Below are 56,725 nucleotides of genomic sequence, written 5' to 3' on the forward strand. Positions count from 1 at the left end.
CCTGCACAAAAAAACCGCGATCTCGCTGCTGCCATCAAAGGTGTTTTGCCTGTAACCGCCTGTTCCTGCTGCAGCCGCGGTGCGACAATATTTCTCGCCCGTTGACGTGACTTGTTCGCGCCTAGGCTGCGTCAAGACTTTAGTTCGGGGCAATCCTGGCCCCCGAACCGAGCGATGCCAGCGTACCGTGCTGCGCATTTCTGGACTTCCACTGTCCGATCACTTGAGGTTACAAGCAAGATGGCCAAGGCCGCCGATGTCGTTGTGCAATGCCTGGAAAACGAAGGTGTCGAGTATGTGTTCGGCATTCCCGGTGAGGAAAACCTCGACCTGCTGGAATCCCTGCGCAAGTCGAAGATCAAGCTGGTCCTGACCCGTCACGAGCAATCGGCGGGTTTCATGGCTGCCACCTATGGCCGTCTGACCGGCAAGACCGGCGTCAGCCTGTCGACCTTGGGCCCTGGCGCGACCAACCTGGTGACCGCCAGTGCCTATGCCTATCTCGGCGGCATGCCGATGATGATGATCACCGGCCAGAAACCGATCAAGAAGTCCAAGCAAGGCCGTTTCCAGATCATTGACGTGTGCGGCATGATGGACCCCATCACCAAGTACACCCACCAGTTCGCTTCGGCCGACAACATTCCGGCCCGCATGCGTGAAGCGTTCCGCCTGGCCGAAGAAGAAAAGCCGGGCGCCGTGCACCTGGAACTGCCGGAAGACATCGCCGCCGAGCAGACCGACGCCCTGCCGATCCCGCGCAGCCTGCACCGTCGCCCGCTGGCCGAGCACGTGGCCATCGAAGCCGCTGTAGAAAAACTGCAAAAGGCCCGCAGCCCGATCCTGGTAATCGGCGCCGGTGCCAACCGCAAGATGACCGCCAAGGTGCTCAAGCAGCTGATCGACAAGACCGGCATCCCGTTCGTCACCACCCAGATGGGTAAAGGGGTGGTCGACGAGCGTCATCCGCGCTTCCTGGGCAACGCTGCACTGTCGTCGGGCGACTTCGTACACCGCGCCATCGAAGCCGCCGACCTGATCATCAACATCGGTCACGACGTGATCGAGAAGCCGCCGTTCTTCATGGTCCGTGGCGGTACCGAAGTCATCCACATCAGCTTCCGCTCCGCCGAAGTCGATGCCGTGTACTTCCCACAGGTCGAAGTGATCGGCGACATCGCCAACGCCGTGTGGCAGATCAGCGAACAACTCGGTGATACCGCGCATTGGGACTTCAGCCGCTTGATGGCGATTCGTGAAGCCAACGAAGCGCAAATCGCCGAAGGCGGCGACGACGACCGCTTCCCGGTCTACCCGCAGCGCATGGTCGCCGACATCCGTCGCGTACTGCCCTCCGAGGGCATCGTTGCCTTGGACAACGGCATCTACAAGATCTGGTTCGCCCGTAACTACAAGGCGCACAAGCCCAACACCGTGCTGCTGGACAACGCCCTGGCGACCATGGGCGCCGGCTTGCCATCGGCCATGGCGGCGCACCTGGTGTACCCGGATCGCCCGGTGATCTCGGTGTGCGGCGACGGCGGCTTCATGATGAACAGCCAGGAGCTGGAAACGGCAGTGCGCCTTGGCATGCACATCACCGTGGTGATCCTGCGTGACGATGGCTACGGCATGATCCGCTGGAAGCAGGCCAACATGGGCTTCACCGATTTCGGCCTGGACTATGGCAACCCGGACTTCGTCAAATATGCCGAAGCCTACGGTGCCAATGGCCACCGCGTAGAAAGCGCCGAAGCGTTCCTGCCGCTGCTCGAGCACTGCATCAGGACCCCCGGCGTGCACGTGATCGACTGCCCGGTCGACTACAGCGAGAACGACCGCATTCTCAACAGCGAGCTGCGTGAGCGCGCGCTGGCCGTTTAACGCCTGACGTCCTCATCGCCGGCCCGTCAGCTCCCAGACATTGCCTGGGAGCTGGCGGGCCGGCAATTGTTTTTGCCCAAGCAAAGTATTGCCTCAGGCCTGGCATCGCTGTGCTAGGGTGCAGGCAAATCGTCATCCAGGATGCCCGCTCATGCTCCCCGCCCTCAGCGACAAAGAACTCGATCGCCTAGAAGATCTGCTGATCACCTATGGCAACGACTACTCGGTACTCAACCTCGCAGAGTTGCACGGTTTTCTCACGGCCCTGGCGAGCTCCCCGGTCAACGTCATTCCGGAAAAATGGTTGCCCGTGGTCGCCGGCGGCAAGGTGCCCAAATTCAAGCGGCCAGCCCACGCCGAGGCTTACACGGCACTGCTGCTGCGCTTCGCCAACGAAGTCACCGAAGACCTGGCCTACGACCTCGATCACTTCGAGCCCATCTTCGAGCAGAGCACCAATGACGAGGCTCCGACCATCATCATGGAAGAATGGTGCTTCGGCTACATGCGCGGCACTCAGCTGGCAGGCTGGCAGGCGTTGCCGGCAGAGCAGGATGCGCTGCTCAAGGACATTTCCCTGCATGGGCTGGAGGACAACTTCGAGTTGCTCGATGCATTGAGCTTCGACGAACACCAGGCTTACGCACCACGCATCGTCAAGGCAGCCCGTGCCTTGTACCGTTTTCACAAACAACCGTCGGCTTGACCTTCAACCCGCAGCATTATTTCGCCTGGCGAAATTATGGTTTCCCCGCTGCGCTGATTCTGCTGCCAGGCATATCGGCGCACGATGGGCTCCACCCGACACCGCAAGGTGTCACCACCGGAGCCTCAGCCATGATCAAACTCTACACCTTCCCCAAGTCCGGCCATGCCCACCGCATCGAACTGATGCTGTCGCTGCTGCAGCTGCCCACCGAACCGATAGTGGTCGACCTGGCCAAGGGTGAACACAAGCAAGCGCAGTTTCTTGCCATCAACCCGTTCGGCCAAGTGCCGGTCATCGATGATGACGGCACCGTGATCGCCGACTCCAATGCCATTCTGGTCTACCTTGCAGGCACTTACGACAAGACCGGCCAGTGGTTGCCGCATGCGCCAATCGCCGCAGCCAGGGTTCAACGTTGGCTCTCGGTTGCCGCCGGGCCGCTGGCCTTTGGCCCCGCCGCAGCGCGCCTGATCACGGTGTTCGGCGCCTCGTTCAACAGTGATGAAGTGATCGGCCGCGCGCACAGCCTGCTCAAGGTGATGGATGCAGCGCTGGCCACCTCCGTCTTTCTGGCCGGCGACCAGCCAACCATCGCCGATGTCGCCAATTACTCGTACACCGCTCACGCACCGGAGGGCAATGTGTCGCTGCAACCTTACCCGAACGTGCGCGCCTGGTTATCGCGGATCGAGGCATTGCCCGGCTTCGTCGCCATGCCACGCACTGTCGTAGGCCTGCAAACCAGTCTCTGAGTTGCCCCACACGAGGACTGCCGCCATGACCGAACCCCTTGAGCAACGTCCCTCACCCTGGCATGCCGGTGAACGCCGCCTGCAAGCACAGGTGGGTGTTTTGGAGCGCATGCAAGCCTTCGGGCAGAAGGTCATCCGCGACCATATGCCCGAGCAGCACCGGACTTTCTACGCGCAACTGCCGTTCATCGTCGCCGGCGCCGTTGATGCCAGCGGCTCACCCTGGGCGACGCTGCTTGAGGGCGCCGAAGGCTTTGTCAGCTCGCCCGATCCTCGGCACCTGCTGATCGATGCGCGAGCGCGCGACGATGACCCCGCCGGCGCCGGCCTGACGAGCGGGCAGGCCATCGGCCTGCTGGGCATCGAACTGCATACGCGGCGCCGCAATCGCCTCAATGGCCTGATCGGTCAGGCAGCGGATGGTCGGCTCGAGGTCGTGGTCGAGCAGTCATTCGGCAATTGCCCGCAGTACATCCAGCTGCGCGAGTACACCCGCGTCCAGGCGCAGCCGCAGCCGCGAATCGATGCATCGACCTTGGATGCATACACCACCGCGATGATCAACAATGCCGACACCTTGTTCGTTGCCAGCTATGTCGATCAGCCAGGCGGTCAGCGCGCGGTGGATGTCTCGCACCGCGGCGGCCGGCCGGGCTTCGTCAGGGTCGAGGGCAACCGCCTGAGCATTCCCGACTACGCCGGCAACCTGCACTTCAACACCCTGGGCAATCTGCTGGAGAACCCAGTGGCGGGGCTGCTGTTCGTTGACTTCGCCACCGGCGATGTCCTGCAAGTCAGCGGGCGCACCGAGGTGATTCTGCAAAGCCCGCTGATCAACGCCTTCGAAGGCGCCGAGCGTCTGTGGACGCTGGACATCGAGCAGGTGGTGCTCCGTCGCGCCGCCCTCGGCCTGCGCTGGGCCTTTCAGGAATATGCACCAACCAGCCTGCACACCGGAACCTGGTCTGAAGCCGAGCTACGGCTGCAACAACGCGACCAACGAGGTCAGTGGCGAGACTGGCGAGTCGAGCGGGTCGAGCAGGAAAGCCGCGATATCCGCTCCTACTACCTGGCTGCCGACGGCCCGGTGACGTTCTTGCCGGGTCAACACATCCCGGTGCGCATCCCTCAGGCGGGCAGCGCACCGCTGATCCGCACCTATAGCTTGTCATCGGCCCCCTCTGACGGGTATCTGCGCATCAGCGTCAAAGCCCAGGGGCCGGCGTCGCGCTACCTGCATGCGCAGATCAAGGTCGGCGACAGCCTGCAAGTACGGGCACCGGTGGGCACTTTCACCCTCGACAGCAGCAGCGAACGGCCCATCGTGCTGATCGGCGCTGGGGTGGGCATTACGCCGTTGATGGCTATGCTGCATGAACTGCTGGCCAGTGGGCAAGGCCGGCGCATCCATCTGTTCCATGGCGCCCGTAGCCTCGCTGACCTGCCGTTTCAACAGGAATTGGCGAGCCTTCTGCGCAACGCCCAAGGCCAGCTTACCGTGCACCGATCCCTGAGCCAGCCGCAGGCCGACGATGTGCCAGGCCACGACTACCAACACGCAGGGCGTCTCGGCATCGAGCACGTCAAGGCGGCGCTTAGGCTGGATGACTACGATTTCTACCTGTGCGGGCCGGCAAGCTTCACCCAGGACTTGTACGAAGGTTTGCGCGCGGTGCATGTGCCCGATGCCCGTATTCATGCCGAAGCGTTCGGACCGTCGACCTTGCGCCGCCATGGCGATGACCCGCAACCCACGCTGCAACAGCCGCCAGCGGCCAGTGAAGCCGTAGCGGTAATGTTCGCCGACTCGGCCAAGGAGGCGCGCTGGACCCCCGGTGACGGCAGCCTGCTGGAGCTGGCCGAGGCGCGGGGGCTGTCGCCGCCATTCAGCTGCCGGGGCGGCTCTTGCGGCACCTGCACGACCAAGGTGTTGCAAGGGCAGGTGCATTACCCCAACCCGCCTGCGCAAATGCCCGAGCCGGGCAGCGCATTGATCTGCTGCGCGGTGCCGGCAGAAGCCCTGGTGCTGCAGCTCTGAGGTCGGTCAGCAAAAGCCGGCCAGATAGCCGATAATCCCTGCACCTTGTCGACGGCCTGGAATGCGCATGGATCAGATCCACCTGATGAAGGTTTTCGTGGCGGTTGGCGAGCTGGAGAGCTTTGCCGCCGCAGCGCGCAGCCTGGACCTCTCGCCAGCAGCCGTGACCCGCGCCGTCAGCGCCCTGGAAGCGCAACTGGGAGTCAGGCTGCTGCTGCGCACCACGCGCCACGTCCGCCTGACCGACGCCGGCAGCCGCTACCTCGAAGACACTCGGCACATCCTTGCCCGCATCCATGAGGCCAACGAAGCGGCCGCCGGAATCAACGCCACGCTCAAGGGTGAGTTGGCCGTCACCGCGCCGATCCTGTTCGGCAAGAAGTTCGTCATGCCGTGCATGGTGCGTTACCTGAAGCAGTATCCCGAGGTCGATGTGTCGGCGTACTTCCTCGACCGCGTGGTGAACATGGTCGAGGAGGGCATGGACGTGGCAGTGCGCATCGGTCCGCTGCCGGACTCGGGCCTCAAGGCGCTGCGCGTCGGCCGGGTACGGCGCATGTTGTGCGCAGCGCCCGAGTACCTGGCGCGCAGGGGCGAGCCGCAGCACCCGGGCGAGCTGCCGGCCCACGACGTCATCGCCACCAGCAACCTGTCACCGCGTGCCGGCTGGCGCTTCGGCCTGGCCGATGACGCCACTACCGTGCGCATGCAGCCGCGGCTGACCGTGACCAGTAACGACGGCGCGATCGCCGCTGCCGTCGGCGGCCTGGGCATCGCCCGGTTGCTGTCGTACCAGGTGGTCGACGAGCTGGCCAGCGGTCAGTTGCAGGTGGTTCTGGCCCAGTACGAGGAGGCGCCCTGGCCGATCCACATCCTGCACCGCGAGAGCAAGCATGGTTCGGCCAAGGTCCGTACCTTCATCGATATGCTGGCGGCAGATCTGCATGCCCGTCAGCTGGACTGAGCGCCCCGATTCACAGCGCCTGATACTGCATGTGCCAGCTCAAGCCGGTCGCCTGGCCGGTTTCCAGCAAGCGCAGGCCCGGGCGCTGCGGCAGGTGATGGGCATTGACCGGATGACTCACCGGCTCGAAGCAGAAGAACGCCTGCTGCGGTGGGCAGTACAACATGAAGTGCTCGGCGCCGCTGGCGCGACAGCGCAAGCGATAGCCTGCCGTCGGTTGCTCGATCACGCAGTCTCCGGCCCAGCCGCTGAACGCGTGATCGACCAAGGTGCCGGGAAGCGCGGCGCCGTCGCCGAAGTTCCACGGCTCCGGCAGCGCGGCCTGACGGGTTGGCAGGCCATCGTCGTCGGCGAGCCAGACGCTGTCGGCGCCAACCTGTAAGCGCGTATCGGGCAAGCGCGGAAAATACGGGTGCAGGCCCAGGCCGTACCAGGTTGGCATGGGCCCTTGGTGGATCACCTGCAGGGCCAAGCTCAGGCACCCGCCGTGCAACTGCACATCCAGCGTCGCCTGATAGGCGAAGGGCAGCGTGCTGACCAGGCACAGTCGCGCGCGGTCGACGCTGCACTGCTGCACTTGCCAGGCTTGTTGCCAGGCACTGCCGTGAATCGGGTAGGGATCGTGCGCGCTGTTGGCCTGCAGGGCCAACCAGCCCCCCGGACACTCGAAACCGCCATGGGCGATTCGGTTCGACCACGGGGCCAGCGGATAACAGCCCAGCTGCCGCGGGTTGCCGCTGGCCAGCGCGGCGGCATCCGTCGGGCGCAGCAATGCCTGGCCGCTGGCCTTGAGCCGCCAGTTGACCAGGCTGGCACCAAGGCTCGGCGCAATGGTCAATTCGCTCAGCTGATCTTGCAGATGCAGCAACGGCACACTCATCACGGCCTCCGATAGGTCAGCAGGACGATACCGCACACCACCACGGCGCCGCCGAGCAGCTGCAGGCCGCTCAGTTGCTGGCCCAACAGCGCCCAGCCCAGCAGCAGGGTGGCGATGGGCTCGACATTCATCACCGGTGCGTTCTGCGCCATGTTCAGGCGCGGCACGCAGACGAACAGCAAGGTGAAGGCGACGCCATACAACACCACCAGGCTGCCCAGGGCCATCCAGCCGCTGCTGCTGGCCGGCGGCGACAAGCCAGCCGGCATGACCCCGCTCAGGCCTGCCAGCAGCATGCTGACGAAGACGATCAGCAGGGTCAGCAAGCTGCGCACCGGGCCGCGCACCGCTGCCAGCTTGTGATCGGTGATCCACAAGGCGCAGGCGAACACGCACGCCGCGCCAAAGGCCAGGCCGATGCCCAGCGCCCAGTGCGGATTGCCATCGCCACCGTCGCCCAGGCGCGCCGGCACATCCAGTGCCAGCACCAGGCCACACAGGATCAAGCCCATGCACAGCAGGGTACGTGCGCTCGGCCGGGCGCCCCCCAGGGCCCAGGTCAACAGCGCCAGCAGCATCGGGAAGGTATTGCCCACCAACAGGGCCAGGGCTACCGGGATGCGCGCCACGGCCGAGTACAGACACAGGCTCTGGGTGGCGATCAGCAGGCCCAGGAGCAATTGCCAGCCGCCGCTGCCGGCGGGCAGGCCCAACGGTTGGCGTTGCCACAGCACCAGGCTGGCCAACACCAGCAGGGTAATACCGGAGCGGCACAAAATCGCCAGCAGCACGCCGGTTTCATCGTCAAAGGCGATGCGTGCGGCGATGTGGTTGCCGGCGAACGAGCAGGCCAGCAGCGCCAGCAGGGCGATGGCCAGCTTGCGCGGGAACAGGGGGGCAGCAGAAGAGGAAACAGCCATGTGCAGGATCCGTTTGCAGCGCAACGCAGGGCCGCACGGGCGGCCCCGGTCACTGGAATTACAACACCATGCTAGGCAGCCATAGCGAGATCGCCGGGATGTAGGTCACTGCCATCAACACCAGGAACAGCGCCACGTAGAATGGCAGCAGCGCCTTCACCGTGGCCTCGATGCTGACCTTGCCGATGGCCGAGCCGACGAACAGCACCGCGCCCACCGGCGGGGTGATCAGCCCGATGCCCAGGTTGACCAGCATGATCATGCCGAAGTGCACCGGGTCCACGCCGATGCCGGTGATCACCGGTAGCAGGATCGGCGTCAGGATCAGGATCAGCGGCGCCATGTCCATGACCGTGCCCAACAGCAGGAGCATGAAGTTGATGCACATCAGGATCACATAGCGGTTATCCGAGAAGGTCAGGAACGCCGTGGTGATCTTCGACGGGATCTGCATCAGGGTCATGACGTAGCCGAAGCTGGCTGCGAAGGCGATCAGGATCATCACGATCGAGATCGTCCGTACGGTGCGGTGCATCAGTTTGGGCAGGTCGCGCCACTTGTAGTCGCGGTAGATGAACATGGTCACGAAGAACGACCACACCACGGCTACCGCCGCCGATTCAGTCGCCGTGAACACCCCCGAAAGAATGCCGCCGAGGATGATGACCATGGCCATCAGCCCCCACAGCGCTTCCCCGGCGATCTTCAGTGCCTGGCGCAGCGGAATCACCTCGCCCTTGGGGTAGTTGCGCTTCTTGGCGAAGATCAGGCACAGGCCCATCATCACCGCGCTGAGCAACAGCCCTGGCATCACCCCGGCCATGAACAGCGAGGCAATCGATACGGTGCCGCCAGCGGCGAGCGAGTAGAGCACCGAGTTGTGGCTCGGCGGGGTCAGCAACGCCTGTACCGAGCCGCTGACGGTGACCGCCGTGGAAAACTCGCGGGGGTAGCCCTTGCGTTCCATCTCCGGGATCAGCACCGAGCCGACCGACGCCGTGTCAGCGACCGAAGAACCGGAAATCGCCCCGAAGAAGGTCGAAGCGGTGATGTTGACCAGCGACAGGCCACCGCGCACGAAACCCACCAGCACTCCGGCGAAGGCGACCAGGCGCCGCGACATGCCGCCTTCGGCCATGATCGCCCCGGCCAGGACGAAGAACGGGATGGCCAACAACGAGAATTTGTTAACGCCGCTGGCCACCTGGATCATCATCGCCTGCAGCGGGATGTCGATGTACCAGGCGCCAATCAGCGCGGACAGCCCCAGGGCATAGGCCACCGGCATGCCGAGCAGGATCAGGGCGACGAAACTGCCCAACAGAATCAATGCATCCATTTATGCCGCCCCCTCGTTTTCTTCCACCAGATCGAAGCGCACGACCCTGCGCTGGCTCTGATCGCCCAGCAGGAGTTTTTCCAGCACGAAAATCAACGTCAGCAGGCCGCCCACCGGGATGGGCGCGTAGCTCATGCCCACGCGCATGCTCGGCAGCGAGGCCATGTACTGATTCCAGGTGGTGGCGCACAGCTTGAAGCCATACCAGGTCATGAACAGGCACACCCCGACCATCAGCAGTTGGGTCAATACCGCCACCAGGCGCCGGGTGGGTTCGGGCATGCGATCGGTGACCATCGCCACCGCCATGTGCGCGCCGGCACGGTAACTGGCGGCGGCGCCGATGAAGGTGAACAGCACCATCAGCAGGATCGACACCGGCTCCGGCCAGCTGGAGCCGGTACCCAGGACGTAGCGGGCGAAGATGCCCCAGGGAATGATCAGCGTCATGGTCAGGATCGACAGCCCGGCGACCCAGATACAGGCGCGGTAGAGCGTGTCGTTGACGCGCAGGAACAGCATTTTCATAGGCATCACCAGAGCGGCAGGGCGACGGGCGTCGCGCTGCCGCGGTCTTCTTGGAAGGGGGCCGGCGTTACTGAACGGCGTCGATACGCTTCATCAGGTCGGCGTATTGCGCACCGTATTTCTCGCGCACCGGGGCGGTGGCGTCATAGAAGGGCTTGGTGTCGACGGCGATGAACTCGACGCCGGCCGCCTTGAGCTTCTCTTCACTGGCGGCGGACTTGGCATCCCACAGCGCGCGCTCTTCCATCTGCGCTTCGCGGGCGACCTTCTTCACCAGCGCCTGTTGATCGGCGCTGAGCTTGTTCCAGGTGGTCTTGGACATCACCACAGGCTCGGGCAGGATCAGATGGTTGGTCAAGGTGAAGTACTTGGCGCTCTGGTAGTGGTTATGCTCGAGCAGGGTCGGCGGGTTGTTCTCGGCGCCGTCGATCACCCCGGTCTGCAGGGCGCTGAAGATCTCGCCGGTGTCCATGGCGATACCGTTGCCGCCCATGGCGTTCATCATGTCGATGAACAGCGGGTTGCCCTGTACGCGGATCTTCATGCCCTTGAGGTCTGCGAGGCTGCGCACCGGCTTTTTCGTGTACAGGCTGCGCGAGCCGCCATCCATCCAGGCCAGCGCCACCAGGTTGAATTCGGAATGGGTGATCTTGTCGAGGATCTCCTGGCCGATCTCGCCGTCGATGATCTTGCGCATGTGCGCATGGTCGCGGAACACGAACGGCATGTTGAACACGTTCACATCCGGCACCACCGGGCCGACGATGCCCAGGCTGACCCGGGTCATCTGCACGGCACCGATCTGCGCCTGCTCGATCACCTCTTTTTCCGAGCCCAATACGCCACCGGGGAACATCTTGAAGGTGATGTCACCGTTGCTGGCCTGTTCGAGCTTCTTGCCCATGTTCTGTTCGGCGACCACGGTCGGGTAACCGGCCGGGTGAATTTCGGCGAACTTGATGTCCAGCGCCGAGGCTGGCATCGACAGGCTGAAAGCGAACGGGAGTACGGCAAGAAGCAGCTTGCGTTTGAAGGTCATGGTGAAACTCCGTGGTTTTTATTATCTGGTTTCGCGTGTCAGTGGCAGGTAAAACAGGGCGCTTCAGCCGCGCCAGGCAGGTTCCTCCAGGCCTTGGGCGCCCGGGCGCAGGGCGAACACACCGCCCGCCAGGGGCTGGTCGGCAAGGTCGCTGTCGGCTGGGCGAATGGAGGTGACGAACAAAGTGTCTAGGTTGGCGCCGCCGAAGGCGCACATGGCCGGTTTCTTCACCGGCACCGTGAGCGAGCGGTCCAGGCGTCCATCCGGGGTGAAACGGTGAATCTGCCCGGCATCGTTGCCGCAGATCCAATAGCAGCCGTCGGTGTCGATGGCCGCGCCGTCGGGGCGCCCGGGAAACGCGCGCATGTCGACGAACAGCCGCTGGTTGTGGGGCGTGGCGCTGTCGATGTCATAGTCGAAGGCCCAGATCTTCTGCACAGCAGGGTGCGAGTCGGACAGGTACATGCGCGTGCCGTCAGGGCTGAAGGCCAGGCCATTGGGCACGATCATGTCCTTGAGCTGGCGGTGCAAGCGGCCTTCGCCTTCGACCCGATACAGCGCCCCGACATGCGCGCCTTGTTGCATGTCCATGAGCATGCTGCCGGCCCAGAAACGCCCTTGGCGATCACAGCGGCCGTCGTTGAAGCGCATGCCCGGTTGCCCGTGCTCGACTGCCGCAATCAGACGACTGTGCAGGCTGCCATCGGCCTCGGCGCGGACCTGGTAGATGCCATCTTCCATGCCGGCCAACCAGCCGTTCGCAGCGCGCGCGATGCAGGCCAGCATCTGCTCACCCTGCCAGCGCTGGTGCTTGCCGCCGTGCCACCGGTGCAGCTGGCGCGCTGGAATATCGACCCAGTACAGGGCCTGCTCGGCGGGGTGCCACACAGGGCTTTCGCCTGTGCCATTGCGGGCGTCGACGATCAGTTCGCAGTGCATGCTCAGGCCTCCTGGCCGTGCGGGTCAGTTGAACGGGCCAGCTGCGACGAAGGCGCCGCCCTGATAGACCATGCTGGGGTCTTGCGCAGCGGGCGCAGGCTTGGCCTCTACCGCGGCGCGAAACACCTCGGAGGTGTCCTTGGGTTGGTAACCCAAGTGGGCCGCGTAGCGGTTGTCCCACCACACCGTGGCATTGTCGGAAGCGCCGTAGACCACGGTGTGACCGACGTCAGGGGTGAACAGGCTGCGCTCGATCAATTGGCTGAGGTCGTCGTAGCTCAGCCAGGTGCAGAGCATGCGCGGATTCTGTGGCTGCTCGAAGGATGAGCCAATGCGCAGGCTGACGGTTTCGATGCCATAGCGATCGAAATAGAAGCTGGCGACGTCTTCGCCGTAGCATTTGGACAGGCCGTAATAGCTGTCGGGGCGGCGCAAGGCGTGCGCGTCGATGCGCTGATCCTGACGGTAGAAGCCGATCACATGATTGGAACTGGCGAAGACCACGCGCTTGACGCCATGCTTGCGCGCCGCTTCGTAGATATGGAACACGCCACAGATGTTCGGCCCGAGGATGTCTTCGAAGGCGTGCTCGGTGGACACCCCGCCAAAATGCACGATGGCATCGACACCTTCGACCAAGGCGTGGACTGCCGCTTTATCGGCCAGGTCGCAGCGGACCACTTCTTCGTGAGGGCCGGCAGCAGGGGCCATCGGCGCGATGTCGGAAAGGCGCAGGACTTCGGCACAGTCGCTCAGGCGCTGGCGTAGAACCTTGCCCAGGCCGCCTGCCGCTCCGGTGAGCAGCAGGCGCTTAAAGGGGGTTTTGGTCATGTCGGTCTACTTATTGTTAATTGTTGTAAGTTGTCGTATGACTTGGGCAATTATCGACAGCCTATTCCATGCTTGTCAATGCTGCATGTCGGTAGCGAGCGCTTGCCCAGATTGCCCATCGGCTCACAGCAACGACAGCGGATAGTTGAAGATCAAGCGGTTCTCATCGAACTCGTTGTTGCTGAAGCTGCGGCGAATGCTCGAGTTGCGCCACTTCACACTCAAGTCCTTGAACGCCCCGCTCTGGATGACATAGGCCAACTCCGATTCACGCACCCACTCCTTGCCGTCGCTGACCGCTGCGGTGTGCACATCGCGGCCGCTGATGTAGCGGTTCATCAGGGTCAGGCCGGGGATGCCCAGGGCCACGAAGTTGTAGTCATGGCGCACCTGCCAGGAGCGTTCGTTGGCGTTGTCGAAGCTTGCGTTGTAGCTGTCGTTGGCCAAGGTGCCGCCGCTGGTGCCGTTGACCCGCATCCAGGTGTCGCCGTCGACCTTCTGCAAGCCGATCCAGAACGTGTTGCCGCCGTATTTGGCGGAGAACATTCCGGAGTAGGTCTTGTTGTCCAGCTTGCCGGCGCGCTGCGAGCCGTCGTCATCGCCCTGGAAGTAACCGAGGTTGGCGCCCAAGGTCCAGGCGCCAGCCGGTTGAATGTGGTTCAACTGCAGGTACTGCTGCTGATACACATCCTTGAGCACCGCATTCCACAGGCCCACCAGCGTGCGCTCCTGGTTGAACTTGTACTCGCCGCCCACGAAATTGAACCGATCCGACAAGGCGCCGGCGTAGCTCATGTCGTCCATGCTCGCATCGTTGCGCGGGCTGTTGCCGCGGAACTGGCCGCCATACAAGGTCAGCCCGGCAATCTCGTTGGAGGTGATCTGCCCGCCCCGGAAGGTCTGCGGCAACGAGCGGCCATCGTCAGAGCGCAGGATCGGCAGCACTGGCATCCACTCGCCGATCTTCAGTTCGGTCTTGGAGATGCGCGCCTTGCCGGCGACGGCCAGGCGCCCGTAGTCATCGGCAGGGCGTCCGTCGTCGTGGCGCGGCAGCAGCGCGGTGCCATAGGTGCCGCCACCGCCATCGAGCTTGACCGACCATAGGCCCAGTACATCCACGCCGAACCCGACCGGGCCTTGGGTGAAGCCTGAGCGGGCGTCGAGGATGAAGCTCTGGGTCCATTCCTCGGCTTTGCTTTGCGGGTTGGCGGGGTTGGTAAAGTTGCGATTGATGTAGAAGTTGCGCAGCCCCAGGACGGCTTTGCTGTCTTCGATGAAACCTTGTGCAGCACCAACGCCAGGCACGGCACTGAGCAGGCTGACGCCGAACAGCGCGTAGGAGAGGGAGGTCTGGCAGATTTTCGACATGGGATGCGTCCATTTTCTATTGTTTTTGTTATGCGTTGTCGTACAACCTCGGCGTTTTTATCAAGTGCAAAAACCCCTGTCAACGTGAGAAATATCCAGCTAAGCAAGGTGTCAAGTGAATCTTTTCTAGCGAAGGCTCTACTTCGCGCGTTAGCTGTTGAGTACGGTCATACGATGACAGCAGCGGATTGTTACGATTAGTGCAAAGGGTTTGACGCGATTACTCAATGAGTCGCGGAATCATTTCGTAATACTATTCTTGGTCTCTGAACGGCTAATCGTTTCAGTCCCATGGATACGGAGATTTCGCGCATGAGCTCTACCCGTGCTTCACAACCCCCGCGCCTGTTACCCAGGCTATTGGGCGTGCTGTTCGCGCTGATGGGCCTGGCCCTGCTGGCGGGCGGCATCAAACTGGCGACCCTGGGTGGTTCGCTGTATTACCTGCTGGCCGGCGTCGGCCTGCTGATCACCGGTGGCCTGCTGTGGGGCCAACGCCGCGAAGCGCTGAGCGTCTATGGCATCGTGCTGCTGCTGAGCTCACTGTGGTCATTGATGGAAGTCGGGTTGGACTGGTGGCAACTGGTGCCGCGCCTGGCCCTGTGGTTCGTCCTGGGTGTGGTGTTGCTGCTGCCCTGGCTGCGCAAGCCACTGACCGTAGGCCAACCTTACCCGCTTGGCACGGGTGTGCTGGCAGCGGGCGTGGCGGTGGCGGGGCTGATGGCCGTGGCCAGCCAGTTCACCAACCCCAATACCATTGTGGGTCGCCTGGACCGCGACACCGCAGGGACCGACAGCGCCGCGCCGCCGATGCCCGATGGCGACTGGCAGGCCTATGGCCGCACCGCCTTCGGCGACCGCTACTCGCCGCTCAAGCAGATCACCCCAGAGAACGTCGGCACCCTCAAGCCGGCCTGGACCTACCGCACCGGCGACCTGCCTGGCCCTAACGACCCGGCTGAAACCACGGCGGAAAACACCCCGCTCAAGGTCAACGACAAGTTGTATGTGTGCACCCCGCACAGCCAGGTGATCGCCCTCGATCCGGACAGCGGCAAGGAACTGTGGCGATTCGATCCCAAGTTGAGCACCCAGAACGCCGATAACTTCAAGGGCTGGGCGCACATGACCTGTCGCGGCGTGGCCTATTTCGACACCGCCCAGGCCCAAGCCAGTGCGGCCACCGGACAGGCCTGCGCCAAGCGTATCTACGTACCTACCGCCGACACCCGTCTGATCGCCCTGGATGCCGATACCGGCAAGCAATGTGAAGGTTTCGGCGACAACGGCCAGATCGACCTGACCCGCAACATCGGCACCTTCGCCGCCGGGGGCTACTACTCGACCTCGCCACCGGCGATTGCCGGCGGCCTGGTGATCCTCGGTGGCCACGTCACCGACAACGTCTCGACCGACGAGCCCTCGGGCGTGATTCGTGCCTATGACGCCATCACCGGCAAACTGGTGTGGAACTGGGACAGCGGCAACCCGGACGCCACCGCGCCGATTGCCGAGGGCCAGTTTTACACACGCAACTCGCCGAACATGTGGTCGGTGATCAGCGTCGACGAAAAGCTGGGCATGCTCTACCTGCCGATGGGCAACCAGATGCCTGACCAGTGGGGCGGCAACCGCACGCCAGAATCGGAGAAGTACAGCGCCGGTGTGGTGGCGCTGGACGTCGCCACCGGCCAGGTCCGCTGGAACTACCAATTCACCCACCACGACCTGTGGGACATGGACGTCGGCGGCCAGCCGAGCCTGATCGATATCAAGACAGCCGATGGCGTCAAGCCGGCGCTGATGGCCTCGACCAAGCAGGGCAGCATCTACGTGCTGGACCGCAGCAATGGCCAGCCCCTGGTACCGATCAAGGAGACGCCGGTACCGCAAGGTGCGGTCGAGGGTGACCACACTTCGCCAACCCAGCCGATGTCCGCGCTCAACTTCATGCCGCCGACCTTGCGCGAGCATGACATGTGGGGCGTGACCCCGTTCGATCAGTTGCTCTGCCGTATCGACTTCCGCTCGCTGCGCTATGAGGGCATCTACACGCCGCCGTCGTTGCAGGGCTCGCTGGTGTACCCGGGCAACTTCGGGGTGTTCGACTGGGGCGGTATCTCGGTCGATCCAGTGCGCCAGATCGCTTTCGTCAACCCCAGCTACATGGCTTTCAAGTCGCAGTTGGTACCGGCGGCCAAGATTGCCGGCCAGCCGGCACGCAAGAGCGAAACCGAAGGCATTCAGCCAAACAAGGGCGCGCCGTATGGTGTGATCATGAGCGCCTTCCTGTCGCCGATGGGCTTGCCATGCCAGGCGCCGTCATGGGGCTATGTGGCCGCCGTGGACCTGACCACGCACAAGGTGATCTGGAAGCACAAGAACGGCACCGTGCGCGACAGCTCGCCAGTGCCGATCCCGCTGACCATGGGCGTGCCAAGCCTGGGCGGCAGCTTCACCACCGCCAGTGGCCTGGCGTTCCTCAGCGGCACTCTGGATCAGTACCTGCGGGCGTATGACGTGCGCGATGGCAAGGTGCTGTGGGAGGGGCGCCTGCCGGCAGGCGCGCAGACCACGCCGATGACCTACACCGGCAAGGACGGCCGCCAGTACGTGCTGGTGATGGCCGGCGGCCACGGCTCGCTCGGCACCAAGATGGGCGACTACGTCATGGCCTTCGCGTTGCCTGAGTAAGCCCCGCGACCTGACGCGGCCCGTGTGGGAGCGGCCTCGTGTCGCGAAAGGCCCCGTAGCGTCCCCAGCAATTCGAGCTATCAGCTGGAATCCTGGGGACGCTACGCACCCCCTTCGCCACACGCGGCCGCTCCCACACGTCCATCCTCCCAAGCCCTTCATCAAAGCATTCCTTGGATCCCGGTCAGTACCGACCAGGGTCGGCGTACCTCCTTTCTTCTAGTCCCTATATGTGGGATAGAATTTTACATATTGGAATTTTCCGCTCTTCAGGTTTATAGTCGCCCGCACTCACTGCCAAAAACAAAACAGGTGAAGCGATGCAAGCGCAATTGATCGCGCTCGACTGGGGAACCACCTCCCTGCGTGCCTACAAACTCGCCGCCGCTGGCCAGGTGCTGGAATCTCGCGCCTCGCCGCACGGCATCATGCAACTGCCCAGCACCCCACGGCTGATCAACGGCACGCTGTGCAGCGATGGTTTCGAACTGGCCTTCGCGCAGGCCTGCGCTGACTGGCTGGCGGCCGACCCGGCCCTGCCGGTGATCGCCTGCGGCATGGTCGGCAGCGCCCAGGGCTGGCGCGAGGCGACCTACCGCGACACCCCGGCCAACGTCGCCAGCCTCGGCGCTGCCCTGCAGACGCTGCGCAGCGTGTGCGGCGTCGACGTACACATCGTGCCTGGGGTGATGCAACGCTCGGCGCTGCCCAACGTCATGCGCGGTGAAGAAACCCAAGTGCTCGGCGCACTTGCCGAGCTGCCCGACGACGATGTGCTGATCGGCCTGCCAGGCAGCCATTCGAAGTGGGTGCAGGTGGCCGACGGGTGCATCGTGCAGTTCGACACCTTCATGACCGGCGAGGTGTTCGCCGTGCTCAGCGAACACAGCATCCTTGGCCGTACCCAGCAGCGCGGCGGCGCGTTCGATGCGGCGGCGTTCGACCGCGGCGTGCAGGTCGCGCAGTCGGCCGAGGGCAACAGCGGCCCGTTGTCGACCCTGTTCAGCGCCCGCACCTTGGGCCTGACGGGCGCACTCAGCGGCGCAGCCCAGGCTGATTACCTCTCTGGGCTGTTGATTGGCCATGAGCTCGCCGCCCTGGCCCAGCTGCAGCGTCAGCGCCGCCCTGGCGCGCCGTTGCCGGCCGTGCTGCTGATCGGCAATGGCCCGCTGTGCACCCGCTACTGCCGTGCCCTGCAGGCCTGCGGCTTCGGCCGTGTCAGCGTGGCCGCGCACGCCACCGAACGTGGCCTGTGGCAACTGGCAGTGGCCGCGGGCCTGATCCAACCCACCTGAAAGGAGTCCCGACATGCTCGAACAAGCACTGGCGCACAATGGCCTGATCGCGATCCTGCGCGGCCTGCAGCCGCACGAAGCGGCGTCGATCGGTCAAGCCCTGTATGACGCAGGTTTTCGCATCATCGAAGTCCCGCTCAATTCCCCCGCGCCCCTGGACAGCATTCGCACGCTGCGCAACTGCTTGCCCGCCGATTGCCTGATCGGCGCCGGCACCGTGCTGAGCGCCGCACAGGTCGAGCAGGTCAAGCAGGCGGGCGGGCAACTGATCGTCATGCCCCATGGCGATGCCCAGGTATTGCGCGCGGCCAAGGCAGCGGGCCTGTACCTGGCGCCGGGTGTCGCCACGCCCACCGAAGCCTTTGCCGCGCTGGCCGAAGGCGCCGACGTGCTCAAGCTATTCCCCGCCGAGCAGATGGGCCCGGCAGTGGTCAAGGCGTGGCTCGCCGTGCTGCCGGCCGGCACCGTGCTGGCGCCGGTGGGCGGCGTGACCCCCGACAACCTCCAGCACTTCCATGCCGCTGGCGCCAGAGGCTTCGGCCTTGGCTCCGGCCTGTACAAGCCAGGCATGACGCCCGAGCAGGTCGCCGCCACTGCCAAGGCGTACGTGACCGCTTGGCATGCCCTGAGCTGATCCCGCCCGACGCTGCACCCCAACAAGAGAGACAAGCAGATGAAAATTACCAAGTTGACCACCTTCATCGTTCCGCCGCGCTGGTGCTTCCTCAAGATTGAAACCGACCAGGGCGTGAGCGGCTGGGGCGAACCGGTGGTCGAAGGGCGGGCGCACACGGTCGCCGCCGCCGTCGAGGAGCTGGCCGACTACCTGATCGGCAAGGACCCGCGCAACATCGAAGACATCTGGACGGTGCTCTACCGCGGCGGCTTCTACCGGGGCGGCGCCGTGCACATGAGCGCCTTGGCCGGCATCGACCAAGCGTTGTGGGATATCAAGGGCAAGGCCCTGGGCGTGTCGGTCAGCGACCTGCTCGGCGGCCAGGTTCGCGACAAGATCCGCGTCTATTCGTGGATCGGTGGTGATCGCCCGGCCGATACCGCCCGGGCCGCGCAAGAGGCGGTAGCGCGGGGGTTCACTGCGGTGAAGATGAACGGCACCGAGGAGCTGCAATTCCTCGACACCTTCGCCAAGGTCGACCAGGCCTTGGCCAATGTCGCGGCGGTACGCGATGCGGTGGGGCCGAACGTCGGCATCGGCGTCGATTTCCACGGCCGGGTGCACAAGCCCATGGCCAAGGTGCTGATGAAGGAGCTCGACCCGTTCAAGCTGATGTTCATCGAAGAACCGGTGCTCAGCGAAAACTATGAAGCGCTAAAAGAGCTGGCGCCGCTGACCAGCACGCCGATCGCCCTGGGCGAGCGGCTGTTTTCGCGCTGGGACTTCAAGCGCGTGCTCAGCGAAGGCTACGTGGACATCATCCAACCGGATGCTTCCCACGCTGGCGGCATCACCGAAACCCGCAAGATCGCCAACATGGCCGAGGCCTACGACGTGGCGCTGGCCCTGCATTGCCCCTTGGGGCCGATCGCCCTGGCCGCCTGCCTGCAACTCGACGCGGCTTGCTACAACGCGTTCATCCAGGAGCAGAGCCTGGGTATTCATTACAACGAAAGCAACGACCTGCTCGACTACGTGCGCGACCCCGGCGTGTTCGACTACGAGCAGGGCATGGTGAAGATCCCCAATGGCCCGGGCCTGGGCATCGAGATCAACGAGGACTATGTGATCGAGCGCGCCGCCATCGGCCACCGCTGGCGCAATCCGATCTGGCGGCATGCCGACGGCAGCTTCGCCGAATGGTGATGTCTGCGCCCTGACCGTGTTGCACCGACCTCAATAAACATAACAAGAGGCACGTCCCATGCACCCGCACACCCTCACTGGGCAGGCCGCCCTGGTGGCGCCCAGCCGCAAGCGTTTTTTCATCATGCTGCTGCTGTTCATCACGGTGGTGATCAACTACCTCGACCGCAGCAACCTGTCGATCGCGGCACCGGCGTTGACCAGTGAGCTGGGCATCGACCCGATTCACGTCGGCCTGGTGTTCTCGGCGTTCGGCTGGACCTACGCGGCCATGCAGATTCCAGGCGGCTGGCTGGTCGATCGGGTCCCGCCGCGTATCCTTTACAGCGCAGCGCTGGTGCTGTGGTCGTTGGCCACCGTGATGCTCGGATTCGTCTCGAGCTTCATCGCCCTGTTCGTCCTGCGCATGGCGGTGGGGGCGCTGGAAGCCCCGGCCTACCCGATCAACAGCCGGGTGGTCACCACCTGGTTCCCCGAGCGCGAACGGGCCACGGCCATTGGCTTCTACACCTCCGGCCAGTTCGTCGGCCTGGCTTTTCTAACGCCGGTGCTGGCCTGGCTGCAGCATGCCTTCGGCTGGCACATGGTGTTCGTCGCCACCGGCGCAGTGGGCATCCTGTGGGGTGTGATCTGGTACGCGGTGTACCGCGAGCCGCGTGATTTCAAGGGCGCCAACCCAGCGGAGATCGAGCTGATCCGCGAGGGCGGAGGGCTGGTGGACATGCAGCGCGAGCAGAGCCAGGCCAAGGCCCGCTTCAGCTGGCTGGACCTGGGTATCGTGCTGAGCAAACGCAAGTTGTGGGGCATCTACCTGGGGCAGTTCTGCCTGAACTCGACCTTGTGGTTCTTCCTCACCTGGTTCCCCACCTACCTGGTCAAGTACCGCGGCATGGATTTCATCAAGTCCGGCCTGTTGGCGTCGCTGCCGTTTCTCGCAGCCTTCGTCGGGGTGCTGTGTTCAGGCGTATTTTCCGACTGGTTGATCCGCCGCGGCGCCAGTGTCGGCTTCGCCCGCAAGCTGCCGATCATCAGCGGTTTGTTGATTTCCACCGCGATCATCGGCGCCAACTTCGTCGAATCCACGCCGCTGGTGATCGCGTTCCTGGCGCTCGCATTCTTCGGCAACGGCCTGGCATCGATCACCTGGTCGCTGGTTTCGACCCTGGCGCCTGCGCGCTTGCTCGGCCTGACCGGAGGGGTGTTCAACTTCATCGGCAACCTCTCGGCGATCGTCACGCCCATCGTCATCGGCGTACTCGCCAGCGGCGACTCCTTCGCCCCGGCGATCACCTACATCGCCGCCTTGGCGTTGATCGGCGCGCTGTCCTACATCTTGTTGGTCGGCAAGGTCGAGCGTATCGAGTTGTAGCGGCGCCCTGCGGGCGACCATAATGGCGCCCGCCCATTTTTGCTCAACGGTACAGGCTGCCCATGCAGGAAGACCCCGCAAAAACCGCCCCTACCGGCACCCAGACCCTGCTCCGCGGCCTGGCCGTGGTGCAGGCCGTGGCCGCCGGCGCGCGCGACCTCAAGGACATCGCCCGGCACATCGGCACGACCCGCAGCACGACCCACCGGCTGGCCAGCTGCCTGGTCGAAGAGCGCTACCTGCGTGTGGTGCCGCAGGTCGGCTATCTGCTCGGCCCCAAGCTGATCGAACTCGGCTTCCAGGCCCGTGAAGAGCTTGCGCTGGTGACCCTGGCCGGCCCTTATCTGGACGAGCTTTCGGCGATGACCGGTGACACCATCCACCTGGCCATCCGCGAAGGGGACGAGGTGCTGTACCTGCACAAGACCCCCGGGCGCAACGGCCCGGAAATGCGCTCGCGGGTCGGCCATCGCATGCCGCTGGCGCGCACCGGCATCGGCAAGGCGCTGATGCTCGACGATACCCCGGCCGAGTGGCAGCGCTTGTATGAAACCAGCCTGCCGGCGGGCGGCAAGAGCGCGTTCTGGCCGCAGCATACCGAGCAGACCTGGGCGCAGTTCGAGCAACGCATGGCCGAGTATGTGGCGGGCGGCTACGCATTTGACCTGGAAGACAACGAACCGTCGATCCGCTGCGTAGCCGCGCCGGTGCGCGACGCCAGCCGGCGGATCGTCGCCGGGATCAGTGTGGCCAGTACCGTGCCGTACATGTCGGAAGAAAAGATGCGCGCACTGATCCCGGTGATCCAGGATGTGGCTCTCAGACTGTCGGCAGAACTTGGCCTGAAGACCTGAGCGCCGCTCGCGATGCGTCGTGGGTGGGGCGCTCGATTTCACCTGCGCAAGAAAGTCGCAATGCCGAATGCAAAAAAGGCTGCCATATGGCAGCCTTTTCGATGCTTGGCCCGGACACTCAGTCCCAGCTCAGCGCACCACCGGTCTGGTACTCGATCACCCGCGTCTCGAAGAAGTTCTTCTCTTTCTTCAAGTCCATGATCTCGCTCATCCATGGGAACGGGTTGGTGGTCCCTGGATACTCTTCCTTCAAGCCAATCTGGGTCAGACGACGGTTGGCGATGAACTTGAGGTAGTCCTCCATCATTGCCGCGTTCATGCCCAGTACGCCGCGTGGCATGGTGTCGCGGGCGTATTCGATCTCCAGCTGGGTCCCTTGCAGGATCATCTGGGTCGCTTCTTCCTTCATCGCCGCGTCCCACAGGTGCGGGTTCTCGATCTTGATCTGGTTGATCACATCGATGCCGAAGTTCAGGTGCATCGACTCGTCACGCAGGATGTACTGGAACTGCTCGGCAACGCCGGTCATCTTGTTGCGACGGCCCATCGACAGGATCTGGGTGAAGCCGCAGTAGAAGAAGATGCCTTCCAGGACGCAGTAATAGGCGATCAGGTTGCGCAGCAGCTCTTTGTCGGTTTCGACGGTACCGGTGTTGAATTCCGGATCGGAGATGGCGCGGGTGTACTTCAGGCCCCAAGCGGCCTTTTTCGCCACCGACGGGATCTCGTGGTACATGTTGAAGATCTCGCCTTCATCCATGCCCAGCGACTCGATGCAGTACTGGTAGGCGTGGGTGTGGATCGCCTCTTCGAAGGCCTGGCGCAGGATGTACTGGCGGCACTCGGGGTTGGTGATCAGACGGTACACGGCCAGGGCCAGGTTGTTGGCAACCAGCGAGTCGGCGGTGGAGAAGAAGCCGAGGTTGCGCATGACGATGCGGCGCTCGTCTTCGGTCAGGCCGTCCATGCTCTTCCACAGGGCGATGTCGGCGGTCATGTTGACCTCTTGCGGCATCCAGTGGTTGGCGCAGCCGTCCAGGTACTTCTGCCAGGCCCAGTCGTACTTGAACGGGACCAGCTGGTTGAGGTCGGCGCGGCAGTTGATCATGCGCTTTTCATCGACCGCAACGCGCGCGGCGGAGCCTTCCAGTTCGGCCAGGCCCTCGGCGACGTCGAGCGCATCGAGGGCGGCCTTGGCGCGCTTGACGGCTTCGGAGTCAGCAGCGGTAGCCGCACGGGCTTCGAGGGCGGCGGCACCGCCGGCGCTGTCGAGCTTGTCGAGGGTAGCGGCGGCATTGGCCTGCGCAGGGGTGTTGCCTTTGGCGGCGATTTCGCCGTCTTCTTCTTTGTCGAATTCGTCCCAGCTCAGCATGGTGAGATTCTCCTGCTTGAGGGCCATCTATGGAGTATGGCCGGTGGATCTTGGTTGCGGTGCGCTGCACGCAAATCTGGAGTGCCCAGAAGGGCTGGCCGAGGCTTTGCAGCCACGGCTTATTGTGTCTGCTGTGGGGGGCGGCGGGCGTACCAGCCTCATTGCGGGTGAGCCCGCTCCCACAGGGTCCGCAGTCATGCGGAAAACGCGTTGAGGCTTCCCGAAGAAAGCCTCGGCCCAGCCTTACTGGCAGGCTTCGCAGTCAGGCTCGTCGATCGCGCAGGCCTTCGGCACTGGCGCGGGGCCCGCTGCCTGGACCGGGGCGCTGTCGCCACCGCTGGAAACGGCGTTGAGCTTGCCGGTGTTGATGGTCGACTTCTCGGTGCTGGTCGCGGCCAGGGCACGGAGGTAGTAGGTGGTCTTCAGACCACGGTACCACGCCATGCGGTAGGTCACGTCCAGCTTCTTGCCCGAGGCGCCAGCGATGTACAGGTTCAGCGACTGCGCCTGGTCGATCCACTTCTGGCGACGCGAGGCGGCGTCGACGATCCACTTGGTCTCGACTTCGAACGCGGTGGCGTACAGGTCTTTCAGCTCTTGCGGGATACGCTCGATCTGCTGCACCGAACCGTCGTAGTACTTCAGGTCGTTGATCATGACCGAGTCCCACAGGCCGCGGGCCTTGAGGTCGCGGACCAGGTACGGGTTGATCACGGTGAATTCGCCCGACAGGTTCGATTTCACGTACAGGTTCTGGTAGGTCGGCTCGATCGACTGCGACACGCCAGTGATGTTGGCGATGGTCGCGGTTGGCGCGATGGCCATGATGTTCGAGTTACGAATACCTTTCTGTACGCGGGCACGGACCGGTGCCCAGTCCAGGCTCTCGTTCAGGTCGACATCGATGTACTTCTGGCCACGGGCTTCGATCAGGATCTGTTGCGAATCCAGCGGCAGGATGCCCTTGGACCACAGCGAACCCTGGAACGTCTCGTAGGCGCCGCGCTCGTCCGCCAGGTCACAGGAGGCCTGGATGGCGAAGTAGCTGACCGCTTCCATCGACTTGTCGGCGAACTCCACGGCGGCGTCGGAGCCGTACGGGATGTGCTGCAGGTACAGCGCGTCCTGGAAGCCCATGATGCCCAGGCCGACAGGGCGGTGCTTGAAGTTCGAGTTGCGGGCCTGCGGCACCGAGTAGTAGTTGATGTCGATCACGTTGTCGAGCATGCGCACGGCAGTGTTGACGGTGCGCTGCAGCTTGGCGGTGTCGAGCTTGCCATCGGTGATGTGGTTCGGCAGGTTGATCGAGCCCAGGTTGCAGACCGCGATCTCGTCCTTGTTGGTGTTCAAGGTGATCTCGGTGCACAGGTTCGAGCTATGCACCACGCCCACGTGCTGCTGCGGCGAACGCAGGTTGCACGGGTCCTTGAAAGTCAGCCACGGGTGGCCGGTCTCGAACAGCATCGACAACATCTTGCGCCACAGGTCTTTGGCCTGGATGGTCTTGAACACCTTGATCTTGTTGTACTCGGTCAGGGCTTCGTAGTACTCGTAGCGTTCTTCGAAGGCCTTGCCGGTCAGGTCGTGCAGATCAGGCACTTCCGATGGCGAGAACAGGGTCCACTTGCCGTCATCGAAGACGCGCTTCATGAACAGGTCAGGGATCCAGTTGGCAGTGTTCATGTCGTGGGTACGACGACGGTCATCACCGGTGTTCTTGCGCAGCTCGATGAACTCTTCGATGTCCAGGTGCCAGGTTTCCAGGTAGGCACACACCGCGCCCTTGCGCTTGCCACCCTGGTTCACGGCAACGGCGGTGTCGTTGACCACTTTCAGGAACGGCACGACGCCCTGGGATTTACCGTTGGTACCCTTGATGTAGGAGCCCAGTGCACGCACAGGCGTCCAGTCGTTGCCCAGGCCACCGGCGAATTTCGACAGCATGGCGTTGTCGTGGATCGCGTGGTAGATGCCCGACAGGTCGTCCGGCACGGTGGTCAGGTAGCAGCTCGACAGCTGCGGGCGCAGGGTACCGGCGTTGAACAGGGTCGGCGTCGAGGCCATGTAGTCGAACGAGGAGAGCAGGTTGTAGAACTCGATCGCCCGCGCTTCCTTGTCTTTTTCTTCCAGCGCCAGGCCCATGGCCACCCGCATGAAGAACACCTGCGGCAGCTCGAAGCGCACGCCATCCTTGTGGATGAAGTAGCGGTCGTACAGGGTCTGCAGGCCCAGGTAGGTGAATTGCTGGTCGCGCTCGTGGTTGATCGCCTTGCCCAGCTTTTCCAGGTCGAAGTCGGCCAGGGCAGGGTTCAGCAGTTCGAACTCGACACCCTTGGCGACATAGGCGGGCAGGGCCTTGGCGTACAGCTCGGCCATCTCGTGGTGAGTAGCGCTGTCGGCGACGTTGAGGAAACCCAGGCCTTCGGAGCGCAGGGTGTCCATCAGCAGGCGGGCGGTGACGAACGAGTAGTTCGGCTCACGCTCGACCAGGGTACGGGCGGTCATCACCAGGGCGGTGTTGACGTCCTTGATGGCCACGCCGTCGTACAGGTTCTTCAGGGTTTCGCGCTGGATCAGGTCACCATCGACTTCGGCCAGGCCTTCGCAGGCTTCGCTGATGATGGTGTTCAGGCGCGCCATGTCCAGCGGCGCCAGGCTGCCGTCGGCCAGGGTGATGCGGATGCTTGGGTGCGGCTCGACCACTGAGTCGGTGCTGACCCGGGTGGCGCGCTCCTTGGCGCGCTGCTCGCGGTAGATCACGTAGTCGCGGGCGACTTTCTGCTCGCCGGCACGCATCAGGGCCAGTTCGACCTGGTCCTGGATTTCTTCGATGTGGATGGTGCCACCCGACGGCATGCGGCGCTTGAACGTGGCAGTGACCTGCTCGGTCAGGCGCGCGACGGTGTCGTGGATGCGCGACGAGGCGGCGGCGGTGCCACCTTCAACTGCGAGGAACGCCTTGGTGATGGCCACGGTGATCTTGTCGTCGGTGTAGGCGACGACAGTGCCGTTGCGCTTGATCACACGCAGTTGGCCCGGAGCGGTGGCAGCCAGATCCTGGTTGGACTCAGCGGCCTGCGGCGCCAAAGCCTGCTGGCTCTCGCGAGTTGTGTCGGTTTGCATGGGTGGGTGTCTCCACAGTTTCAATAGTGTTCAGGCGCCACGCTCGGCGCCCACCGTTCCGTCCACTTGCTCGATGACCTTCGCGGGGATGCGGCATGCACGCGCATCCGCCCGCTCGGGCGTACCGACTTCGGGACAGATCAGGAATAAGGGGCAATAACCTGCCGCTCCCTGGCCGAAGTCAAATGCTCAAGGGTTGACCCAAAAGCTGTTGCTCTCAATGCTTCCGCTGGAGCGGTTTGGCTGCTGAAACCACGTTTAGTTCTGCCAGAAAAATCGCTTGAATTTCTCCGCAGGGTGGTGTTGGTGATTGTGAGACAAACCCAACATGTAGTGGTTCGCTGCGATGGGGATACAAGATAATGCGGTCTTGGTGGCTTTGCAAGGCGAGCGCCTGTGGATAACGTGTGCGTACTTTGTGTGTGAAACGTGGCTGTCGGCTGTAGGCCTTATGCCTAGAGGTTTGCGCTATTTTTCACAGACTGGTTGCCGCCCGGCAGAAATTTCAGGGGGCGCACCCTACCATAAAAAACCCAGAAGTCCAGGGGCCCTCAAGCGGCTTGGCAGGGTGGGGTGGCAGACGTAGTATCGGCCTGGGCATACCGACAATAACAAGCTCAAGGCAGGCGCCATGGACCCGATCAGCAACCGCATCCTTATCGTCGAGGACGACCAGCGCCTGGCCGAGCTCACCGCCGAATACCTGCAAGGCCAGGGCTTCGAGGTCAGCGTCGAAGGCGACGGCGCGCGCGCCGCGCGGCGCATCGTCGACAGCCAGCCGGACCTGGTGATCCTCGACCTGATGCTGCCCGGCGAAGATGGCCTGAGCATCTGCCGCCGCGTGCGCGGCCAGTACCCTGGCCCGATCCTCATGCTCACCGCGCGCAGCGACGAACTCGACCAGGTTCAGGGCCTGGACCAGGGCGCTGACGACTATGTCTGCAAGCCCGTGCGCCCACGCTTGCTGCTGGCGCGCATTCAAGCGCTGCTGCGGCGCAGTGAAAGCCCGGAGCACAAGCGCCACGACCTGGCCTTCGGCGCCCTGCGCATCGATAACCGCCAGCGCGAGGCCTGGCTCGGGGCGCAGCCGATCGAACTGACCGGCGCCGAGTTCGACCTGCTCTGGTTGCTCGCCAGCAACGCCGGCCGGGTACTGTCGCGCGAACAGATCTTCACCGCCCTGCGCGGGGTCGGCTATGACGGCCAGGACCGCTCCATCGACGTACGCATTTCACGCATCCGTCCGAAGATCGGCGATGACCCGGTTCATCCGCGGCTGATCAAGACCCTGCGCAGCAAAGGCTACCTGTTCGTCGGCGAAGCGCCATGAAGCACTCGATCTTCCTGCGCATCTATGGCGGGATGCTCGCCGTGCTGGTGCTGGTGGCCCTGCTCGGTGCCCTGAGCCTGCACCTGGTCAACGAAGTGCGCGCCGCCCAGCACCGCGAGCGCCTGGCGCAAGGCACTTTCAGCCTGATGGCCGACAACCTGGCGCAGCAGAACGAAACCGAACGCAAGCGCTCGCTGCTGATGTGGGAACGCCTGCTCGGCGTGCCTCTGGACCTGCAGGCAATGTCGGCGCGGACCCTCGACGGCGGTCAGCGCGCCCGTCTGTACCGGGGCCTGGTGGTGGTGGAGAAAACCGGTCCGCATGCAGCCCAGGTGCTGCGCAAGGTCGGTCAGCAAGACCTGCTGCTGGTGGCCCAGGTCCAGCAGGTCAGTGAACAGTTGGCGCGCGCTACCCTGTATCTGCTGGTCGATGAGCTGGTGCGCTACCCGGTCACCGAACAGCCCCAGCGGCTGGCCGAGTTGCGGCAAAGCAAAGGCTTCGGCTTTGGTATCGCCCTGCAGCGCATCGAACGCGTCGGCTTGGACGACGACCAGCGACGCCGGGTGGAGGAGGGTGACACGGTCATGGCGCTGGGCCGCGACGGTGATTCGATCCGGGTTTTCGCCGGGCTGCCCGGCTCGCCGCTGGTGCTGGAAATCGGCCCGCTGTATCAACTCAATCCCTATCCGTCGCAATTGTTGGTGCTGATCGCCTTGCTCGGTCTGTGCCTGATCGGCCTGGTGGTGTATCTGCTGGTGCGTCAGCTCGAGCGCCGCGTGTCGGGCATGGAGATCGCGGCCACGCGCATCGCCCAGGGCAGCCTCGACACCCGCGTGCCGGCAGGCGACGCCGACTCGGTGGGCCGCCTGGCGGCGGCCTTCAACCGCATGGCCGAGCATCTGCAGCGCTCGTTGAACATGCAGCGCGAACTGGTGCGCGCCGTGTCCCATGAGCTGCGCACCCCGGTGGCACGGTTGCGCTTCGGTCTGGAGATGATCGAAAGCGCCAGCACCGAGCAGGCCCGTGCCAAGCACCTGGCCGGCATGGATGACGATATCCAGGACCTGGACAAACTGGTCGACGAGATGCTCACCTACGCCCGCCTGGAGCAGGGCGCGCCAGCGCTGAAGTTCCAGCGCATCGAGCTCGACGCCTTGCTGGCGCGGGTGATCGACGAGTTGGCGCCGCTCAACAGCAAGGTGCGCTTGCTGCGCGGTGTGTGTGTGGCCAGCGACGGTTGCTGGGTCGAGGCCGAGCCGCGCTACCTGCACCGAGCCCTGCAGAATCTGGTCGGCAATGCCCTGCGCCATGCCGGCAGTGAGGTGCGGGTGAGCTATCAGCTCGACCCGCAGCGCTGCCGCATCGATGTCGAAGACGACGGGCCGGGCATTCCCGAGGGGGTCTGGGATCGCATCTTCACGCCGTTCACCCGCCTGGACGACAGCCGCACCCGCGCCTCGGGTGGGCACGGCCTGGGTTTGTCGATCGTGCGGCGGATCATCTATTGGCATGCCGGGCGCGCCACGGTGGGGCGCAGCGAGGCGCTCGGCGGCGCCTGTTTCAGCCTGGCGTGGCCGCGTGAGCAAGCAGCCCAGTAGCGCCTATGCGCAGACCAGGCTCAACAGCTGGCCATCCTCGAGGCAAAACTGGCCCTGCAACTCGGCGCCATGGCGCCACTGCGCCGACAGGTCGGTCAGCAGGCGCAGGCGCGCCAGGCCATCGGCCGACCACTGCAGCACTTCGGCGTGCTCGAAATAGAAACGCTGCAAGGTCAATGGATACAGCGCCTTGAACAGACTTTCCTTGAGCGAGAAGGTCAAGGTCACGCTCAAGCCCAGCTCGCTGCGGTCCAGGCGCTCACGCTCGGCAGGGGTGAGGATCTCGCCCATCAGTCGCTCGGCGCGTTCGTCGTCGAGCAGGGCTTCCTGGTCCAGCCCCAGGCCCTTGCAGGCGCCATCGGCGGCGACCACGGCGCCAGCCCAGCCTTTGCCATGGGTGATCGAGCCGCGAATGCCGGCCGGCCAGATCGGCGCGCGGTCTGCGCCGCTACCTGGCACGTAATCGCGGCCATCCAGGCGTTGCAGCGCGGCGCGCGCGCAGACGCGGCCGGCCAGGTATTCGGCCTGGCGCTTGGCCACCGAGCGCTGCAGGCTGGCGCTCGGCACAATGCCGGCGCGCTGGAAATCGTCGGCAGCCAGATTGGCCGGGTCGAATGCGCAACTGGCCAGCACCGCACCGGGAACCGGGCGGGGCAGGGGCCAGTGGTAACGCAGTGGCGTGCAGCAAGCGGGAAGTCTGTTCATGGCGCTATTGTGCCAGCCGCGGCCGTGCTGCGGGAGATGGCGCGCGTGGGCAGTCCGAGCGCGGCTCAGTCGAATGCAGTCTTGAAGAAGGCCTGCATGTCCTGCCAGGCGCTTTGATCTGCGGCCTTGTCATAGCCGATGTCTGGCCCGCCATGCTCGCCATGGCTCAGGCGATCGGCATCGGGATTGGTGAAGCCATGCTTGGCGCCGGGGATGGAGACGAATTTCAGGTCGGCGCCGGCGTTGCGCATTTCCTGCTTGAAGGCCGCTACTTGCTCAGGCGGCACCATGCTGTCGGCTTCGCCATGCTCGACCAGTATCTTGGCGCGGATCACGCCAGGCTTGGCCGGCGTCTGGGTGGCCAGCGCGCCATGGAAACTCACCACGCCATCGAGTTTTTCACCGCGCCGGGCGGCATCGAGCACCACCTTGCCGCCAAAGCAGTAGCCCACCGCAGCCAGCTGGTGCTTGTTGGTATTGGGTTGCAGCTTGAGCAGCTCGAGCCCGGCGTCGAAGCGCTTGGCCGCAGCCTTCGGGTCCTTCATCGCCGCCGCCATGAACGCCTGGGCGTCCTGCGGGTGCTCGGTGTGCTTGCCGTCGCCGTACATGTCGATGGCCAGGGCGTTGTAGCCCAGCGCCGCCAGGTCGCGGGCGCGGCGCTTGGCGTAGTCATTCAGGCCCCACCATTCATGGACCACCACCACCCCAGGGCGTTTGCCTTGCACGGCATCGTCGTAGGCGTAGTAGCCGATCAGGGCGGTGCCGGTGGCGTCTTGATAACGAATTTCGCGGGTTTGCACTGCCGCTTGGGCGAGGGCGGCGCTGCACATCAGGGTCACAGCCAGCAGGGCGCGCATGTCACTACTCCTTGGGTTTGCCAACCAATCGTTCAGCCGTGGTTCAGGCAGGGTTCAGCCGCGGTTCAGGGCATCGTGCTTACTCTAGCTTCCACAGCGCGACAGCGCCTTCATCTGGAGAAATACGCCATGAAAACTTTCAATACCCTGCTCGCCGCCATGGCCGTCTGCGCCGCTGGCATGACCACCGCCCAGGCTGCCGATGACAACTTCGCCAGCTTGACCTATGGCCAGACCAGCGACAAGGTGCGCAAATCCGGTCTGCTGCAGCGCAACACCGACCACCTGAACAGCGACGGCATCATCGGCAAGGACGATACCTGGGGCGTGCGCCTGGGTAAGATCAATGACCAGGGTCGCTACTACATGACCTACGACAACGTCTCGGGCGATCACAGCGGCCTGAAGCTGCGCCAGGAAAACCTGCTTGGCAGCTATGACCTGTTCCTGCCCGTGGGCGATACCACCAAGCTGTTCGGCGGCGGCACCCTGGGCATGACCAAGCTGACCCAGGATTCCCCAGGCGCCAGCCGCGATACCGACTACGGCTACGCCTACGGCCTGCAGGCTGGCGTGATTCAGGACATCACCGACAAGGCGTCGGTCGAGCTGGGCTATCGCTACCTGCGCACCAACGCCGCGACCGAAGTAGGCCCCAGCGGCGGTGCCAAGGCCGGGACCCTGCGCCTGAGCAGCAGCGCCCAGACCTACCTGGCGGCAAACTACAAGTTCTGATCGGCAAGGCGGGTTATCCTGTACCGGGCACTGTGCGCTGACGAGCGCTGCGCGAAGTGCCCGGCGCGGGCATAGCTGAAAATCAAGGAGCACTACATGAAATTGCTGGTGGTCGAGGATGAAGCCTTGCTGCGGCACCACCTCCATACGCGTCTGGGCGAAAGTGGCCACGTGGTCGAGGCGGTGGCCGATGCCGAAGAGGCGCTGTACCAGGCCGAGCACTTCCATTTCGACCTGGCCATCATCGACCTGGGCTTGCCTGGCATCAGCGGCCTCGAGCTGATCGGCCGCTTGCGCAGCCAGGGCCAGACCTTTCCGATCCTGATCCTGACCGCGCGCGGCAATTGGCAGGACAAGGTCGAGGGCCTGGCCGCCGGCGGCGACGACTATCTGGTCAAGCCATTTCAATACGAAGAGCTCGAAGCGCGCTTGAACGCGCTGCTGCGCCGCTCCAGCGGCTTCACCCAGTCGACCATCGCCGCCGGCCCGCTGCTGTTGGACCTCAACCGCAAGCAGGCGACGCTCGATGAGCAGCCGTTGGCGCTGACCGCCTATGAATACCGCATCCTCGAATACCTCATGCGCCACCACCAGCAGGTGGTGGCCAAGGATCGGCTGATGGAACAGCTCTACCCAGGCGATGAAGAGCGCGATCCCAATGTCATCGAAGTGCTGGTCGGCCGTTTGCGCCGCAAGCTCGAGGGCGCCAGTGGCTTCAAGCCGATCGACACGGTACGCGGCCTGGGTTACCTGTTCACCGAGCGCTGCCGATGATCCGCTCGCTGCGCGTGCGCCTGATGCTCGCGGCCGCAGTGCTGGCGCTGTTGTTCATGCTGGCGTTGCTGCCGGCATTGCAGAAGACCTTCAGCCTGGCCCTGCAGGAGTCGATCGAACAGCGCCTTGCTTCAGACGTCACCACCTTGATATCGGCCGCGCGCATCGAGCATGGCCAGTTGCAGATGCCCGACCTGCTGCCCGACGAGCGCTACAACCTGCCGTACACCGGGCTGCTCGGTTATATTTTCGACCGTGACGGCAATCTGGTCTGGCGCTCGCGCGCCACCGCCGACCGGCACATCAATTACCGCCCGCGCTACGATGGGCGTGGCAACGAGTTCGCCCGCATTCGCCAGAACGATGGCGAAGAGTTCTTCGTCTACGACGTCGAGATCAAGCTGCTCGGCGGCAAGAGCGCGGCCTACAGTATCGTTGCGCTGCAGCCGGTCAGCGAGTACACCGCGACCCTCGACGGCCTGCGCGAAAAACTCTCGCTGGGCTTTGGCGCTGCCTTGCTCGCTTTGCTGGCGCTGCTGTGGGCTGGCTTGACCTGGGGCTTGCGCTCGTTGCGCCGGCTCAGCCATGAGCTGGACGAGGTCGAGGCCGGCGCCCGTGATGGCTTGAGCGGCGATCACCCGCGCGAGCTGTTGCGCCTGACCGGGTCGTTGAACCGCTTGCTGCGCAGTGAACGCGAACAGCGCCGGCGCTACCGCGATTCGCTGGATGACCTGGCGCACAGCCTGAAGACCCCGCTGGCAGTGCTGCAAGGGGTCGGCGAGAGCCTGCAGCAACGTGACGGTGAGCGCGAGCAATCGCGGGTACTGCAAAGCCAGATCGAGCGCATGAGCCAGCAGATCGACTATCAATTGCAGCGCGCCAGCCTGCGCAAGAGCGGCCTGGTGCGCCACAGCGTGGCCCTGCTGCCGGTGCTGCAGAGCCTGTGCAGCACCTTGGCCAAGGTCTACCGCGACAAACAGGTCGAGGCCGTGCTGGAGGTGCCCGCCCAGGCTCATGTGCCGATGGAGCAGGGCGCGCTGCTGGAGCTGCTCGGCAACCTGCTGGAAAACGCCTATCGCCTGAGCCTGGGCCAGGTGCGGGTGAGCCTGCAACACGCGCCTGGCTTGCTCACGGTGTGTGTCGAGGACGACGGCCCGGGTGTGCCAGCCGATCAACGCAAGCGCATTCTCGAGCGCGGCGAGCGTCTGGATCGTCAGCATCCTGGTCAGGGCATCGGCCTTGCGGTGGTCAAGGACATCGTCGACAGTTATGACGCCGCGCTGAGCCTGGACGATTCGGCGCTGGGCGGCGCCGCCTTCTGCATCACCTTTCATCTCGACTGACCGGACCAGGTTGGGCGGATTCCCGCCATCGACGTTGTACATTTCCCGCCACCGGGCGGAAATCCGCCATGGTTTCTCAGGCAAATCGCCCCGTCATAGCGCACCGAGTCCAGGCAAATAAAGGCTTTGCACCCAAGATGGGCACTTTGGCATCGCCTTTGCTATCTGTCTTGGCAGAGGCCTGCCCAGGCAGCTCGAACACAACGACAAATCCCTCCAGGTGCAGGAGGGTTAGCGATTCAGGTGCCGCTCTGCCCTAGAGAGGGTGAACCGGCACACTTGAGGAAATTTAGCCATGACGACACGTCAGCCGCTGTACAAATCCCTGTATGTCCAGGTGTTGGTCGCCATCACCATCGGTATTCTGCTCGGCCACTTCTATCCAGAGACCGGCGTCGCCCTCAAGCCGTTGGGCGATGGCTTCGTCAAACTGATCAAGATGGTCATCGCGCCCATCATCTTCTGTACCGTGGTCAGCGGCATCGCCGGCATGCAGAGCATGAAGTCGGTCGGCAAGACTGGCGGCTACGCGCTGCTGTATTTTGAAATCGTCTCCACCGTGGCCTTGATCATCGGCCTGATCGTGGTCAACGTGGTGCAGCCAGGCGCTGGCATGCACGTCGACGTCAGTACCCTGAACGCCAGCAGTGTCGCCGCCTACGCGGCCGCCGGTGCGCAGCAGACCACCGTTGGCTTCCTGCTCAACATCATTCCCAACACCGTGGTCGGTGCCTTCGCCAACGGCGATATCCTGCAGGTGCTGATGTTCTCGGTGATCTTCGGCTTTGCCCTGCACCGCCTGGGCAGCTACGGCAAGCCCGTACTGGACCTGATCGATCGCTTCGCGCATGTCATGTTCAACATCATCAACATGATCATGAAGCTTGCCCCGGTCGGTGCCTTCGGCGCCATGGCCTTCACCATCGGCCAATACGGCGTGGGTTCGCTGGTGCAGCTGGGCTACCTGATGGCTTGCTTCTACATCACCTGTCTGCTGTTCGTGCTGGTGGTGCTCGGCGGTATCTGCCGCGCCCACGGCTTCAGCGTGCTCAAGCTGATCCGCTACATCCGTGAAGAGCTGATGATCGTGCTGGGCACCTCGTCCTCGGAATCGGCCCTGCCACGCATGCTGGCCAAGATGGAACGCCTGGGTGCGAAGAAATCGGTGGTGGGTCTGGTGATCCCGACCGGCTACTCGTTCAACCTCGACGGTACCTCGATCTACCTGACCATGGCGGCAGTGTTCATCGCCCAGGCCACCGACACGCACATGGACATCACCCACCAGATCACCCTGCTGCTGGTGCTGCTGGTGGCCTCCAAGGGCGCTGCAGGGGTCACCGGCTCCGGCTTCATCGTCCTCGCCGCGACCCTGTCGGCGGTTGGCCACCTGCCGGTTGCCGGTCTGGCGCTGATCCTCGGCATCGACCGCTTCATGTCCGAAGCCCGCGCCCTGACCAACCTGGTCGGCAACGCCGTGGCCACCGTGGTCGTGGCCAAGTGGGTCAAGGAAATGGACAACGACAAACTGGCCTCCGAGCTGGCCTCCGGTGGCGCGCCGCTGGAGCTGGCAGTGCCTACCGATGACCTGGGCGTGGCAGAAACCCCGGTGCGTTGATAGCCCTGTGCGGTAACGCGAAAGGCGACCCTCGGGTCGCCTTTTTAACGCCTGCGTTGCGCCAGTTACTCCACCCGCGTCTCGCCGCTGTACTGCAAAATCGCCCGGCACCGCCGGCACAGGTAGCGCCGCCCCTGGCGCACCAGCTTGTGCCGCTGGGCAGTGAAGGCAAAATCGCTTTCCGGGCATGGGCAGCGGTAGATGTAACGGGTCACCGCGCGCCGCTGCACGGCATAGTTGTGGCAACGACTGGGCGGCAGTTCGTAGACCCCGCGCATGATCAGTTGCCACTCTTGGCCATGGGCCTGGATTCGCTCGCCGAACAGCTGATGGGCGACCAGGTGCGCCACCTCGTGCGCGACGGTCTGGCGCAGGAAATCGTCCTGGTTTTCACGGTACAGCTGCAGGTTGAAGCGCAGTAGATTCTGATGCAGGTGGGCGACGCCAGCCTTCTGCCCGCGCAGCTTGAAACTGACTTCAGGGCGGGGAAAGGGGCGTTTGAAGAAGGCTTCAGCTTGCTGGTAACAGGTTTCGACGCGTTGTTTGAGCAGCTCGGGCATGGCGGAATGGTTCTCCTGGCCGTCCATTATGCCGCAAGCATCACCGCGCTGCCGAGCCACCGGTCAGCGGGGCAGGGCTGCACGCCCCACCTTCCATGCAGACCATGGCCGCCTTGCGGCGGCCCAGCCCGATGCCCCATGTTGGCCACAACGGATCTAGTTGGTGTACACGGGCCCCACGCCCAAACCCCAGATGATCACGGTTGCCGCCATGATTGCCACCAACACCACCAGACCCACCGCCAGCACCGAGCTTGAAAACAGAAAGCCCTCATCCGACGGAATGTTCATGAAGGTCGGCAAGCCCACGTACAGCAAGTAAACGGTGTAACAGATCGCCGCGGTGCCCACCACCATGCCCAGCCACAGGTGCGGGTAGAGCGCGACCAGGCCAGCGATGAACAATGGCGTAGCGGTATAGGTGGCAAAGGCGATGCACTGGGCCATGGAGGGGTTGGCATCGTAGGTGCGCGCCATCCAGTGGATGAACGCACCCATGACCGCCACGCCGCCGAGCATCGCCAGATAAGACATGACGCTCATCCACAGCGCGCTTTCCAGGGTCAGCATCACCGCAGGCCGCTCACCGATCACCCAGCCGACCTGGGTGGTGCCGATGAACGCGGAAACCGCCGGGATGGCAGCCAGGATCAGCGTATGGGTCAGGTACATGTGGCTGAGGCTTTCGTCCTCGCCACGGATTTCCCGCCATTCCTGGCCAGGATGGGTGAACAACCCCACAACGTGATGAATCATGCCGGTCGCTCCTATCGTTGCCGAACACCCCTTGCTGAGGCGCTCGTGGCCCGAGGCCAGGACACCGACACCTGCGGTACTGTGGCCTTATGTCGCAGTATAGAAAGCACAGTTGCGCTCACAGCTCGGTTTTTAGAGCAAATCGCGCTGTCTTGCCGGTTGTTGATTCCCTCGAAGTCTTTATCGGAATCCCTACAGGCGGGCGCGGTTTGTGCGTAAAATAGCCCGCTTTTGTCACACCTCGCGGATCCAAGCGCTATGGGCACCCTCTCGGTCAACCAGAACAAACTGCAAAAACGCCTGCGTCGCCTCGCCGGCGAAGCCATCACCGACTACAACATGATCGAGGATGGCGACAAGGTCATGGTCTGCCTGTCTGGCGGCAAGGACAGCTACACCATGCTCGACGTTCTGTTGCACCTGCAGAAGGTGGCACCGATCTCGTTCCAGATCGTGGCAGTGAACATGGACCAGAAGCAGCCAGGCTTCCCCGAGCACGTGCTGCCGGCCTACCTCAAGGAGCTGGGGGTCGACTACCACATCGTCGAGAAGGACACCTACTCGGTGGTCAAGGAGCTGGTGCCCGAGGGCAAGACCACCTGCTCGCTGTGCTCGCGCCTGCGCCGCGGCACCTTGTACACCTTCGCCGATGAGATTGGCGCGACCAAGATGGCCCTGGGGCACCACCGCGACGACATCGTCGAAACCTTCTTCCTCAACATGTTCTTCAACGGCGCGCTCAAGGGCATGCCGCCGAAGCTGCGCGCCGACGATGGCCGCAACGTGGTGATCCGCCCGCTGGCCTACTGCAGCGAAAAGGACATCCAGGCCTACTCGGACATGAAGGGCTTCCCGATCATCCCGTGCAACCTGTGCGGCTCGCAGGAAAACCTGCAGCGCCAGGTGGTCAAGGACATGCTGGTGGAATGGGAGCGCAAGCACCCAGGCCGTACCGAGAGCATTTTCCGCGCCCTGCAGAATGTGGCGCCCTCGCAGTTGGCCGACCGCAACCTGTTCGATTTCACCAGCTTGCAGATCGACCAGAACGCCACGCCACGCTTTCTCGACGTCTTGAATATCTGAGCCCATGCGCGATTACCAATGGCTACATGAGTATTGCCTGAACCGTTTCGGTTCGGCCCAGGCCTTGGAAGCCTTCCTGCCGCAGCCGCGCACCCCTGCGCAGCTGCGCGACATCACCGACGACCGCTACCTGTCGACCTTGGCCCTGCGGGTGTTTCGCGCAGGCCTCAAGCACAGCCTGGTGGATGCCAAGTGGCCGGCCTTCGAGCAGGTGTTCTTTGGCTTCGACCCTGAAAAGGTGGTGCTGATGGGCGCCGAACACCTGGAGCGGCTGATGCAGGACACGCGCATCATCCGCCACCTGGGCAAGCTCAAGAGTGTGCCGCGCAATGCGCAGATGATCCTCGACGTGGCCCAACGCGAGGGCAGCTTCGGTGCTTTCATCGCCGACTGGCCGGTGACCGATATCGTCGGGCTGTGGAAATTCCTGGCCAAGCAGGGTAACCAGCTAGGCGGCCTGTCGGCGCCCCGCTTTCTGCGCATGGTCGGCAAGGACACCTTCGTCCCGACGGACGACATGGCCGCCGCGCTGATCGCGCAAAAGGTCATCGACAAGCAGCCGACCAGCCAGCGTGACCTGGCCGTGGTGCAGCAGGTGTTCAATGAGTGGCACGCCCAAAGCGGACGACCGCTGTGTCAGTTGTCGGTGATGCTGGCGCACACCGTCAACCACTGACGTTGCAGCCGCCTTCGCCGGCCAGCCGGCGTTCATACTGAAAACGCCAGCGCACATACAGCAGCCCGGCCACGAACAGCCCTAGGCTCAGGGCCACCTCGATCCAGCCAAACAGCGCCCTTGCCGGGTCGAACGCAGCCAGCACGCCCTTGATGAAATAGATGTTCACCACGAAACAGGCCCAGGCATGCGCCCGGGCACTGCCCATCAGCATGCCCGGCAGCACCAGCAACAGCGGCACCAGCTCGATGGCCAGGATCACCGGTATCCGCGCCCCGTGCAGATTGGCGAACCACAGGTTATTGACCAGCAGCAGTGCCATCAGGCCGAACAGCGTGGCCAGGCTCAGGGCTCGGCTCAGGCGCACGCGCGGCGCCAGCCAGTGCAGCGCCGGCAAGGCCTTGGGCTTTTTAGCCACGCGAGCTCTCCAGGGCCTTGGCGGTGCTCGCCAACCGCTGGCCGAGCGCGCGGCACAGGGCGATTTCGTGCTGGTCGAGCTCACGCTTGCCGTCGGCGCCGGCATGGTGGCTAGCACCGTACGGGGTGCCGCCGCCACGGGTTTCCAGCAGGGCCGACTCGCTGTAGGGCAGGCCCATCACCAGCATGCCGTGGTGCATCAACGGCAGCATCATCGACAGCAGGGTAGTCTCCTGGCCGCCGTGCAGGCTGGCGGTGGAGGTGAATACGCCAGCCGGCTTGCCGACCAGCTCGCCGCCCAGCCACAGGCTGCTGGTGCCATCGAGGAAATACTTGAGCGGCGCCGCCATGTTGCCGAAGCGGGTCGGGCTGCCCAGCACCAGCCCTGCGCAGTGACGCAGGTCGTCGAGGGTGGCGTACAGCGCGCCGCTGGCCGGGATGTCCGCAGCCACCGCTTCGCATTCGGTGGAGATCGCCGGCACCGTGCGCAGGCGCGCTTCCATGCCGGCCAGCTCGATGCCCCGGGCGACATGCCGGGCCATCTCGCTGGTGGCGCCGTGACGGCTGTAGTACAGCACCAGGATATAAGGTGTGCTCACGGCAGAATCTCCAGAACGTTCTCAGGTGGACGACCGATCACCGCCTTGTCACCGGCGACCAGGATCGGCCGCTCGATCAGTATGGGATGCTCGACCATCGCTTCGATCAATTGCGTCTCGCCGAGCGCCGGATCGCTCAGGCCGAGGGTTTTGTAAGGCTCTTCGCCGCTGCGCAGCAGCTGGCGTGCGCTGATACCCAGCTTGCCGAGCACGTCCGTGAGGGTCTTGGCGTCGGGCGGGGTTTCCAGGTAGCGCACGATGGCCGGTGCCAGGCCGCGTTGCTCGAGCAATTCCAGCGCCGCGCGGGATTTTGAGCAGCGCGGGTTATGATAGAGCGTCAAATCAGTCATGTCGGGTCGCATCCAGCTAGGTGTGACGGGTATTCTAACCGCAGCGACTGACCTATTTGCTGGTAACTTCAAGAAGGATTGACCCATGGCAAGGCGTCTGGCAGCAGTACTGGCCATCACCGCGAGCCTGTTGCTCGCCGGTTGCGGTGCCGATTACGGCGTGGACCAAGAGGGCAAGACGGTAAAGGCCGAGCAGCTCGATGGCCATTGGCTGGTGCTCAATTACTGGGCCGAATGGTGCGGCCCGTGCCGCACCGAGGTGCCGGAACTGAACAAGGCTGCCAAGCAATGGGCCGCCGAGGGCATCAAGGTGGTCGGGGTGAATTTCGACGGCTTGCAAGGCGTGGACCTGAAGCAGGCTGCCGAGACCCTGGGCATCGAATTCACCGTCCTGGCCCAGGACCCGGCCGAGCGCTACGACTTGCCGCGCAGCGAGGCGTTGCCGGTGACCTACCTCATCGACGACAAGGGCAAGGTGCGTGAGCAGTTGCTCGGCGAGCAAACCCTCGAAGGCCTCCAGGCCAGGATCAAGGCGCTCCGCTGACGCGGAGCGTCAAGCTGCAGGCTTCGCCACTAGCCCTCTTCGGGCCAGAAGCGCAAGGGTTTGCCTTCGGCGGGCCAGAAGCGGAGCTGGCCGATGGGCGAGACGTCCCAGCGTTGGACCGTTTCAAGCGCCTGCAAGAAGCGCTTTTCCTGCTCCATCAGGGCAGGGGCGCAGAGCTTGCGGGTTTTGCCGACTTTGCCAAACGTCAGCTGCTCGCCGTCGAGCGTATACGGGGCGAACCAATGGTTGCAGCCGGCGTTGCCGTAAGCGCGGCCATCGCTGGCCAAGGTCAGGGTCAGGTGGCTGTAGTCCATCAACGGCCGTTCACCGATCCACTCCAGCACATAGCTGCGCTCCTGTTCGAGCTTCGATGGCTCGGCGGCGCAGCCAAGCAGGCCAGCGGCGATCAGCGCAGCGCTCAGCAGATGCTTCACTCGGCACGCTCCTGGCAACGCGGGCACAGGTGCTTGTCAGCGCGGCTGGCCCAGCCCAGCTCGGCGATGCGTGCGCTGGCAGCCGGCTGGCGGGCGGCCTTGCCCAGCTTGGCATCGACGGCAAATTCGAAGTCCAGCACCGCCTCGCAGGCGTCGCATTCGACTTTCCAGCTGAGGATCTCCAGCTCGTTGAACACCGGCCCGCTGGCCACGGCCACCCACTGGCCGCGTGGGTTGATCAGATGCCGTACGCTCTCCACGGTCAGGCGCATGGCCAGGTCCTTGCTGCCCTTGAGGGTCACGATCAGGACGTCGCCCTTGTGCATCGAGCCACCGTTGCCAGTGACCTGGTAACGGCCCGGCACCAAGGCGCGGCATTCAATCAGGGTGTGTTGCGGGTTGAAAAGGGTGTAGCGGAAATCGTGCTCGACCATGGATCCTCCAGAAATGCCGCGTATCCTAGCATCAACCGTCGACCAGATTGTGCGGATTACCGGCCGCCCAGCGGACGATGTTGTCCAAGGTGGTGACAGCGATCGCGGCCAGCGCCTCGCGGGTCAGAAAGGCTTGGTGCGCCGTGACGATGACGTTGGGAAAGGTCAGCAGGCGCGCGAGCACATCGTCCTGCAGCGGCAAGTCGGAGCGGTCCTCGAAGAACAGCTGCGCTTCCTCCTCATACACATCCAGGCCAAGGTAGCCGAGTTGACCGCTTTTCAGGGCGTCGACCAAGGCTGGGGTGTCGACCAGGGCACCGCGACCGGTATTGATCAGCATGGCGCCTGGCTGCAACTGGCCCAGGCTTTGCGCGTTGATCAGGTGCCGGGTATGTGCGGTGAGCGGGCAATGCAAGCTGATGATCCGCGCCTGGCCCAGCAGGTCAGGCAATTGCACGTAGCGAGCGCCCAGCGCCAGCATCTCGGGGTTGGGGTAGGGGTCATAGGCCAGCAGTTGGCAGCCGAATCCGGCCATGATGCGCGCGAAGGCCAAACCGATCTGACCGGTGCCGATGACGCCGACGGTCTTGCCATGCAGGTCGAAGCCAGTCAGCCCATGCAGGGTGAAATCGCCGTCGCGGGTGCGGTTGTACGCCCGGTGCAGACGACGGTTCAGGGCCAACACCAAAGCCACGGCATGCTCGGCCACTGCGTGTGGCGAGTACGCCGGGACGCGCACCACTGCCAAGCCCAGGCCCTGCGCGGCGGCCAGGTCGACGTGGTTGTAACCGGCCGAACGCAGCGCGATCAGGCGCGTGCCGCCAGCGGCCAGGCGCTCGAGCACCTGGGCATTGAGGTCATCGTTGATGAACGGGCAGACCACCTCGAAGCCCTCGGCGAGGGCCGCGGTATCGAGGGTCAGGCGCGCGGGCTGAAAGTGCAGCGCCAGCGCGCAGTCGCCGGCGGCCTGAGTGAAACTCTCCTGGTCGTAGTGCTGGCTGCTGAACAATAGAACGCGCATGGCTTCAATCCTCAGTTGATCGGGCGCTGCCTGGGTCAAGCGTTGAGCCGCGCTTGAGCGGCCAGGCGGTTGATCGCCGCATCGAGTTCATCGAGCGCCTGCTGCGCCTGCGGGCTGTCTTGCTTGAGCAACGTCTCGCTGCGCTGGCAGGCTGCACGTAGCTGCGGCACCCCGCAATAGCGCGAGGCGCCGTTGAGCCTGTGGACCTGGGCAATCAAGCTCGCCTGGTCGTTGGCCTTGCGCGCGGCGGTGATGGCCTGGCGGTCGCTCTCCAGCGAGGCCAGCAACATCGCCAGCATGTCGGCGGCCAGGTCAGGCTTGCCAGCGGCCAGGCGCAGCCCCTCGGCGGGGTCGAGCACCGGCAGCTCGTGGCTTACCGGCGGTTGCTCGCCCGCAGGCTCGAGCGGCGCCGCGCCAAGACTCAGCCCGGTCCATTTGAGCACCACCTGGGCCAGCTGGCGTTCGCTGATCGGCTTGGTCAGGTAGTCGTCCATGCCACTGTGCAGCAATGCGCGCTTTTCGTTGGCCATGGCATGCGCCGTCAGGGCCACGATCGGCAGCGGATGGCGGCTTTGGGATTTTTCCCACTGGCGGATCTGCTCGGTGCAGGCGCGCCCGTCCATGCCAGGCATCTGCACATCCATCAACACCAGGTCGAAGGGTTCGCTCTGCACCGCCTGCACGGCCGCGTAGCCGTTGTCGACCGCCAGTACTTCTGCGCCCAGGTCTTCGAGCAGCGTTTGCACCAACAGCAGATTGGCCGGGTTGTCGTCCACGCAGAGGATCCGCGCCCGGCGCTGCGCTGAGCTGGCCAGCGCCGGCCCTGGCAGCGCCCGGCGTGGTTGCACCAATTCCAGCAACAAGCGGCGCAGCTTGCGCGTGCAGGTCGGCTTGGACAGCAACTGCCCGTGGCCGTTGGGCAGGTACGGGTGATACAACGCCTGCTCGGTGGTCGGGCAAAGCACCACGCATTGGCAATGCAGGCGCTCCAACTCCTGGTTGTATTGGCCCAGCTGTTCTGGAGAGAGCACGCCGAGGTTGGCCCCCAGCACCGCCAGCTCGAACGGCATACCCGCCTGCGCGCCGGCCTGAACGCCCTGCAGCAGTTGATCGAAAGAGGCGAACGAGCTGACGCTCAAGCCGCAGTCTTCAAGTTGATGTTGCAGGGCCTGACAGGCCAGCTCATGACCGTCGACAATCGCCGCCCGGCGACCTTGCAGGGGTTGCAGCGGCTGCTCCTCGGCGTCGTCGTGGGCCTTGGGCAGGCTCAGGCTGATCCAGAACTGCGAACCTTCTCCCGGTGTGCTGTCGACCCCGATTTCGCCGCCCATCTGCTCGATCAAGCGCTTGGAAATCACCAGCCCAAGGCCGGTGCCGCCTGGCTGGCGGGCCAGCGAGTTGTCGGCCTGGCTGAAGGCCTGGAACAAGGTGCGCACGTCCTGGGGCGACAGGCCAATGCCGGTGTCTTGCACGCTGATACGCAGTTGCGCGCTGTCCTGCTGTTCGTCATCGAGCATCGCCCGTACGACGATGGTGCCTTCGCGGGTGAACTTGATGGCATTGCTCACCAGGTTGGTGAGGATCTGCTTGAGACGCAACGGGTCGCCGATCAGCGACGAGGGGGCGTCGCGGTAGACCAGGCTCAGCAGTTCGAGCTGCTTGGCGTGCGCGGCCGGGGCGAGGATGGTCAGGGTGTCCTGGATGAGGTCGCGCAAATTGAATGGAATGCTGTCGAGCACCAGCTTGCCGGCCTCGATCTTGGAGAAGTCGAGAATCTCGTTGATGATGCCCAGCAGGTTGTCGGCGGATTTCTCGATGGTGCTCAGGTAGTCCAGTTGACGCGGCGTCATCTCGCTTTTTTGCAGCAAATGGGTGAAACCCAGAATGCCATTGAGCGGGGTACGGATCTCGTGGCTCATGTTGGCCAGGAACTCCGACTTGATCCGGCTGGCCTCCAGGGCCTCCTTGCGCGCCATGTCCAGTTCGATGTTCTGGATCTCGATGGTTTCCAGGTTCTGGCGCACGTCTTCGGTGGCCTGGTCGATGCTGTGCTGCAGTTCCTCGTGGGCGCCTTGCAGGGTTTCGGCCATGCGGTTGATGCCATGGGCCAGCTCGTCGAGTTCGTGGCTGCCCATCGCCGGCAGGCGTTCTTCGAGGTGACCGTCCTTGAGCTGATTGACCGCATGCTTGATGCGCGCGATCGGGTCGTTGATCGCACGGCTCATGCGCATCGCCAGCAGGCCGCTGAGGGCCAGGCAGGCAAAGATCAGCAGCACGCTGGTGAACAGGTTGCGATAGCCGCGCAGCAGCGTGCCGTCGTGGGACAGCTCGATCTCGACCCAGCCGAGCAGGCGTTCGGCTTCGGCCGGTACCGCATCGGTGGCCAGGTCGCGGTGGTGGCCGAAGACCGGCATCAGGTAGCGCGTGGCGTCGTTGCCAGTGCGTTGCAGCAATTGCGTGCCGGTGCCGCCGCTGGGCGGCTGGTTGATCATGCTGGGGCCGGCATGCGCCAGGCGGGTGCGGTCGGGCGCCAGGAAGGCCACTGCGCGCACGTCGGTCTGCTCGAGGGTCTGGGCGGCGATGCGCTCGAGCTGCACCGCGGTGCGGCGGGCCAGGGCCGGGGCGGCCAGGGGCGCCAGTTGCTCGGCGAGCATCTTGCCGCGCTGCAACAACTGCGTGCGTAGCTGGTCTTGCTGCAGCCAGGTGAAATAGCTGCCCAGTACTACGGCCATCAGGCTGGCCGGCAACAGTGCCAGCAGCAGCACCCGGCTTCTGATTCCCAAACGATCGAGCACACTCGCCTCCTGTGATGTGCCTGGCCACCGTCGAGGTTGCGACGGACCACTGGGGAAGGTACTCCGCTGGCTGCGCCATTGCACCTTTTCTGAATGTGCGGCGTACGCGCAGCGCTGGTCGCCGGGTGGTTGCCTGGATGGCGGGCATGCTCAATAATTGCGCGACTGAGAATGAGTGGCAGTTGCCAATGAATCCTGTAACTAATTATGCCTCGCGGGTCCTGGCCATCGAGGACGACCCGGTGCTCGGTGCCTACCTGCACGAAGAGCTGCAGCGCGGCGGTTTTCTGGTCACCTGGTGTCGTAACGGCCAGGAGGGTTTGGAAACCGCGGGGCGGCAAGCCTTCGATGTGGTGCTGATGGACATCCTGCTGCCCGGGCTCAACGGCCTGGATGCCTTGGCCCGGCTGCGCCAGCACAGTGCCACGCCAGTGATCCTGATGTCGGCCCTGGGCGCCGAGGCCGATCGCATCAGTGGCTTCCAGCGTGGCGCCGACGACTACCTGCCCAAGCCGTTCAGCATGGCCGAGCTGCAAGTGCGCATCGAAGCGATTCTGCGCCGCGTCGCCCTGGAGCGTCGCTACCAGGCGCCAATCGAGGCCAGCGCCGGTGAGCTCAAGTTCGATGAAGGCCTGTGCGACGTCGCCTGGCGTGGCCAGCTGGCCGGGCTGACCCCAAGCGAGTTTCGCTTGCTGGATGTGCTCTACCGCAATGTCGATGAGGTGCTGAGCAAGCCGTTTCTCTATCAGCAGGTCTTGCAACGCGGCTATTCACGGCATGATCGCAGCCTCGACATGCATGTCAGTCAGATCCGTCGCAAACTCAAGGGCATCGGCTACCACGACCGGAGTATCCGCACCGTGTGGGGCAAGGGCTACGTGCTCAGCGCCAGCGAAGCGCAATAGCCATGCTCGATCGCCATTCGTTGTTCTGGAAGCTGGCCATCCTGTTGATCGGCTTCTGCCTGCTGATGATCGGCCTGAGTTACACCTGGGGCCGGCACATGGAAACCCAGAACGCCTTTCTCGCCGAGCCGGCCCGCCAGGTGCTGCGCGGCTACGCGGCCGAGGCCGAGCGCGCCTGGCGCACCGGCGCCCGCGCAGGGCTTGATCGCTGGGTGGCCGAGATGCACCAGCGTGAGCGCGGCTGGATCGGCGTGCTCGACCCGCACCTGCAGCCGCTCGACAGTGCCGTGCTTGGGCCTGAGCTGATGCAGCGCCTGACCCGCCTGCGCGGCGTCGACTGGCCCATGAGCCGGCGCAGTGTCGATCAGCCGTGGTTGGGCATACCGTTCCCGCAAGCACCACAGCAAGGCATGCTGGTGATCGAGTTGCCGCAACGCTTCAACCCCGGCCAATACCGGATGTTTTGGCGCATCGTCACCAACGGCATCATGCCCGGGTTGTTTACCTTGCTGCTGTGCGTGGGCTTGTACCGCATGCTCATCGTCCCGCTCAACCAGCTGCGCGAGCAGGCCAAGGCCTGGCGCGCCGATCAGCTCTCGGCGCGGCTGGATGCCCGCACCACGGCCCGTCAAGACGAACTGGGCGAGCTGGCCCGGGCCTTCGATCACATGGCCGAGCGCCTGCAGGGCACGGTGCTGCTGCAACAGCAGCTGCTGCGCGATCTGTCCCACGAACTGCGCACGCCGCTCAGCCGCCTGCGTGTCGCCTGCGAGGGTGAAACCGACCTGACGCGCCTGCGTGAACGCTTGAGCCGCGAGGTTGACGGCATGCAGCAGTTGGTCGAGAACACCCTGCAACTGGCCTGGCATGATGCCGAGCGCGCTCCGCTGCAACTTGAGCCGATCCAGGTCCAGGCGCTGTGGGACTTGCTGGCCGAGGACGCCTGCTATGAGAGCGGCTGGTCGCCGCAGCGGCTGCGCTGCGAAGTGCCTGGTGATTGCTGGGTGCAAGGCAATCTCAACCACCTGGCCCAGGCCCTGGAAAACTTGCTGCGCAATGCCATCCGTCACTCTCCGGCCAATGGCCTGGTACGTCTGGGCGCAGAACGCGAGGGGCAGCGCTGGCGGCTGTGGCTGCAAGACCAGGGCGGCGGCGTGCCTGAGCCTGACCTGCAACGAATCTTCGCCCCGTTCACCCGCCTGGACGGCTCGCGCCCAGGCGACGGCGGCTTCGGCTTGGGCCTGAGCATTGCCCGCAGTGCCGTCGAGCGCCAGGGCGGCGCACTCTGGGCAGAAAACGCAGAACACGGCCTGCGCGTCACCTTGCGCCTGGCCTGCGCGCAACCTGTGCAGGTTGCGCACGCGCTTGAAGCTTGCCGCTTATAGCGTGTAGCTATAGTCACCATAGATTGCGTGATATGGCCGCAGGAGGTTTGCCGGTATGATAGGCGCCCCTGCCGTCCGGATTGTGAACTACGCCATGACCTTGCAGTACCCAACCATCGCCGATTGCGTCGGCAATACGCCACTGGTTCGCCTGCAGCGCCTCGCCGGCGACACCAGCAATACCCTGCTGCTCAAGCTCGAGGGTAACAATCCTGCCGGCTCCGTGAAGGACCGCCCGGCGCTGTCGATGATCACCCGCGCCGAGCTGCGCGGCCAGATCAAGCCCGGCGACACGCTGATCGAAGCCACCTCAGGCAATACCGGTATTGCCTTGGCAATGGCCGCAGCGATCAAGGGTTACAAGATGATCCTGATCATGCCTGACAATTCCACCGCCGAGCGCAAGGCGGCGATGACGGCCTATGGCGCCGAGTTGATCCTGGTGAGCAAGGAAGAGGGCATGGAGGGCGCCCGTGATCTGGCCGAAAAGCTGCAGGCCGATGGCCGTGGCCTGGTCCTGGACCAGTTCGCCAACGGCGACAACCCGATTGCGCACTACAACAGCACCGGCCCGGAGATCTGGCAGCAGACCCACGGCAGCGTGACCCATTTCGTCAGCTCCATGGGCACCACCGGCACCATCATGGGCTGCTCGCAGTACCTCAAGGAACAGAACCCCGACGTGCAGATCATCGGCTTGCAGCCCATGGAAGGCTCGGCCATCCCGGGCATCCGCCGCTGGCCGGAGGAATACTTGCCGAAGATTTTCGATGCCAGCCGGGTCGACCGCGTGGTCGACATGACTCAGCAGGAAGCCGAGGACACCACGCGGCGTCTGGCCCGCGAAGAAGGCATTTTCTGCGGCGTGTCGTCCGGCGGCGCGGTGGCAGCGATGCTGCGCCTGTCCCGCGAAGTGGAAAACGCCGTGATGGTTGCGATCATCTGCGACCGCGGCGACCGTTACCTGTCTACCGGCCTGTTCGATCCGAGCTAAATGTCCAAGAAAAAAAGCAATGGCGGCCTGCGCTTTCAGCCGGCTGGCGGCAATCGCACTCCCCAAGTCCCCGTGGGCAAGAAACAGCGCCTGGACATCGAGCGCCTGGCTGGCGACGGCCGTGGCATCGCGTTCGTCGAAGGGCGCACCTGGTTCGTCAGCGGCGCCCTGGCAGGCGAAAGCGTTGAAGCGCGGGTGCTCAATGCCCGTGGCAAGGTGGTCGAGGCGCGCCTGGAACGCGTCCTGCAGGCCAGCCCAGAGCGTCGCGCGGCGCCGTGTCGGCACTACGCCCGCTGCGGCGGCTGCAACCTGCAGCACCTGCCGCACGAGGCGCAGTTGCTGCTCAAGCAACGCACCTTGGCCGAGCAACTGCAACGGGTCGCAGGCATTCAACCGCAGAGCTGGGCGGCGCCGCTCAGCGGGCCCGAGTTCGGCTATCGACGCCGGGCGCGGGTGGCCGTGCGCTGGGACGTCAAGCGCAGGGAACTGGACGTCGGTTTTCGTGCCGAAGCCAGCCAGGACATCGTCGCCATCGATGAATGCCCAGTGCTGGTACAGCCCTTGCAAACGATTCTGCGCCATTTGCCGACCGTGCTGCGCGCCTTGAGCAAGCCCCAGGCGATTGGCCATGTGGAACTGTTCAGCGGGACCGCCGAGGCCGTGTTGCTGCGTCATGTGGCGCCGCTGCCGGAAGACGACGTGGAGCGCCTGCGCGCGTTTTGCGCGCAGGCCAATGCGCAGTTGTGGCTGCAGGGCGAGGGCGATCCGGCACCGCTGGATCCTGAAGCGAAACTGGGCTTCGTCCTGGCACCATGGCAGCTGGAACTGGCTTGGCGGCCGGGCGACTTCGTGCAGGTCAACGCCCAGGTCAATACCGCGATGGTCGAGCAGGCGCTGGCCTGGCTTGCCCCGCAAGCTGACGAGCGAGTGCTGGACCTGTTCTGCGGCCTGGGCAATTTCGCCCTGCCGCTGGCTCGCCAGGCGCGCGAAGTGGTCGCGGTAGAAGGGGTGCAGGCCATGGTCGAGCGGGCCGCGGCCAATGCGCGCAACAACGATGTGCATAACGCGGCCTTTTTTCAGGCCGATTTATCGCAGCCTTTGGCTGGCGCCGGATGGGCCGCCGAAGGCTTTTCTGCGGTACTCTTGGACCCACCACGCGATGGTGCCTACGAGGTGGTGCAAGGCATCGCCCGGCTCAACGCCAAGCGCCTGGTGTACGTATCGTGCAATCCGGCCACGCTGGCGCGAGACGCCCAGGTGCTGGTTGGCCAAGGGTACCGGTTAAAAAGGGCCGGGATTCTCGACATGTTTCCTCAGACGGCGCATGTCGAAGCCATGGCGTTATTCGAAGCGGACTAGGCGACTGGTCCCTTGGTGCGGCTTCCACGGAAGCGAAGCTGCACGGTGATAGCCAGTGCACCCGTGTGGTGCGCTGTATGGAAAGGTAAAACAAGATGGTACAGGTGAGAGTGCACCAGCCGGTCAATACCGACGGCAGTATCAATCTCGATGCATGGCTCGATCATGTGGTGAGCGTCGATTCGGCACTGGATCGCGTGGCGCTCAAGGAGGCGTGTGATTTCGCCCAGGAGATCGAGAAGAAAGGCAACCCGGCCAAGCATTCCTGGGCCGACGGTACTTCGAGCTTCCAGGCAGGCCTTGAGATCGCCGAGATCCTTGCCGACCTCAAGCTCGACCAGGACTCGCTGGTCGCGGCGGTGATCTATCGCTCCGTGCGCGAAGGCAAGGTCACCCTGGCCGAAGTTGGCCAGCGTTTCGGCCCGGTGGTATCCAAGCTGATCGACGGCGTGCTGCGCATGGCGGCCATCAGTGCCAGTCTGAGCCCGCGGCAGTCGCTGGTGCTCGGTTCGCAGGCGCAGGTCGAGAACCTGCGCAAGATGCTCGTGGCCATGGTCGACGACGTGCGCGTGGCGCTGATCAAACTGGCCGAGCGTACCTGCGCGATCCGCGCGGTGAAGTCCGCCGATGATGAAAAGCGCCTGCGCGTCGCGCGCGAGGTGTTCGACATCTACGCGCCTCTGGCCCATCGGCTGGGCATCGGCCACATCAAGTGGGAGCTGGAGGACCTGTCTTTCCGCTACCTGGAACCCGATCAGTACAAGCAGATCGCCAAGCTCTTGCACGAGCGCCGGCTCGACCGTGAGCGCTTCATCAGCGATGTGATGAACCAGCTGCAGAACGAGCTGTTGGCCACAGGGGTCAAGGCCGATATCAGCGGCCGGGCGAAACACATCTATTCGATCTGGCGCAAGATGCAGCGCAAAGGCCTCGAATTCAGCCAGATCTACGACGTGCGTGCGGTGCGCGTGCTGGTACCTGAGGTACGCGACTGCTACACCGCGCTGGGCATCGTACACACCCTGTGGCGGCACATTCCCAAGGAGTTCGACGATTACATCGCCAACCCCAAGGAAAACGGCTACCGCTCGCTGCACACTGCGGTGATCGGCCCGGAAGGCAAGGTGCTGGAAGTGCAGATCCGTACCCACGGCATGCACGAAGAAGCGGAACTGGGGGTCTGCGCCCATTGGCGCTACAAAGGCACCGACGTCAAGCCAAGCTCCAACCACTATGAAGAGAAGATCTCCTGGCTGCGCCAGGTGCTGGAGTGGCATGAGGAGCTCGGCGACATCGGCGGCCTGGCCGAGCAACTGCGGGTCGACATCGAGCCCGACCGGGTCTACGTGTTCACCCCCGATGGCCATGCCATCGACCTGCCCAAGGGGGCCACGCCGCTCGACTTTGCCTACCGCGTGCACACCGAGATCGGCCACAACTGCCGGGGCGCGAAGATCAACGGGCGCATCGTGCCGCTCAACTATAGCCTGCAGACCGGCGAGCAGGTCGAGATCATCACCAGCAAGCACGGCAATCCAAGCCGCGACTGGCTGAACTCGAACCTTGGCTACGTGACCACGTCGCGGGCCAGGGCAAAGATCGTGCACTGGTTCAAGTTGCAGGCGCGCGACCAGAACGTCGCTGCCGGCAAGACCTTGCTCGAGCGCGAACTCAGCCGCCTGGGCCTGCCCCAGGTGGATTTCGAGCGCCTGGCCGAGAAGACCAACGTCAAGACCGCCGAGGACATGTTCGCCTCGCTCGGTGCCGGTGACCTGCGCCTGGCGCATCTGGTCAACGCTGCGCAGCAGTTGCTCGAGCCTGAGCGCATCGAGCAGATCGAGCTGGTGCCGCGCAAGCCGAGCGGTCCGCGCACGGGCAAGCGCGGCGATATCCAGATCCAGGGCGTCGGCAACCTGCTCACGCAGATGGCCGGCTGCTGCCAGCCGCTGCCGGGCGATGCGATCGTCGGCTACATCACCCAGGGTCGTGGGGTCAGCATCCACCGCCAGGACTGCGCCTCGGTGCTGCAACTGGCCGGGCGTGAGCCGGAGCGGATCATCCAGGTCAGCTGGGGGCCGATTCCGGTGCAGACCTACCCGGTCGACATCGTCATTCGTGCCTATGATCGGCCAGGGTTGCTGCGCGACGTCTCGCAGGTGCTGCTCAACGAGAAGATCAACGTGCTGGCGGTCAACACCCGCTCGAACAAGGAAGACAACACCGCGCTGATGTCGCTGACCATCGAGATTCCTGGCCTGGACGCGTTGGGGCGCCTATTGGGCAGGATTTCGCAGTTGCCGAACATCATCGAAACGCGGCGTAATCGTACCCCTTGAACCGCGGCGCCTGCCGTCCCAGGTTCCGTGCACCGCGTGGTAGGTGCACGGCTGCTGGTGGCGGCGGGGCTGTTCGCCAAGCGCCTGCCATCGAAGGACCCGCCTGACATGACCTACTCCCTCGACGACCTGCTGCACCTCATGGCCCGGCTGCGCGACCCGCAGTACGGCTGCCCATGGGACTTGAAGCAGAACTACGCCAGTATCGTCCCGCATACCCTCGAAGAGGCCTATGAAGTGGCCGATACCATCGAGCGAGGCGATTTCGAGCACCTGCAGGGTGAGCTCGGCGACCTGCTGTTCCAGGTGGTCTACTACAGCCAGCTGGCCCGCGAAGAAGGCCGCTTCGAATTCGCTGGCGTGATCGATGGCATCACCCGCAAGTTGATCCGTCGTCATCCCCATGTATTCCCCACCGGCGAGCTCTACGCCCCGCTGGATACACCGAGCCTGAGCGAAGCCCAGGTCAAGTCTCGCTGGGAAGAGATCAAGGCCCAGGAACGCGCGGAAAAGACCACCCCCGAGCAGCTTTCATTGCTCGATGATGTGCCGGCGGCATTGCCTGCATTGGCGCGGGCAGCCAAACTGCAGAAACGCGCGGCCACCGTCGGCTTCGACTGGCCCGCGGCGTTGCCGGTGCTGGACAAGGTGCGCGAGGAACTCGACGAGGTGTTGCAGGCCATGGCCGACAACGACGCCGATGCCCTCGAAGATGAAGTGGGCGACCTGCTGTTCGCTGCAGTCAACCTTGCCCGACACCTCAAGCAAGACCCGGAACACGCCCTGCGCCGTGCCAACCGCAAGTTCGAGCGGCGCTTTCGCTTCATCGAACAGGCCCTGCGTGACAGCGGACGGGCGATCGAACATTGTGACCTTGACGCGTTGGATGCCCTTTGGGGCGAAGCCAAACGTCAGGAAAAGAACCTGCCCAGCTGCGGCTGAGCTGTTGCATAAGTGAGTGAACATTCATGAGCCTTTCCCTTCGCGACCAATTGCTCAAAGCCGGTCTGGTCAACCAGAAACAAGTCTCGCAAACCAACAAAGCCGAGAAGAAACAGAAACGCCTGCAGCACAAGGGCCAGGCCGAGGTCGACGATACCCAGCAGCGGCTGGCCAAGGAAGCCATGGCCGAAAAGGCCAAGCGTGACCAGGAGCTCAACCGCCAGCAGCAGGAAAAGGCCGAGCAAAAGGCCCGCGCCGCGCAGATCAAGCAGTTGATCGAAGCCACGCGCCTGCCCAAGCTGACTACCGAGGACTACTACAACTTCGTCGACGACAAGAAGGTCAAGCGCATCGCCGTCAACGCCCTGATGCGCACGCGCCTGAGCAACGGCGCTTTGGCTATCGTCTCGCACGGCGGCGGTTACGAAGTCATCCCGCGGGAAGCGGCAGTGAAGATCCAGGAGCGCGATGCCAACCGCATCCTGCTGCTCAATTCCCATGTCGAGGAGGCCGATGAAGACGATCCGTATGCGGCCTACAAGATCCCTGACGATCTGATGTGGTAAACGAAAAAACCCCGCTTCGGCGGGGTTTTGTTCATAAAGACGGTGTCACTGCGTGGTGCGCTGGTTTTCCTGGGTTTCCAGCTCCGCTCGGTACTGATGGGCTTCGTGTTCGTTATGGAACATCCCCACCAATTGGCCCTGCTGGTGCACATCCCAGATCCGCACGCCAGCGGCCAGGCCTTCGTGGGACATTTTCGATTCGTCGCGTTCGGTTACTTGGACTGTCATCGGTAAACTCCACTTTTTCAGTTGGCTGCGACACTCTGTCGCACACCCCCTTTATAGAGTTTGTTAGCAGCCTAAGTAAATAAAACGCCCATGAAACAAGTTTCATGAAGCCCGCGCAAAAGAAAGCCCCGCACTGAGCGGGGCCGTCTAGGAAGGGGCTTGCGCGGTATCAGTTGCCTTTGACCGACTTGCCGTCGACCGTGCCATCCTGCAACACGATCACGTATTCCTTGCCGTCAGTCTCGACCTGGCGCAACTGCACCAGCAGGTAGTCCCAGTCCTTGGCGAACCACAGTTCGGTGATGCGCTTGCTTTGGCTTGGGTCGCGCACACGTTCGACTTTCACCGCCTCGACCTGACCGGTCTTGGTGGTGACCTTCTCCGTGCCCAGCACGCGGAAATCGTAGTTGTCGATTTCGTCACCATCGACCACTTGGTAGGTCATGCTCTTCTTGCCGGCCGCCACGTCATGCTGCAACGCCAGCTGATAGGACGACTTGTCCAGCACGCCACGGTTGAGTGGCAGGGTGACGGCATCGCCGCGGTCGCTGCCGGTGACCTTCTTGGCGTTCCAGTCGAAGGTCAGGTCGACCTTCTTCGCCTTGCCCAGCCCGCCACGTTCGAAGTGATACTTCTGCGGCAGCAGGGTGTCGTTTTCAAGGCGCAGGGTGCTTTGCTCGGTCAGGCTGGCGATCATCATCGACGCCTTGAAGTTCAGGTCCCAGGTGCCGTTGGCATTCTTGACCAGGCTGCGCTCGGCAGTGCCGCTCATGGGCAGTTGCTTCCAGTCGGCGGTGTAGCTTGCCGAGAAGGGCTTCAGGTCAGCTGCCTGGAGGGGCAGGGCAAGCACGGCGAGAGCCATTAGCAGGGCACGACGCATAAATTCTCCTAGGGACGGATCATGTGACCACTGGCCGGCAGCGGTTGGTCATCCAGTAACGCACCCTGTTCACCCAGGCGCAAGCGGCCTTGGGCAAACCAGTGCACTGCCAGCGGGTATACCTGGTGTTCCTGATGATGAACCCGTTGGGCCAGGCTTTGAACCGTGTCATCAGGCAGTACCGGTACTACAGCCTGTACGACCAAAGGCCCGCCATCGAGTTCCTCGGTGACGAAATGCACGCTGCAGCCGTGCTCGGCATCGCCTGCCTCAAGGGCCCGGCGATGGGTGTGCAGGCCCTTGTAGCGCGGCAGCAGAGAAGGGTGGATGTTCAGCAGGCGGCCCTGGTAGTGACGCACGAACTCGCCACTGAGAATCCGCATGAAGCCGGCCAGTACCACCAAGTCCGGGGCGAAGCCATCGATGCGCGCCATCAGCGCGGCATCGAAGGCTTCACGGCCGTCGAACTGGGTGTGGTCGAGCACCACGCTGGCGATACCGGCCGCCTCGGCCCGTTGCAGGCCATAGGCATCGGCGCGGTTGGACACCACTGCGGCGATGCGCAGCGGAGCATCCGCCGCGCGGCAACTGTCGATCAAGGCTTGCAGGTTGCTGCCGGAACCCGACAGCAGTACCACTACATTGCACGGCTCGCTCGGCATCAGTGTGCCTTGAGGTTTTGCAGCTCGACCTGGGCGGCGCCTTCGGCGGCTTCGGCGATGTGGCCGATCACCCATGGCTGCTCACCGGCGGCGCGCAGTTCGTTCAGGGCAGCATCGACCTGATCCTGGGCCACGCAGATGACCATGCCGACGCCGCAGTTGAGCACGCGGTGCATTTCGTGTTCGTCGACGTTGCCTTTTGCCTGCAGGAAGTCGAACACCGCCGGGCGCTGCCAGCTGGCCACGTCGACCACGGCCTGGGCGTTTTTCGGCAGCACGCGTGGGATGTTGTCGAGCAGGCCGCCACCGGTGATGTGGGCCATGGCCTTGACCGCACCGGTGTTCTTGATCAGCTGCAGCAGTGGCTTGACGTAGATGCGCGTCGGGGCCATCAGCAGGTCGGCCAGCGGCGTGCCATCGAGCTGGGTGTTGTCGATGTCGGTGGCGGAGACTTCGAGGATCTTGCGGATCAGCGAGTAACCGTTGGAGTGGGGGCCGGAGGACGGCAGGGCGATCAGTGCATCGCCAGTGGCAACCTTGGAGCCGTCGATGATCTCGGCCTTTTCCACCACGCCGACGCAGAAACCGGCCAGGTCGTAGTCTTCGCCCTCGTACATGCCTGGCATTTCAGCGGTTTCACCGCCGACCAGGGAGCAACCGGCCAGTTCACAACCAGCCCCGATACCAGTGACCACGGTCGCGGCCACGTCGACGTTGAGCTTGCCGGTGGCATAGTAGTCGAGGAAGAACAGCGGCTCGGCGCCGCACACTACCAGGTCGTTCACGCACATGGCGACCAGGTCTTGACCGATGCTGTCGTGCTTGTTCAGGTTCAGCGCCAGGCGCAGCTTGGTGCCGACGCCGTCGGTGCCGGAGACCAGCACCGGCTGCTTGTAGCCGGCCGGGATCTCGCAGAGGGCGCCGAAGCCGCCCAGGCCACCCATGACTTCAGGGCGTGCGGTGCGTTTAGCCACGCCCTTGATGCGTTCGACCAGTGCTTCGCCGGCGTCGATGTCTACACCGGCGTCCTTGTAGCTCAGGGAGGGTTGCTTGCTCATTGATCCAGGCCTTTAAGAGGGAGGGATTCGTAAAAACGACCTTGATGCCGAAGGCAACCGC

The 56,725-nt window shown here is 64.0% G+C and carries 52 protein-coding genes; 27 read left to right on the plus strand and 25 right to left on the minus strand.

The features are described from left to right. The first annotated feature begins 240 nt into the window (after positions 1-240). The 5 genes from ACLEJW_RS21185 to ACLEJW_RS21205 all read left to right on the plus strand — a co-directional run bounded on the left by ACLEJW_RS21185 (position 241) and on the right by ACLEJW_RS21205 (position 6,347). Entirely contained in the window at positions 241-1,884 is a 1,644-nt protein-coding gene (locus ACLEJW_RS21185; protein WP_145193208.1) for an acetolactate synthase large subunit, read from the plus strand. 151 nt (positions 1,885-2,035) lie between these two features. After that, on the plus strand, positions 2,036-2,590 hold the full coding sequence (locus ACLEJW_RS21190) for a UPF0149 family protein (RefSeq protein ID WP_313299098.1): 555 nt from the start codon (positions 2,036-2,038) through the stop codon (positions 2,588-2,590). 131 nt (positions 2,591-2,721) lie between these two features. Continuing rightward, on the plus strand, positions 2,722-3,345 hold the full coding sequence (locus tag ACLEJW_RS21195) for a glutathione S-transferase family protein (RefSeq protein ID WP_440778207.1): 624 nt from the start codon (positions 2,722-2,724) through the stop codon (positions 3,343-3,345). 25 nt (positions 3,346-3,370) lie between these two features. Beyond that, positions 3,371-5,383: a 2Fe-2S iron-sulfur cluster-binding protein gene (locus ACLEJW_RS21200; protein WP_440778208.1), complete on the plus strand. Its 2,013-nt coding sequence runs from the start codon at positions 3,371-3,373 to the stop codon at positions 5,381-5,383. A 67-nt stretch (positions 5,384-5,450) separates the two neighbouring features. Next, on the plus strand, positions 5,451-6,347 hold the full coding sequence (locus ACLEJW_RS21205) for a LysR family transcriptional regulator (protein WP_440778209.1): 897 nt from the start codon (positions 5,451-5,453) through the stop codon (positions 6,345-6,347). 10 nt (positions 6,348-6,357) lie between these two features. On the opposite strand, the gene ACLEJW_RS21210 is transcribed toward ACLEJW_RS21205, so the two are convergent. The 8 genes from ACLEJW_RS21210 to ACLEJW_RS21245 form a co-directional block, all read right to left on the minus strand. Continuing rightward, positions 6,358-7,227, minus strand: coding sequence for an aldose 1-epimerase (locus ACLEJW_RS21210; RefSeq protein WP_440778210.1), 870 nt, complete (start codon positions 7,225-7,227; stop codon positions 6,358-6,360). After that, positions 7,227-8,147: an EamA family transporter gene (locus ACLEJW_RS21215; protein ID WP_440778211.1), complete on the minus strand. Its 921-nt coding sequence runs from the start codon at positions 8,145-8,147 to the stop codon at positions 7,227-7,229. The genes ACLEJW_RS21210 and ACLEJW_RS21215 overlap by 1 nt, the downstream gene beginning before the upstream one ends. A 58-nt stretch (positions 8,148-8,205) precedes the next feature. Then, positions 8,206-9,486 (minus strand): TRAP transporter large permease, encoded by a 1,281-nt coding sequence (locus ACLEJW_RS21220; RefSeq protein WP_145193223.1) that lies wholly within the window; start codon positions 9,484-9,486, stop codon positions 8,206-8,208. Further along, positions 9,487-10,014 carry a TRAP transporter small permease gene (locus tag ACLEJW_RS21225; RefSeq protein WP_313299084.1) on the minus strand — a complete coding sequence of 176 codons (528 nt, stop codon included), beginning with the start codon at positions 10,012-10,014 and terminating at the stop codon, positions 9,487-9,489. It abuts the gene before it with no gap. A gap of 67 nt (positions 10,015-10,081) precedes the next feature. After that, positions 10,082-11,053: a TRAP transporter substrate-binding protein gene (locus ACLEJW_RS21230; protein WP_145193226.1), complete on the minus strand. Its 972-nt coding sequence runs from the start codon at positions 11,051-11,053 to the stop codon at positions 10,082-10,084. A gap of 63 nt (positions 11,054-11,116) precedes the next feature. Next, entirely contained in the window at positions 11,117-11,992 is an 876-nt protein-coding gene (locus tag ACLEJW_RS21235; protein WP_313459602.1) for a glucurono-1,5-lactonase, read from the minus strand. A 24-nt stretch (positions 11,993-12,016) separates the two neighbouring features. Further along, on the minus strand, positions 12,017-12,823 hold the full coding sequence (locus ACLEJW_RS21240; protein ID WP_145193230.1) for an NAD-dependent epimerase/dehydratase family protein: 807 nt from the start codon (positions 12,821-12,823) through the stop codon (positions 12,017-12,019). Positions 12,824-12,946: 123 nt separating this feature from the next. Next, on the minus strand, positions 12,947-14,191 hold the full coding sequence (locus ACLEJW_RS21245) for an OprD family porin (RefSeq protein ID WP_313299079.1): 1,245 nt from the start codon (positions 14,189-14,191) through the stop codon (positions 12,947-12,949). A 312-nt stretch (positions 14,192-14,503) separates the two neighbouring features. Here ACLEJW_RS21245 and ACLEJW_RS21250 point away from each other — a divergent pair, with 312 nt between their 5' ends. From ACLEJW_RS21250 to ACLEJW_RS21275, 6 genes are all read left to right on the plus strand, one after another. After that, positions 14,504-16,885: a glucose/quinate/shikimate family membrane-bound PQQ-dependent dehydrogenase gene (locus ACLEJW_RS21250; RefSeq protein WP_313299076.1), complete on the plus strand. Its 2,382-nt coding sequence runs from the start codon at positions 14,504-14,506 to the stop codon at positions 16,883-16,885. Between the two features lie 320 nt (positions 16,886-17,205). Then, positions 17,206-18,180, plus strand: coding sequence for a 2-dehydro-3-deoxygalactonokinase (locus ACLEJW_RS21255; RefSeq protein WP_440778212.1), 975 nt, complete (start codon positions 17,206-17,208; stop codon positions 18,178-18,180). Positions 18,181-18,193: 13 nt separating this feature from the next. Then, entirely contained in the window at positions 18,194-18,814 is a 621-nt protein-coding gene (locus ACLEJW_RS21260) for a 2-dehydro-3-deoxy-6-phosphogalactonate aldolase (RefSeq protein WP_313299070.1), read from the plus strand. 39 nt (positions 18,815-18,853) lie between these two features. Then, positions 18,854-20,002 (plus strand): galactonate dehydratase, encoded by a 1,149-nt coding sequence (gene dgoD / locus ACLEJW_RS21265; protein ID WP_145193240.1) that lies wholly within the window; start codon positions 18,854-18,856, stop codon positions 20,000-20,002. Positions 20,003-20,060: 58 nt separating this feature from the next. After that, a complete protein-coding gene (locus ACLEJW_RS21270) occupies positions 20,061-21,371 on the plus strand; it encodes an MFS transporter (RefSeq protein WP_440778213.1) in 1,311 nt (436 codons plus the stop codon). A 62-nt stretch (positions 21,372-21,433) separates the two neighbouring features. Next, on the plus strand, positions 21,434-22,225 hold the full coding sequence (locus ACLEJW_RS21275) for an IclR family transcriptional regulator (RefSeq protein WP_440778214.1): 792 nt from the start codon (positions 21,434-21,436) through the stop codon (positions 22,223-22,225). 118 nt (positions 22,226-22,343) lie between these two features. On the opposite strand, the gene ACLEJW_RS21280 is transcribed toward ACLEJW_RS21275, so the two are convergent. Beyond that, entirely contained in the window at positions 22,344-23,597 is a 1,254-nt protein-coding gene (locus ACLEJW_RS21280) for a ribonucleotide-diphosphate reductase subunit beta (protein ID WP_145193246.1), read from the minus strand. 243 nt (positions 23,598-23,840) lie between these two features. After that, positions 23,841-26,720 (minus strand): ribonucleoside-diphosphate reductase subunit alpha, encoded by a 2,880-nt coding sequence (locus ACLEJW_RS21285; RefSeq protein ID WP_440778215.1) that lies wholly within the window; start codon positions 26,718-26,720, stop codon positions 23,841-23,843. A 631-nt stretch (positions 26,721-27,351) separates the two neighbouring features. Here ACLEJW_RS21285 and ACLEJW_RS21290 point away from each other — a divergent pair. Together ACLEJW_RS21290 and ACLEJW_RS21295 are read left to right on the plus strand one after the other, a co-directional pair. Beyond that, positions 27,352-28,050 carry a response regulator transcription factor gene (locus ACLEJW_RS21290; RefSeq protein ID WP_145193250.1) on the plus strand — a complete coding sequence of 233 codons (699 nt, stop codon included), beginning with the start codon at positions 27,352-27,354 and terminating at the stop codon, positions 28,048-28,050. After that, positions 28,047-29,648: an ATP-binding protein gene (locus ACLEJW_RS21295; protein WP_440778216.1), complete on the plus strand. Its 1,602-nt coding sequence runs from the start codon at positions 28,047-28,049 to the stop codon at positions 29,646-29,648. Before ACLEJW_RS21290 ends, ACLEJW_RS21295 begins: the two co-directional genes overlap by 4 nt. Before the next feature lie 3 nt (positions 29,649-29,651). Here ACLEJW_RS21295 and ACLEJW_RS21300 read toward each other — a convergent pair whose 3' ends face one another. Further along, complete coding sequence (locus ACLEJW_RS21300) at positions 29,652-30,353, minus strand: 4'-phosphopantetheinyl transferase family protein (RefSeq protein ID WP_440778217.1); 702 nt, start codon at positions 30,351-30,353, stop codon at positions 29,652-29,654. 65 nt (positions 30,354-30,418) lie between these two features. Further along, the gene (locus ACLEJW_RS21305; RefSeq protein ID WP_440778218.1) at positions 30,419-31,210 is read right to left on the minus strand and encodes a dienelactone hydrolase family protein; all 792 of its coding nucleotides are present in this window, start codon (positions 31,208-31,210) and stop codon (positions 30,419-30,421) included. Between the two features lie 129 nt (positions 31,211-31,339). Here ACLEJW_RS21305 and ACLEJW_RS21310 point away from each other — a divergent pair, with 129 nt between their 5' ends. From ACLEJW_RS21310 to ACLEJW_RS21325, 4 genes are all read left to right on the plus strand, one after another. Further along, complete coding sequence (locus ACLEJW_RS21310) at positions 31,340-31,945, plus strand: outer membrane protein (RefSeq protein WP_313299034.1); 606 nt, start codon at positions 31,340-31,342, stop codon at positions 31,943-31,945. Between the two features lie 96 nt (positions 31,946-32,041). Next, complete coding sequence (locus tag ACLEJW_RS21315; protein ID WP_145193258.1) at positions 32,042-32,719, plus strand: response regulator; 678 nt, start codon at positions 32,042-32,044, stop codon at positions 32,717-32,719. Continuing rightward, on the plus strand, positions 32,716-34,062 hold the full coding sequence (locus ACLEJW_RS21320) for an ATP-binding protein (protein WP_145193260.1): 1,347 nt from the start codon (positions 32,716-32,718) through the stop codon (positions 34,060-34,062). The genes ACLEJW_RS21315 and ACLEJW_RS21320 overlap by 4 nt, the downstream gene beginning before the upstream one ends. Positions 34,063-34,357: 295 nt before the next feature. After that, a complete protein-coding gene (locus ACLEJW_RS21325; RefSeq protein WP_145193262.1) occupies positions 34,358-35,680 on the plus strand; it encodes a dicarboxylate/amino acid:cation symporter in 1,323 nt (440 codons plus the stop codon). A 65-nt stretch (positions 35,681-35,745) separates the two neighbouring features. Here the strand turns inward: ACLEJW_RS21325 and ACLEJW_RS21330 are convergent, their stop codons facing one another. Both ACLEJW_RS21330 and ACLEJW_RS21335 read right to left on the minus strand, forming a co-directional pair. Further along, on the minus strand, positions 35,746-36,240 hold the full coding sequence (locus ACLEJW_RS21330; protein ID WP_145193264.1) for a SprT family zinc-dependent metalloprotease: 495 nt from the start codon (positions 36,238-36,240) through the stop codon (positions 35,746-35,748). Positions 36,241-36,396: 156 nt separating this feature from the next. After that, the gene (locus ACLEJW_RS21335) at positions 36,397-36,996 is read right to left on the minus strand and encodes a Yip1 family protein (RefSeq protein WP_440778219.1); all 600 of its coding nucleotides are present in this window, start codon (positions 36,994-36,996) and stop codon (positions 36,397-36,399) included. 258 nt (positions 36,997-37,254) lie between these two features. Here ACLEJW_RS21335 and ttcA point away from each other — a divergent pair, with 258 nt between their 5' ends. Both ttcA and ACLEJW_RS21345 read left to right on the plus strand, forming a co-directional pair. Beyond that, a complete protein-coding gene (gene ttcA / locus ACLEJW_RS21340) occupies positions 37,255-38,079 on the plus strand; it encodes a tRNA 2-thiocytidine(32) synthetase TtcA (protein WP_145193268.1) in 825 nt (274 codons plus the stop codon). 4 nt (positions 38,080-38,083) lie between these two features. Further along, a complete protein-coding gene (locus ACLEJW_RS21345) occupies positions 38,084-38,755 on the plus strand; it encodes a DNA-3-methyladenine glycosylase I (RefSeq protein ID WP_145193270.1) in 672 nt (223 codons plus the stop codon). Here the strand turns inward: ACLEJW_RS21345 and ACLEJW_RS21350 are convergent. The 3 genes from ACLEJW_RS21350 to arsC are packed head-to-tail and all read right to left on the minus strand — an operon-like array spanning position 38,745 to position 40,121. Next, positions 38,745-39,173 (minus strand): DUF2069 domain-containing protein, encoded by a 429-nt coding sequence (locus ACLEJW_RS21350; protein WP_440778220.1) that lies wholly within the window; start codon positions 39,171-39,173, stop codon positions 38,745-38,747. The genes ACLEJW_RS21345 and ACLEJW_RS21350 overlap by 11 nt on opposite strands. Then, positions 39,166-39,771 carry an NAD(P)H:quinone oxidoreductase gene (gene wrbA, locus ACLEJW_RS21355; protein WP_313299017.1) on the minus strand — a complete coding sequence of 202 codons (606 nt, stop codon included), beginning with the start codon at positions 39,769-39,771 and terminating at the stop codon, positions 39,166-39,168. The genes ACLEJW_RS21350 and wrbA overlap by 8 nt, the downstream gene beginning before the upstream one ends. Next, positions 39,768-40,121, minus strand: a complete 354-nt coding sequence (arsC, locus tag ACLEJW_RS21360; RefSeq protein WP_313299015.1) for an arsenate reductase (glutaredoxin) — start codon at positions 40,119-40,121, stop codon at positions 39,768-39,770. Before arsC ends, wrbA begins: the two co-directional genes overlap by 4 nt. An 85-nt stretch (positions 40,122-40,206) precedes the next feature. On the opposite strand from arsC, the gene ACLEJW_RS21365 reads away from it, so the two are divergent. After that, the gene (locus ACLEJW_RS21365; protein WP_440778221.1) at positions 40,207-40,665 is read left to right on the plus strand and encodes a TlpA disulfide reductase family protein; all 459 of its coding nucleotides are present in this window, start codon (positions 40,207-40,209) and stop codon (positions 40,663-40,665) included. Between the two features lie 29 nt (positions 40,666-40,694). Here the strand turns inward: ACLEJW_RS21365 and ACLEJW_RS21370 are convergent, their stop codons facing one another. From ACLEJW_RS21370 to ACLEJW_RS21385, 4 genes are read right to left on the minus strand one after another with little or no spacing between them, the layout of a single operon-like run. Further along, complete coding sequence (locus ACLEJW_RS21370) at positions 40,695-41,099, minus strand: META domain-containing protein (protein WP_145193280.1); 405 nt, start codon at positions 41,097-41,099, stop codon at positions 40,695-40,697. Continuing rightward, positions 41,096-41,533, minus strand: a complete 438-nt coding sequence (locus ACLEJW_RS21375) for a hypothetical protein (RefSeq protein WP_145193282.1) — start codon at positions 41,531-41,533, stop codon at positions 41,096-41,098. The genes ACLEJW_RS21370 and ACLEJW_RS21375 overlap by 4 nt, the downstream gene beginning before the upstream one ends. Positions 41,534-41,564: 31 nt before the next feature. Continuing rightward, positions 41,565-42,554, minus strand: coding sequence for a 2-hydroxyacid dehydrogenase (locus ACLEJW_RS21380; protein ID WP_440778222.1), 990 nt, complete (start codon positions 42,552-42,554; stop codon positions 41,565-41,567). 35 nt (positions 42,555-42,589) lie between these two features. Next, positions 42,590-45,349 (minus strand): response regulator, encoded by a 2,760-nt coding sequence (locus ACLEJW_RS21385; RefSeq protein ID WP_440778223.1) that lies wholly within the window; start codon positions 45,347-45,349, stop codon positions 42,590-42,592. Positions 45,350-45,537: 188 nt separating this feature from the next. Here ACLEJW_RS21385 and ACLEJW_RS21390 point away from each other — a divergent pair, with 188 nt between their 5' ends. From ACLEJW_RS21390 to ACLEJW_RS21420, 7 genes are all read left to right on the plus strand, one after another. Further along, a complete protein-coding gene (locus ACLEJW_RS21390) occupies positions 45,538-46,254 on the plus strand; it encodes a response regulator transcription factor (protein WP_440778224.1) in 717 nt (238 codons plus the stop codon). A 2-nt stretch (positions 46,255-46,256) separates the two neighbouring features. Next, complete coding sequence (locus tag ACLEJW_RS21395; protein ID WP_313298996.1) at positions 46,257-47,639, plus strand: sensor histidine kinase; 1,383 nt, start codon at positions 46,257-46,259, stop codon at positions 47,637-47,639. A 94-nt stretch (positions 47,640-47,733) separates the two neighbouring features. Next, positions 47,734-48,633 carry a cysteine synthase CysM gene (gene cysM / locus ACLEJW_RS21400; RefSeq protein ID WP_145193292.1) on the plus strand — a complete coding sequence of 300 codons (900 nt, stop codon included), beginning with the start codon at positions 47,734-47,736 and terminating at the stop codon, positions 48,631-48,633. After that, positions 48,634-49,992, plus strand: coding sequence for a 23S rRNA (uracil(1939)-C(5))-methyltransferase RlmD (gene rlmD, locus ACLEJW_RS21405; protein WP_313298992.1), 1,359 nt, complete (start codon positions 48,634-48,636; stop codon positions 49,990-49,992). A 95-nt stretch (positions 49,993-50,087) separates the two neighbouring features. Then, positions 50,088-52,328, plus strand: coding sequence for a GTP diphosphokinase (relA, locus tag ACLEJW_RS21410; protein ID WP_145193296.1), 2,241 nt, complete (start codon positions 50,088-50,090; stop codon positions 52,326-52,328). Between the two features lie 108 nt (positions 52,329-52,436). Next, complete coding sequence (gene mazG, locus ACLEJW_RS21415) at positions 52,437-53,270, plus strand: nucleoside triphosphate pyrophosphohydrolase (RefSeq protein WP_145193378.1); 834 nt, start codon at positions 52,437-52,439, stop codon at positions 53,268-53,270. A 26-nt stretch (positions 53,271-53,296) separates the two neighbouring features. After that, positions 53,297-53,836: a DUF2058 domain-containing protein gene (locus ACLEJW_RS21420; protein WP_145193298.1), complete on the plus strand. Its 540-nt coding sequence runs from the start codon at positions 53,297-53,299 to the stop codon at positions 53,834-53,836. 45 nt (positions 53,837-53,881) lie between these two features. On the opposite strand, the gene ACLEJW_RS21425 is transcribed toward ACLEJW_RS21420, so the two are convergent. From ACLEJW_RS21425 to purM, 4 genes are all read right to left on the minus strand, one after another. Further along, positions 53,882-54,064 (minus strand): hypothetical protein, encoded by a 183-nt coding sequence (locus ACLEJW_RS21425; protein WP_145193300.1) that lies wholly within the window; start codon positions 54,062-54,064, stop codon positions 53,882-53,884. Between the two features lie 169 nt (positions 54,065-54,233). Beyond that, positions 54,234-54,944, minus strand: a complete 711-nt coding sequence (locus tag ACLEJW_RS21430) for a DUF3108 domain-containing protein (RefSeq protein WP_145193302.1) — start codon at positions 54,942-54,944, stop codon at positions 54,234-54,236. 8 nt (positions 54,945-54,952) lie between these two features. Continuing rightward, positions 54,953-55,606, minus strand: a complete 654-nt coding sequence (purN, locus tag ACLEJW_RS21435) for a phosphoribosylglycinamide formyltransferase (RefSeq protein ID WP_313298983.1) — start codon at positions 55,604-55,606, stop codon at positions 54,953-54,955. Continuing rightward, entirely contained in the window at positions 55,606-56,664 is a 1,059-nt protein-coding gene (gene purM / locus ACLEJW_RS21440) for a phosphoribosylformylglycinamidine cyclo-ligase (protein WP_145193306.1), read from the minus strand. The genes purN and purM overlap by 1 nt, the downstream gene beginning before the upstream one ends. Positions 56,665-56,725: the final 61 nt, after the last annotated feature.

Origin of the sequence: Pseudomonas sp. SMSB3, from assembly GCF_052041965.1 — a bacterium.
Classification (GTDB): domain Bacteria; phylum Pseudomonadota; class Gammaproteobacteria; order Pseudomonadales; family Pseudomonadaceae; genus Aquipseudomonas.

Bases quoted from the DNA above. Each gene is read 5' to 3' on its own strand.
- ACLEJW_RS21185 (WP_145193208.1), top strand. From the start codon at position 241: ATGGCCAAGGCCGCCGATGTCGTTGTGCAATGCCTGGAAAACGAAGGT.
- ACLEJW_RS21190 (WP_313299098.1), top strand. From the start codon at position 2,036: ATGCTCCCCGCCCTCAGCGACAAAGAACTCGATCGCCTAGAAGATCTG.
- ACLEJW_RS21195 (WP_440778207.1), top strand. From the start codon at position 2,722: ATGATCAAACTCTACACCTTCCCCAAGTCCGGCCATGCCCACCGCATC.
- ACLEJW_RS21200 (WP_440778208.1), top strand. From the start codon at position 3,371: ATGACCGAACCCCTTGAGCAACGTCCCTCACCCTGGCATGCCGGTGAA.
- ACLEJW_RS21205 (WP_440778209.1), top strand. From the start codon at position 5,451: ATGGATCAGATCCACCTGATGAAGGTTTTCGTGGCGGTTGGCGAGCTG.
- ACLEJW_RS21210 (WP_440778210.1), bottom strand. From the start codon at position 7,227: ATGAGTGTGCCGTTGCTGCATCTGCAAGATCAGCTGAGCGAATTGACC.
- ACLEJW_RS21215 (WP_440778211.1), bottom strand. From the start codon at position 8,147: ATGGCTGTTTCCTCTTCTGCTGCCCCCCTGTTCCCGCGCAAGCTGGCC.
- ACLEJW_RS21220 (WP_145193223.1), bottom strand. From the start codon at position 9,486: ATGGATGCATTGATTCTGTTGGGCAGTTTCGTCGCCCTGATCCTGCTC.
- ACLEJW_RS21225 (WP_313299084.1), bottom strand. From the start codon at position 10,014: ATGAAAATGCTGTTCCTGCGCGTCAACGACACGCTCTACCGCGCCTGT.
- ACLEJW_RS21230 (WP_145193226.1), bottom strand. From the start codon at position 11,053: ATGACCTTCAAACGCAAGCTGCTTCTTGCCGTACTCCCGTTCGCTTTC.
- ACLEJW_RS21235 (WP_313459602.1), bottom strand. From the start codon at position 11,992: ATGCACTGCGAACTGATCGTCGACGCCCGCAATGGCACAGGCGAAAGC.
- ACLEJW_RS21240 (WP_145193230.1), bottom strand. From the start codon at position 12,823: ATGACCAAAACCCCCTTTAAGCGCCTGCTGCTCACCGGAGCGGCAGGC.
- ACLEJW_RS21245 (WP_313299079.1), bottom strand. From the start codon at position 14,191: ATGTCGAAAATCTGCCAGACCTCCCTCTCCTACGCGCTGTTCGGCGTC.
- ACLEJW_RS21250 (WP_313299076.1), top strand. From the start codon at position 14,504: ATGAGCTCTACCCGTGCTTCACAACCCCCGCGCCTGTTACCCAGGCTA.
- ACLEJW_RS21255 (WP_440778212.1), top strand. From the start codon at position 17,206: ATGCAAGCGCAATTGATCGCGCTCGACTGGGGAACCACCTCCCTGCGT.
- ACLEJW_RS21260 (WP_313299070.1), top strand. From the start codon at position 18,194: ATGCTCGAACAAGCACTGGCGCACAATGGCCTGATCGCGATCCTGCGC.
- dgoD (WP_145193240.1), top strand. From the start codon at position 18,854: ATGAAAATTACCAAGTTGACCACCTTCATCGTTCCGCCGCGCTGGTGC.
- ACLEJW_RS21270 (WP_440778213.1), top strand. From the start codon at position 20,061: ATGCACCCGCACACCCTCACTGGGCAGGCCGCCCTGGTGGCGCCCAGC.
- ACLEJW_RS21275 (WP_440778214.1), top strand. From the start codon at position 21,434: ATGCAGGAAGACCCCGCAAAAACCGCCCCTACCGGCACCCAGACCCTG.
- ACLEJW_RS21280 (WP_145193246.1), bottom strand. From the start codon at position 23,597: ATGCTGAGCTGGGACGAATTCGACAAAGAAGAAGACGGCGAAATCGCC.
- ACLEJW_RS21285 (WP_440778215.1), bottom strand. From the start codon at position 26,720: ATGCAAACCGACACAACTCGCGAGAGCCAGCAGGCTTTGGCGCCGCAG.
- ACLEJW_RS21290 (WP_145193250.1), top strand. From the start codon at position 27,352: ATGGACCCGATCAGCAACCGCATCCTTATCGTCGAGGACGACCAGCGC.
- ACLEJW_RS21295 (WP_440778216.1), top strand. From the start codon at position 28,047: ATGAAGCACTCGATCTTCCTGCGCATCTATGGCGGGATGCTCGCCGTG.
- ACLEJW_RS21300 (WP_440778217.1), bottom strand. From the start codon at position 30,353: ATGAACAGACTTCCCGCTTGCTGCACGCCACTGCGTTACCACTGGCCC.
- ACLEJW_RS21305 (WP_440778218.1), bottom strand. From the start codon at position 31,210: ATGCGCGCCCTGCTGGCTGTGACCCTGATGTGCAGCGCCGCCCTCGCC.
- ACLEJW_RS21310 (WP_313299034.1), top strand. From the start codon at position 31,340: ATGAAAACTTTCAATACCCTGCTCGCCGCCATGGCCGTCTGCGCCGCT.
- ACLEJW_RS21315 (WP_145193258.1), top strand. From the start codon at position 32,042: ATGAAATTGCTGGTGGTCGAGGATGAAGCCTTGCTGCGGCACCACCTC.
- ACLEJW_RS21320 (WP_145193260.1), top strand. From the start codon at position 32,716: ATGATCCGCTCGCTGCGCGTGCGCCTGATGCTCGCGGCCGCAGTGCTG.
- ACLEJW_RS21325 (WP_145193262.1), top strand. From the start codon at position 34,358: ATGACGACACGTCAGCCGCTGTACAAATCCCTGTATGTCCAGGTGTTG.
- ACLEJW_RS21330 (WP_145193264.1), bottom strand. From the start codon at position 36,240: ATGCCCGAGCTGCTCAAACAACGCGTCGAAACCTGTTACCAGCAAGCT.
- ACLEJW_RS21335 (WP_440778219.1), bottom strand. From the start codon at position 36,996: ATGATTCATCACGTTGTGGGGTTGTTCACCCATCCTGGCCAGGAATGG.
- ttcA (WP_145193268.1), top strand. From the start codon at position 37,255: ATGGGCACCCTCTCGGTCAACCAGAACAAACTGCAAAAACGCCTGCGT.
- ACLEJW_RS21345 (WP_145193270.1), top strand. From the start codon at position 38,084: ATGCGCGATTACCAATGGCTACATGAGTATTGCCTGAACCGTTTCGGT.
- arsC (WP_313299015.1), bottom strand. From the start codon at position 40,121: ATGACTGATTTGACGCTCTATCATAACCCGCGCTGCTCAAAATCCCGC.
- ACLEJW_RS21365 (WP_440778221.1), top strand. From the start codon at position 40,207: ATGGCAAGGCGTCTGGCAGCAGTACTGGCCATCACCGCGAGCCTGTTG.
- ACLEJW_RS21375 (WP_145193282.1), bottom strand. From the start codon at position 41,533: ATGGTCGAGCACGATTTCCGCTACACCCTTTTCAACCCGCAACACACC.
- ACLEJW_RS21380 (WP_440778222.1), bottom strand. From the start codon at position 42,554: ATGCGCGTTCTATTGTTCAGCAGCCAGCACTACGACCAGGAGAGTTTC.
- ACLEJW_RS21390 (WP_440778224.1), top strand. From the start codon at position 45,538: ATGAATCCTGTAACTAATTATGCCTCGCGGGTCCTGGCCATCGAGGAC.
- ACLEJW_RS21395 (WP_313298996.1), top strand. From the start codon at position 46,257: ATGCTCGATCGCCATTCGTTGTTCTGGAAGCTGGCCATCCTGTTGATC.
- cysM (WP_145193292.1), top strand. From the start codon at position 47,734: ATGACCTTGCAGTACCCAACCATCGCCGATTGCGTCGGCAATACGCCA.
- rlmD (WP_313298992.1), top strand. From the start codon at position 48,634: ATGTCCAAGAAAAAAAGCAATGGCGGCCTGCGCTTTCAGCCGGCTGGC.
- relA (WP_145193296.1), top strand. From the start codon at position 50,088: ATGGTACAGGTGAGAGTGCACCAGCCGGTCAATACCGACGGCAGTATC.
- mazG (WP_145193378.1), top strand. From the start codon at position 52,437: ATGACCTACTCCCTCGACGACCTGCTGCACCTCATGGCCCGGCTGCGC.
- ACLEJW_RS21420 (WP_145193298.1), top strand. From the start codon at position 53,297: ATGAGCCTTTCCCTTCGCGACCAATTGCTCAAAGCCGGTCTGGTCAAC.
- ACLEJW_RS21425 (WP_145193300.1), bottom strand. From the start codon at position 54,064: ATGACAGTCCAAGTAACCGAACGCGACGAATCGAAAATGTCCCACGAA.
- ACLEJW_RS21430 (WP_145193302.1), bottom strand. From the start codon at position 54,944: ATGCGTCGTGCCCTGCTAATGGCTCTCGCCGTGCTTGCCCTGCCCCTC.
- purN (WP_313298983.1), bottom strand. From the start codon at position 55,606: ATGCCGAGCGAGCCGTGCAATGTAGTGGTACTGCTGTCGGGTTCCGGC.
- purM (WP_145193306.1), bottom strand. From the start codon at position 56,664: ATGAGCAAGCAACCCTCCCTGAGCTACAAGGACGCCGGTGTAGACATC.